The organism is Pseudomonas sp. NPDC085632, assembly GCF_044541255.1.
Lineage (GTDB): Bacteria > Pseudomonadota > Gammaproteobacteria > Pseudomonadales > Pseudomonadaceae > Aquipseudomonas.
In genome coordinates, this window is the sequence record NZ_JBITSX010000005.1 from 1 (window position 1) to 55,075 (window position 55,075).

Genomic DNA, 55,075 nt, shown 5'->3' on the forward strand with positions numbered 1-55,075 from the left:
GGTAAGTCGAACGTCAATCAGGCGCTGTATGACGCGCTAACCGTGCTCCAGCACCGAGGCCAGGACGCTGCCGGTATCGTGACCAGCCATGATGGCCGGTTGTTCCTGCGCAAGGACAATGGCCTGGTGCGTGACGTGTTCCAGCAGCGTCATATGCAGCGCCTGGTCGGCCACATGGGTATCGGTCACGTCCGTTACCCGACCGCGGGCAGCTCGACTTCGGCCGAAGCCCAACCGTTTTACGTCAACTCGCCTTACGGCATCACCCTGGCGCATAACGGTAACCTGACCAACGTTGAACAGTTGGCCAAAGAGATCTACGAATCCGACCTGCGTCACGTCAACACCAGTTCCGACTCGGAAGTGCTGCTCAACGTGTTCGCCCATGAACTGGCCCAGCGCGGCAAGCTGCAACCGACCGAAGAAGACGTGTTTGCCGCCGTGACCGACGTGCATAACCGTTGCGTCGGTGGTTACGCCGTCGTGGCGATGGTCACCGGTTATGGCATCGTCGGCTTCCGCGACCCGCACGGCATCCGCCCGATCGTGTTCGGCCAGCGTCACACCGACGAAGGCGTCGAGTACATGATCGCCTCCGAAAGCGTTTCGCTGGACGTGCTCGGTTTCACCCTGATTCGCGACCTGGCTCCGGGCGAAGCGGTCTACATCACTGAAGACGGCAAGCTGCACACCCGTCAGTGCGCGACCAACCCGTCCCTGACCCCGTGTATTTTCGAACACGTCTACCTGGCGCGTCCGGATTCGATCATCGACGGCGTGTCGGTCTATAAGGCCCGTCTGCGCATGGGTGAGAAACTCGCCGAGAAGATCCTGCGCGAGCGTCCAGAGCACGACATCGACGTGGTTATCCCGATTCCGGACACCAGCCGTACCGCAGCACTGGAGCTGGCCAACCACCTGGGCGTGAAATTCCGCGAAGGTTTCGTCAAGAACCGTTACATCGGCCGGACCTTCATCATGCCGGGCCAAGCGGCGCGCAAGAAGTCGGTACGCCAGAAGCTCAACGCCATCGAACTGGAATTCCGCGGCAAGAACGTGATGCTGGTCGACGACTCGATCGTGCGCGGCACCACGTGCAAGCAGATCATCCAGATGGCCCGCGAAGCCGGCGCGAAAAACGTCTACTTCTGCTCGGCCGCTCCAGCGGTTCGCTTCCCGAACGTCTACGGCATCGACATGCCGAGCGCGCACGAACTGATCGCGCACAATCGCTCGACTCAGGACGTGGCGGATCTGATCGGCGCTGACTGGCTGATCTATCAGGACCTGCCTGACTTGATCGAAGCGGTCGGTGGCGGCAAGATCAAGATCGAGAACTTCGATTGCGCAGTGTTTGACGGCAAGTACGTTACCGGCGACGTCGACGAGGCTTACCTGAACAAGATCGAACAGGCGCGAAACGACTCCTCGAAGATCAAGACCCAGGCGGTCAGTGCGATCATCGATCTGTACAACAACTGAGTTTCTACCGGCCCTGAGGGGCCGGTTTTGTATCTGACTTTCAATTTTCGCGAACAGGGCAAGGAGTGACAGCATGAGTCAGGAATGGGATGCCGGTCGGCTGGACAGCGACCTCGAAGGCGTAGCGTTCGATACCCTGGCCGTACGTGCCGGTCAGCACCGTACGCCGGAAGGTGAGCACGGTGATCCGATGTTCTTCACCTCCAGCTACGTGTTCCGCACGGCTGCCGATGCGGCCGCGCGGTTTGCCGGCGAAGTGCCGGGCAACGTTTACTCGCGTTACACCAACCCGACCGTACGTGCGTTCGAAGAGCGTATTGCTGCACTGGAAAGCGCCGAGCAGGCCGTTGCGACCGCCACCGGCATGGCCGCGATCATGGCGGTGGTGATGAGCCTGTGCAGTGCCGGCGATCACGTGCTGGTTTCGCGCAGTGTGTTCGGTTCGACCATCAGCCTGTTCGAAAAGTACTTCAAGCGTTTTGGCGTGGAAGTCGACTACGTGCCACTGGCCGACCTTTCGGGGTGGGATGCGGCAATCAAGTCGAATACCAAGCTACTCTTCGTCGAATCGCCATCCAACCCTCTGGCTGAACTGGTCGATATCGCCGCGCTGGCGGAAATCGCTCACGCCAAAGGCGCGATGCTGGTGGTCGACAACTGCTTCTGCACACCTGCCTTGCAGCAGCCGCTGAAAATGGGCGCAGACATCGTTGTGCACTCGGCGACCAAGTTCATCGACGGCCAGGGCCGTTGCATGGGTGGCGTGGTGGCCGGTCGCAGTGAGCAGATGAAAGAGATCGTCGGTTTCCTGCGTACTGCCGGGCCGACCCTTAGCCCGTTCAATGCGTGGATCTTCCTCAAAGGTCTGGAAACCCTGAATCTGCGGATGAAGGCACACTGCGCGAATGCTCAGGCGCTGGCCGAATGGCTGGAGCAGCAGGACGGCATCGAGAAGGTCCATTACGCCGGTCTCAAGAGCCATCCGCAGCATGAGCTGGCCCTGCGTCAGCAGAAAGGCTTCGGTGCGGTAGTGAGTTTCGAGGTCAAGGGTGGCAAAGAGGGCGCGTGGCGCTTTATCGATGCGACGCGACTGATTTCGATCACTGCCAACCTTGGCGACAGCAAGACTACGATCACCCACCCGAGCACCACTTCTCACGGCCGTCTGGCGCCGCAGGAGCGTGAAGCGGCGGGTATCCGTGACAGCCTGATCCGCATTGCGGTCGGCCTGGAAGATGTCGCTGACTTGCAAGCCGATCTGGCGCGCGGTCTGGCGGCATTGTGATCGAGTTGTCCACCCCTGCAGCCGGTACCCATGGCCGCGTTGCACTGGTCACGGGTGCCGCGCGCGGTATCGGTCTGGGGATCGCGGCGTGGTTGATCAGCGAAGGCTGGCAAGTGGTGCTGACGGATCTGGATCGTGCGCGCGGTTCGAAAGTCGCGAAGGTGCTGGGCGACAATGCTTGGTTCATCGCGATGGATGTTGCTGATGAGGGCCAGGTAGCACTCGGCGTTGCTGAGGTGTTGGGGCAGTTTGGTCGTCTCGATGCACTGGTGTGCAACGCGGCGGTCGCTGACCCGCACAACATCACGCTCGAAAGTCTCGACCTGGCTTATTGGAATCGCGTGCTGGCGGTCAACCTCAGCGGGCCGATGTTGCTGGCCAAGCACTGTGCGCCGTATCTGCGCGCGCACAATGGTTCGATCGTCAATCTGGCCTCTACTCGTGCGCGACAGTCGGAGGCGGACTCCGAGGCGTATGCGGCGAGCAAGGGTGGCTTGTTGGCGCTGACGCATGCCTTGGCGATCAGTCTCGGGCCGGAGATTCGCGTCAATGCGGTCAGTCCGGGCTGGATCGATGCGCGTGATCCTTCTGCACGTCGAGCGGAGCCTTTGGCAGATGCCGATCATGCTCAGCATCCGGCGGGCAGGGTAGGGATGGTTGAAGACGTGGCGGCGATGGTTGCGTGGTTGCTGTCGAGAAATGCCGGTTTTGTCACCGGGCAGGAATTCGTCGTCGATGGCGGCATGACGAAAAAGATGATCTACAGCGAGTAGATGGCCTTTTTCGCCGAATTTGCGTTGAATCAGCTGACGCCTTCGCGAGCAGGCTCGCTCCCACATTTGGAATGCATACCCCCTGTGGGAGCGGGTTCGCTCGCGAAAGCGGTTTTGCAGGATGGAAACAATTTCGTCTTTTTTAGAAAAACTTCAATCCTGCTATTGACTTAGGTTCGCTACCTGCGTAAATTTCGCGGCCTCGGAGATGCAAACGGGTGATTAGCTCAGCTGGGAGAGCGTCTGCCTTACAAGCAGAATGTCGGCGGTTCGATCCCGTCATCACCCACCACTCCCCGAGAGACTTGCGAAAGCAAGAGCGTAGGCTGAAAGTGCCTGCACCGACGCGCAGCGGTAGTTCAGTCGGTTAGAATACCGGCCTGTCACGCCGGGGGTCGCGGGTTCGAGTCCCGTCCGCTGCGCCATATTTTACGAGTCAGAGTTATCTGGTTCGCGATTGCCAAGCACCGAAGCTGGCAGTCAAAACGAGTTACTTGAGCGCAAGCTCAAAGCGATACGCAGCGGTAGTTCAGTCGGTTAGAATACCGGCCTGTCACGCCGGGGGTCGCGGGTTCGAGTCCCGTCCGCTGCGCCATATCTGCTTCAAGGACCACTGAACGCCTTGAAGCACCGAAAGCAACCACTGGTTGATTCGGAATCGATAGCAAAGACCCTGGTCGAAAGACCGGGGTTTTTTGTGTCTGAAATTTGCCTTCCCTTCTTTTTCTCTTCCTCCGATCCTGCGCCCGACACGAATCTCTGTAGGAGCTGCGGCACGCTGCGATCTTTTGATCTTGATCGTAAAAAACAAGATCAAAAGATCGCAGCCTCGTGTCACTCGTCAGCTCCTACATGAGGATGGCGTTGGGGCCATGCGGTGCCACGTCGCATTGTCTTTTTTGATTCTTTAGTCAGAAATTTGTATCTGGTTGTTTGCTGCGAGCGCAGAAACCTTTAAAGTTAACCTTTCGGTCAGCTTTGCACTGTCATTTCGTCCTTCGTTTAGCCAAGAAGGGCTTCTGCAAGACTCGAGATTCCCCAGTAGATAACCAGAAGGGCGGACACATAACCGCCCAGAGGATGATCCATGTCCAACCGTGAAATATCCCGGCGCTCGTTCCTCCAGGGCGGGCTGGTGGCGGGTGTGAGCGTCACGCTCACGCCGCTCAGCAGTCAGGCGCTGGCTGCCTTGATGGAAAACACTGTCACCGTGCCGTCCGAGAAATGGCTCGGCAACAACGGCAAGGCGCGTCAGCGTAACGATGCACTGTCCAAGGTCTGCGGCAGCAAAGTCTTTGCCCGCGACATCCGCTCCAAGGACATGCCGGGCTGGCCTGAGCAGCAAGGCCACGCCATGTTGCTGAAAACCATCAAGGCTGACCGCATCTACGACGGCTACGACTTGTCGTGGCTTGGCGCCGATTTGCAGCCCGACCGTATCGTCACCGCTGCGGATCTGGACAAGGACGGCATCGTCTTCCCGGAGGAGCACGCCCCGGATCCACTGCTGCCGGAAGGCAAAGTGCCGATGTTCATCGGTCACCCGGTAGCGATCCTGATCTGGAACGACTTCGAGCGTTTCCGTCAGGCCAAGAACAAACTCAAATTCAATGACAAAGCGATTCGTTACGGTGCCAAAGTGCCGTTCTACGAAGGTGACCCCTACGGCAGCTTCCGCTACGTGCGCGTCGGCGGACCGACCTCGGCAGACGAAGACGAATTCGCCAGCCTCAAAGACTCGATTCTGTTCCCGATGCTGAAAAACCGTCGTCCGGTGTGGAATTCCCAGCCGAACCTGCACGGCAACCTGACCGAGCGTGGCCTGTTTTACGCCGACCGCATGAAGAACGAGATCGATACGCCGCCGGACAACTGGCTGGTGTTCGACGAGCGCTACAAAACCCCGTCGATCGAACCGGCCGCCATGGAGCCGGACAACGGCAACGGCTGGTACGATCCGAAAACCAAGACCTTGCACTTCGTCGTGGCCACCCAGTGCCCGCTGGAAGCTGCGACCGAGACCGCGAAAATGATCGCGCCGTCGCGTTTCGGCCTGGCCAACCTGAACATGCACCCGGGTTACACCGTTGGTTACGGTTCCAAAGATCACAACATCTTCGTCTACTACGCAGCTCTTGCCGCGTTGTATGGCGCCGGTGTACCAGTGCGCTTGGCCAACGACCGCTACGAACAGTTCCAGAGCGGCATCAAGCGTCACCCGTTCGACATCCGCTACCAATTGGCCGTGGACAAGAACGACTACAGCTTCAAGATTTTCCGCGCTGAAATGAGCGTCGACGGTGGTGGTCGGATCAACTACAGCCCATCCGTAGCGGCGGTTGGCGCCACGGCGGCGCAGTCGATCTACTACATGCCGCAGAACGACCTGCAAGTCACTGCCTACCACTCGCGTGGTGTCGAGGCGGGTTCGATGCGTGGTTACGGTACCCTGCAAAGCATGGCGGCGACCGAGATGATGGTCGACGAAATCGCCAATCGCCTCGGTGTCGATGCCATCGACTTGCGTCGCAAGAACGCCCTGCGTTCCGGTATGAAAAACACTCAGGGCGCGATCCCGGCCGGTGCTCTGCGCTTGCATGAAATTCTCGACAAGGCCTCGGTACACGAAGTCTGGAAAAACCGCGACGCGATCAAGAAACAGCGCGAAGCCGCAGACCCGGACAACTGGTACGGCGTCGGTTTCGCCATCTGCCAGAAAGACTTCGGCACCGGTTCCGAAGCGCCGATGGCCAGCATCGAATTCACCGCTGACGGTCGCATTACCCTGCGCCACATCGGTATTGAAATCGGCACCGGCATGTCCACCTCGCAAGCCCTGGTGGTTGCCGATTTCCTCGGCAGTCCGGCGCACGAAGTGAAAACCGGCGAAACCGAATGGAAGGAAATGCAGCTGATTACCAGCGGCAACCCTTACATCATGAGTCAGGCCGAGCAGGACAACCTGCTGCGTAATCCGCGCTGGGTTGGCAAGTTAGCGTCTGCCTCATCCGCGACCAACTCTGCTTACTACTTCAGCCACGCCACCCGTGAAGCGGCCCGCGTGCTGTTCAACAACGGTTTGTGGCCGGCGGCCATGGAAATCTGGCGTCAGGGTCCTTATGGCGGTCAAGCCAACCCTTACGTTGTACGTCGCGAAGATGCGCACTGGGTTGACGGTAAACTCACCGCGAACGGCATGCAGCCGCTGAGCTTCGAAGAGCTGGCCAAACATGCTCACGAGCGTGGTCTGGTGACCGGCGCCACCGTTCATGCGTTCAACCGCTGGAGCTGGGCTGAAGCCGAATACAGCATCGACGGCGTGCGCGAACGCCTGCCGCTCGACGGTCTGGCAGTGAAGTACGGTGATGGCGCACCGAAAGCCAAGAAAGCGCTGATGAACACGGCGGGTTTCCACCTGTTGGATCGCCAGAACATCAATTACCCGGTTGTGCAGTTGAACAACGCTGCCGTGACCTACTACAGCCCGGTCGCCACGCTGGTCGAGTTGAAGGTCAACAAAGGCTCGGCAGAAGTCGAAGTGCTCAACCACCATTCGTGGGTCGAGTGCGGTCGTGTGCTGGTCGAAGAACTGGTCAAGGGCCAACTCGAAGGTGGTATCGCCATGGGCATCGGCCACGCCTTGATGGAAGAGATGCCGCTGTACGAAGGCGGACCGGGGGAGGGTGACTGGAACTTCAACCGTTACCGTCTGCCGATGGCGCGCCACGTTGCCGTGTGGAAACAGACGTCGGAGATTCTGCCGGCGCTGTCGCCAAGCGATCCGTCCAAAGGCATCGCCGAAGTGGTGATGATCCCGATCGTCGGGGCCATTGGTAATGCCGTGGCGCATGCCGTCGGTAAACGTGTTCGCGATCTGCCAATCACTGCTGCGCGCATCAAGGAGGCCCTCAATGGCTAACCGTCCGTTTCAACTGACCCTCAATGGTCAATCCGTCGGCCCGGTGGACATCCCTGATGACCTGCCGATGATCGACTACCTGCACGAATACAAAAACCTCACCGGCTCGCGACTGGGCTGCGGCCAGGGCATCTGCCACGCCTGTGTGGTGATCGTCGACAATCCGGATGGCACCAGCGAAGAAGTGCGCACCTGCATCACCGGCGCGCATTACTTCGAGGGCAAGAAAGTCCGCACCATCGAAGCTCACGCCAAGCGCGATGAGGCGGGCCAGGTCACCGAACTGAACCCGATCCAGCAGCGCTTCGTCGACGAGTTCGCCTTCCAGTGCAGCTACTGCGCACCGGGCTTCGTCAACGCCGCGACCGTGCTGGTGGAAAAGCTGCAGCGCCAGCCGACTGTGCAAAGCAAGCTCGAACAAGTCATCGAGGACAGCCTCGGCCATCACGTCTGCCGTTGCACCGGGTACGTGCGTTATTACAACGCCACCCGCAACGTGCTCACCGATCTCGGCCTGGTCAAGGAGGGTTAAGCATGAAGCTTTTTCTGACCCGCCTGACCTTGGCGGTCGGCCTCGCTGCGCCGATGTTGTTGGCCCACGCCGATGATCAGGTCAAGCGCGGCGAATATCTCGCTCGCGCCGCTGACTGCATGGCTTGCCACACCGCTCCGGGTGGCGCGCCGTTTGCTGGCGGGCTGCCGATCGTCTCGCCATTCGGCACGATCTACGGCACCAACATCACCCCGAGCAAGGAGCACGGCATCGGTCTGTACAACGATGACGAGTTCTTCGCCGCGCTGACTGAAGGCAAGCGCCGTGATGGCGCGAACCTCTATCCGGCGATGCCGTACACCTCGTATCACCTGATGCCGCGTGCAGATTCGGACGCGGTCCATGCGTACCTGAAAACCATCGAGCCGATCGAGCGCGCAGCGCCGGTCACTAGCCTGAGCTTCCCGTTTAACGTGCGCCCGGGTTTGATCGGCTGGAACATGATGTACGGCAAAGCGCTGAAGCTGGAGCCGGCCGAAGGCAAAAGTGAAGCCTGGAAGCGCGGCCAGTACATGGTCGAAGTCCTCGGTCACTGCGGCGAATGCCACACGCCACGTGGCCTGCCGGGTGCGATGCAACTGGACAAACGTCTGACCGGCGGCATCCTCAATGGTTATCTGGCGCCGAGCCTACTGGCCACTGATCTGGCCGCTCGCGGCTGGAACGAGCAGGACCTGGGCACGTTCCTCAAGCACGGTATGAGTGCGCAGGGGACGATGTTCAACGAGATGTTCCCGGTGTTCCACAACAGCACGCAAGGCCTGAGCGACACCGATCTGGCGGCGATGGCGACGTTCCTGCTCGGCGACAAACCGCCGGCAGCGAAAACGCTGGTTGAAGTGCCCGTGGACAAACTCAGCGCCAGTGCCCAGCGCGGCCAGCAGGAATACCTGAACGTCTGCGCCGGTTGCCATGCGGTCGGTGGCGAAGGCAAACCGCACATCGCGGTGGCCATGCGCGGCAATACTACGTTGCGTCTCGAGGATCCGCGCAACCTCCTGCGCGTAATCGAGGATGGGATCGGCGAGCAGAAGTTCTCCGGGTTCGAGCATATGCAGCCGATGCCGGGTTTTGCCGACAAACTCAGTCCGGAACAGCTGACCGATCTGCTCAACTACCTGCGCCAGGGCTGGGGCGGTCAGTCCGCCGAGCTGGCAGTGAGCGAGGTGCAGAAGCTGCAAGCCGACGCACCGTCCATCGAGCACAAGGCGCACTGACATGCAGCATCTCGATCTACAAGTGGTTCGTCGGGCGCTGGAGTGGTCGGTGGCGGGGCAGCGCATCTGGCTCTGCACCGTGCTGACGACTTACGGCTCGGCACCGCGTGCGCCGGGTTCGCTGCTGGCAGTGAACGATGGCGGACAGTGGATCGGCTCGCTGTCCGGCGGCTGCGTCGAGGAAGATTTCCTTGAGCGTGTCGCCGAAGGTGCGTTTCTCGATGCAGTCAACGTCGTGCGTTACGGCGAAGGCGACGATCCGCGCTCGCGGGTCAGTCTGCCCTGTGGCGGCATTCTCGATGTGCTGGTAGAGAAATTTGACGCCGACTGTGAGGTGCAGGCGCATCTGCGTGAATTGGAGTCGGCGCTGCTGGGTCAGCGCCGCTTGATTCGCGAGGTCGATCTGGTCAGCGGTGCACGCACTTTGTTTGCTGATCGCGAGCAGGGTGCGCGGATCGAGCGTGAGATTGATCGGGTGCGCATTCGTATTGGCGCGGCCCAGCGTTTGTTGCTCGCCGGGTATTCCAGCGTGGCGCAGGCGTGTGCCGAGTTTGCCGTTGGCCTTGGCTTTGAAGTGATTCTCTGTGATCCACGCGATGAAGTGCTGGAAGGTGTGGTGCTGGATGGCGTGGAGATTCGTCGGCAATTGCCGTCGGTGTTTATTGCCGACGGTGGCTGTCATCGTGATACGGCGGTCGTGGCGCTGACGCATGATCCGCGTATCGACGATCTGGCGATGATGGAAGCGGTGCGCACTGAAGCGTTCTACATTGGCGTGATGGGTTCGCTGCAAACATCGCAGAAGCGGTTTGAGCGTTTGCGCCGGATTGGCGGCTTGGGCGAGGCTGAGCTGGCGCGAATTCACGCGCCGATCGGTCTTAACCTCGGCAGCAAGACGCCGGCGGAGATTGCCTTGGCGGTGCTGGCGGATATTCTGCGGATCCGGAGCGGGATTGCTCGGGATCAGCTCTGAGTGCTGTGTTTAATAAGAAGGGCCGCTATCCGCGGCCCTTTTTTACATTCCGAATTTATCGCGTAGCCCGTAATACCACGCACCCAGTGCGGCAAACGGCGTGCGCAACAGTTGCCCGCCCGGGAACGGGTAGTGCGGCAAATCGGCAAACGCATCAAAACGCTCAGCCTGGCCGCGTAAAGCCTCAGCCAATACTTTGCCCGCCAAGTGCGTATACGTCACGCCATGGCCGCTGCAACCCTGCGAGTAATAGATGTTGTCGCCCAGGCGTCCAACCTGCGGCAAACGCGACAGGGTCAGCAGGAAATTTCCGGTCCATGCGTAATCAATCTTCACATCCTTGAGTTGCGGGAAAGCCTTGAGCATCTTCGGGCGAATGATCGCTTCGATGTTTGCCGGATCCCTTGCGCCATAAACAACACCACCGCCGAAGATCAGGCGTTTGTCGCCCGTGAGGCGGTAGTAGTCGAGCAGGTAATTGCAGTCTTCAACGCAGTAGTCCTGCGGCAGCAAGGCTTTTGCCAGCTCATCGCCCAGCGGTTCGGTGGTGATCACTTGCGTACCGCACGGCATCGATTTGGCCGCCAGTTCCGGCACCAGATTGCCGATGTACGCGTTGCCGGCGACGATAATGAACTTGGCTCTGACCTTGCCTTGCGGTGTATGTACCACCGGATTGGCGCCGCGCTCGATGCGCACGGCAGGCGATTGTTCATGGATCGTACCGCCGAGCGACTCGACCGCCGCTGCTTCGCCGAGCGCGAGGTTGAGCGGATGAATATGGCCGCCGCTCATGTCGAGCATGCCGCCGACGTACTGATCGCAGGCAACCACTTCGCGGATGCGGCGTTGATCGAGCAGTTCGAGTTGCGTATGGCCGAAACGCTCCCAGAGGCGTTTCTGCGATTCCAGATGGCCCATCTGCGTGGTGGTAAGGGCTGCGAATACACCGCCGTCCTTCAGGTCGCACTGAATGTTGTACTTGGCCACGCGCTCGCGAATGATCCGGCCACCCTCGAACGCCATCTGCCCGAGCAGTTGCGCTTGCTTGGGGCCAACGCTGCGTTCGATGACGTCGATGTCGCGGCTATAACTGTTAACGATCTGCCCGCCATTGCGCCCCGAAGCCACGAAACCGACCTTGGCCGCTTCCAGCACGGTGACGCGAAAGCCGTTTTCCAGCAGGAACAGGGCGGAGGACAGCCCGGTATACCCGGCGCCGATCACACAGACGTCCGTCTCCACGTCATCCTGCAAGGCAGGGCGGGGCGGTACGGCATTGGCCGACGCAGCGTAATAAGACTCTGGGTAAGGGGTGTTCGCCATCCTGCCGCCTCTGTTTAATATATTTTACGAGTGCGCCGATCCTACCCGAGTTGAAAAACCTCCGCCAGCCACCGGAAAATCTTCGTCGACGACCCGAAATTAAATATTTTGCATATTCATAGGGTTAGGTGAAAAAAAGGTGTTGACACCCCTCCGGAATTCCGTAGAATGCCGCCTCACAGCAGGCACGTAGCTCAGTTGGTTAGAGCACCACCTTGACATGGTGGGGGTCGTTGGTTCGAGTCCAATCGCGCCTACCAAACAAAATCCGCTCTGCTGGGCGGTCTGGAAGGGCTCACCGAAAGGTGAGCCCTTTTTTGTTGTCTGCGATTTGCAAAACTTTTGCAAAACCCTCCTCAGGGCGTCAGGTGGACTTCGCGTTTAGTCGATCTCAGGGCATTCGAAATTCCATGCGAGGCGTGTTGATCCACAGCGAGTCGTACTTCACCGTTTTGCGGTCATTGCTGAATGGCGTGCGCCAGTCTTGGGCGTCTCCCCACCCACGATCAAATTTCTGCGTCGTCGGGTCAGGCAGTTGGCCGACGATTCACCGTTCGTCGCCAGCGCCCTTTGAAAAAGTGTGGATATTGAACAGGTTACAAGTGTTACTAACCAACCAGTTATCAAAAAAACGTTGTTACTGTTCGTGGAATTAAGTAACATTCGCCCCGCGTTCACCACCACGGTTTATGCATTTTTAAATCCCAAGCTTCCATCAGCTGCTTGGGATTTTTTTTGCCTGCGATTTGGCTTTGCCGCTTCATTTCCTCTCGATCCTTCGTAATTGCCTGGCGATTCCTCGCAGGCAAATCCCTGTTTTTTCGACTACTACTACTGACTGGCCGATTTTCAACTCTTTCTGACGGGGTGTATCGATGCTGGCTCACTGGTTTCTAGCAGCTATTCATCTCTTGGCTTTTGCCTTGGGCTTTTGGGCGATTCTGACGCGTGGAACGGCATTCAGTCGCCTCGCTGCTGGCGCAGGTGAGGCCAGGCGCGTTTTGCTTGCCGATAATATTTGGGGTGTCTCTGCGTTGATTCTGCTGGTGACAGGCGGAATGCGGGCTTTTGGCGGCTTTGAAAAAGGCACCGACTATTATCTTCATCAACCGCTGTTTCATCTGAAGATGACGCTGTTCGTGCTGATCCTGATTGTAGAGCTCGCCCCGATGATCACGTTGATAAAGTGGCGGATCGCGTCCGCACGCGGCGCAGCGATCGACACCGGGCGTGCACAGCTGTACGCGCGAATCAGTCATGTCGAGGCGTTTTTGCTGCTACTGATGATGGTGGCGGCCACAGGCATGGCGCGTGGCGTGACATTTGGTTAGAGGGCGAATTCTCTTCGCTCTATCGGAAACGTCCGACAGCCAGCCAGGGGGATGGCAGGTAGTATCCGGCAGCAAGAGGGGAGGTGTGAAGGGGAGGAGGTGTGTCAGGCGCCGTGCCCAGCAGAGTGGGGAGCGGATGGCAATACGGCGCGTGAATCTCTAGCCAGTCATTCCACAAGGTAAACGGACTGGCTACTGACTGCGATTGGTTCAGGGGGTCTGTGGCTTGTCCGGGGCGGTCAGGCCAGCCTGAATACGCTGGTAAATCTCTTCACGGTGCACGGCAACGTTTTTCGGAGCGTTGATACCAATGCGGACCTGTTGGCCGCTAACGCCCAGAATGGTGATAGTGATGTCATCACCGATATTTATGCTTTCACCGACTTTGCGGGTGAGTATCAGCATGGTCTTCTCCTTGATTGCTTTGTAGGGCACCTGATTCAGACAGTGCAGAGGTCGGTGGTACGTATAGATTAGTGCGAAGTCTCACGGTTTGGGTGCCTCTTTCTGACGCGCAGAAGCAGCATTAATTCCCAGGGCGTAACTATACAGAGGCTGCAACCATCAATCTCGTTGTTTTGTGCCCATTTTGCGGGGCTCGCGAAGTATTTATGAATGATAAGATCGCGGCTTTGAGAATTTCGAGGAAAGCGTTGTGCGCAAATTGGTTTGGGTAGTCGCGGCACTGGTATTGGCAGGCTGTGGTGAAGGCAAGAATGTAGACGCACCAAAGCCACAATCGGCCGCAGTCACGGCGCCGGCGGCGGCTGCACCACAATGGGATCTCGAGGTGCGCGGCGAAACTCCTCAGGCTGTCAGCGACCTGAGCGGCTGGTTGATCGAGCACGCCTTCGTGCCTACGGTAATCAAGGACAGCAGCGGCAAAACGCGGATCCTGATTGGCCCGTTCAATTCCCAGGCTGAAGCCGAAGCTCGCAAGGTACAAGTGGATGCGGCGTTGGTGAAGGCCAAAAAACAGAACATTGAATCGGTGTTGGTCGAGCATCCGCTCACGCCATAAATGATCCGGTCAGCGGAATCTCCTAAAGGCTATCAAACGCGACTCGTTCCTAAAGGGTCCAGATGATTTCCAGAAGGAGTTCCCCATGGCCTCCGCCAATCCTTACAAATTATTCGATGCCATCTTGCATCGTAAAACTCAGCTGAGCCCGCACATGATGCGGATCACGCTCGCAGGCCCAGCAGTCAGCGAGATGGCTACCTGGGCGCCGGATCAGCGGGTGAAGCTGTTTTTCCCTGCAGCCAACGGTTCTCACGCGAAGCTTTCCCAGGAAGATGGTTGGTACGCTCGCTTCCGTGCGATGTTGGCAGATCGACGTCCCGCCATGCGCACCTACACCATCCGCAATCTGCGAGCGGAGCAAGGCGAAGTCGATATTGATTTTGTTCTCCATGGCGAGACCGGTCCGGCGTCGCGCTGGGCGCTGCGGTCGCAGCCGGGTGATTCGATGCAGATCCTCGCGCCTGATCGGCATTTTTCGGCGAAGGAGGCTGGCGGTTTCGAGTGGAAGCCACCACACGCGCTCAACCAGGTTTTGCTCGTTGCAGATGCGACCGCGCTGCCGGCAGCCATGGGTATTCTGGATGAGCTGGCGTTGCTCGCAGCGCCGCCGCAAGTCCAGGCATTTTTCGAAGTGGACAGCGTTCAGGACATGCTTGCCGTTCCTGATTGGCCTGGGCTGTCGGTGCGTTGGCTGATCCGGGATCCGGCGAACGAAACCGTCGCGGGAGCGCTGATGGTGGAAGCGGTGAGGGCGGCGACTTTACCTGTTCACGTTTCTTCGGCGGGACAAGCGATCGAATTGGCTGACGTCGACATAGAACAGGACCTTCTCTGGGAAATCGCCGAAACCGCCACTGAAGGGTTTTACGGCTGGATTGCCGGAGAGTCTGCCGCAGTGATGAGCTTGCGCAGATACCTTATCAAGGAGTGTGGCATCCCTCGTGAGTCACTCAATTTGATGGGTTACTGGCGACACAACAAAGCGGCTAATTAAGCGCAAATGAAAAGGCCTCGAACATCGCGTTCGAGGCCTTTTTGTTGGCACTGAAATCAGCCGCAGGCTTTCATGTTCACCGGGCCGACAAACTCATTGCCGCGCCCCATCACGCACGCCACGCTCTGATTGCGCTGACGTTCCCAGTCCTGTACCGGGTAAGTCTTGTCCCACGCTTCATACAATTGGCGGTCCTGTTTCGACAGGCGCAAGCCGTACTGCTTGCTCATGTAAAAGTATGTGCGGGCAATCATGCCGCGTATCGAAGGACGAGGCATGACCTTCTTCGCCTTGAAGTCGACTTGGGTCAGGCACGAGCCGTACTGCCCGGATTGCACCGGCAACCAACCGTAGCTGAAGTTGCTGCGGTCTCCGTTGACCTCGCCAATGCTCGGTACCAGATTATGCAAGTCGGCTTCGGCCTTCTGATAGCTTGGGTCGTAACGGGTGCAGTTCTTCCTTCCACCTTCCTGCCAGCACTGACGCTGATGGCCGAACTGCCAGGCCGGCACGATGTGCTCCCATTCGATGCGCGACGCACGCTTGGCATTCTTGCGCGGTACGTAACCGCAGGCTTTCAGATCGACCTTGTTGCCGGTGTATTTACACCCGCAGTAAAACTCTGTGGACTGTGGCGCATACAGTTTCCAGGCGACCTTCTTGGCTTCGGTAAATGTGCGGGGTGCACCAGCCTGGGCTCCCATGGTGATAAACAGCAGCAGCAAAGCAAAACAACGGACACTCATTGAATCAATCTTCCTTCGGCACAACCCAAAAAATCTGCACGCCACCGTCGTCGCGATAGGCGAGGGTAACGTTGTCGTTCTCGTCGATTTCCTCGAGCAGGCGCTCCCAGTCATCCATCGGCTCGTCGGGCAGACGGAAGATCAGGGCGGCTTTGGCTTTCTGTGCAGTGGGGGAATTGATGATTTTCTGAACGCGCATGCCCATGCGTTCGTAAGCGTCAGGAGCATCTGGGGAGGTGGCCACGAGGTTATCCTTATTAAGCTGTACGTGCATACAGTATTTAACTGTAAGCATTTTCGCAACTGCTTAAAATTCAAGAAAATCCTCTGACAGCGGTTTTCCTGTTTTGGTGTAGGTCGTGGCGAATTTTTTGTGGGAAAAATGCGAGAGCGTTGTGAGCGATGCACCACCCAACCGACAGGCGAGTGGCGCAGTGTGCCCAATCAAGAATTGATTGGGCGAAGGTCCATCAATATTCCCAGAACATCCGTTGCAGCTCTTTGCTGTCGTTGGTTTTGGTCAGCGCGACCATTGCCAGGATGCGGGCTTTTTGCGGGTTCAGGTCGTGAGCCACAACCCAGTCGTACTTGTCGTCCGGCTGTTCGGCGTTACGCAGAACGAAGCCGCCGGCGTTGACGTGGGACGAGCGAATGATTTGCACGCCATCCTTGCGCAGCGCTTGCAGGGCCGGAACCACGCGGGAGGAAACCGAGCCGTTACCGGTGCCGGCATGGATGATGGCCTTGGCCCCGGATTGGGCGAGAGCCTTGTAGGCAGTATCGCTGACGTTGCCGTAGGAATAAGCGATCTCTACGTCAGGAAGACTCTTGATGTTCTTGATGTCGAATTCCGAATCCATGGTGTGACGCTTGGCTGGCAAGCGGAACCAGTAGGATTTGCCTTCTACCACCATGCCCAGTGGACCCCAGGCACTTTTGAAGGCTTCGGTCTTGATGTTGATCATCTTGCTGACGTCGCGACCGGACTGGATTTCATCGTTCATGGTCACCAGTACACCTTTGCCGTGCGCTTCTTTGCTGCTGGCCACGGCCACGGCGTTGTACAGGTTGAGCATGCCGTCGGCGGACATGGCGGTACCCGGACGCATCGAGCCGACGACGATGATCGGCTTGTCGGTTTTTTCCACCAGGTTGAGGAAGTAGGCGGTTTCTTCCAGGGTGTCGGTGCCGTGGGTGATGACGATGCCGTCGACGTCTTTGCTATCGGCCAGTTCGGCCACGCGACGGCCCAGTTGCAGCAGGTTTTCGTTGGTGATGCTTTCGGAGGCAATCTGCATGACTTGTTCGCCGCGCACATTCGCCAGTTTGCTCAACTCGGGAATGCCGGCGATCAATTGTTCGATGCCAACCTTGGCCGCCTGATAGGTGGCGCTATTGGCGGCGCTCGCGCCGGCACCGGCGATGGTGCCGCCTGTGGCAAGTACCACGACGTTAGCGAGCTTGGTCTGGGTTTCGACTTCTTTCGCCTGAAGGGCGGAAGGCAGGAGCAGGAGTAGGGCCAAAGCGCCCGGAACCAAACTGTTGAAAGCAGATTTCATTATTTTTCTCTCTAGTAGTGAGACGGTGCTGATGCAGGTTCATCTAGATGCACCCCGAGCCGATCTGGATGCCTGGGGTGCGGTGAAGGGAGCAGGATCTGTACCAGCCGTACTTTGCGTTAGAGAAATGTTTAACTCGATGATTTACATCAATATTTTATGAGTTGGCGAATCGCGGGGCGAATCGTTTATCCGGGTTTCCGAACACTGGACACTTTCGCGTTCGGCTCTCCGAAAAGGACTACTGCTTTTGTCCACTGAAACGAGTGGCGCGTTTCGGCGTTTCTGCTAAAGAAACCTTCGCGCGGGCCGATGGGTGTTCAAGGAAACTGAAATTTAGGGAGTTCACATGTCATTGACGGTCGGTTTATCAAATCCTGGCGCAGTCACCATTGGCGGCAAAACCGCAGCGACTATCAATGCGTTGAGTCAGGCGGAGGCGGACGCTTCTACCGAAGCGCTGGGCATCGAGAAAGAGCAGAGCAACCAAGTCAGAACCGGTGGTGCTGCCGCGCCAGAAGACAGCAAGGCTGAAAGCGGCGACAACCTCAGCGTCACCGTGAAGCTGCTGCTCAAGCGAATGCAGGAACTGCAGAAGCAACTTCAGGAGCAGCAACAACAACTGGCGGCCGCACAAGCCAAGACCTATCCGACGCCTGAGGCCAAATCGCAAGCGGTGATGTCCATTCAGGGGCAAATCGCACAAACCAGCGCTGCGATGGCAGAAGTGGCCGGTGCACTGGTCAAGGAAATGACGAAGAACTCCACCAGCGGTAACCTGGTCAGCACCACGGTATAAGCAGCGAAGGGGCGAGTCCGACGATTCGCCCTACAACAAATGACGATTTCTGATTGTTGACAAATGTCAGCGGGATTCGCATAGTTCGGTCTACGCAAACGTTTGCGTGGCTCTACCGGCGCTGTATGGCCCGGCAGAAAGCCAAGTAGCTTACGCCAGCGCAAGCGTTGCTCACAATAATCATAAGATCGGAGTGAACCCATGAAGCTGCCATTCGCTGGACGTCTTCTTGCTGTCGCTATGCTGGCTGCCACAGCCGCCGCACTACCTGTCTCCTCGGCATTCGCCGAATCCGCCGAAAAACCTAAAGTCGCGCTGGTCATGAAGTCTCTGGCCAACGAATTCTTCCTGACCATGGAAGATGGCGCCAAGGCCTACCAGAAAGAACACTCCGCCGATTTCGACCTGATCTCCAATGGCATCAAGGATGAAACCGACACTGCTGGCCAGACTCGCATCGTCGAGCAGATGATCCTGGCCAAGGTCAACGCGCTGGTTATCGCCCCATCTGACTCCAAGGCCATGGTGCCGGTAATCAAGAAAGCCGTTGATGCCGGCATCACCGTGATCAACATCGACAATCAGCTCGATCCGGCCATCGTCAAAAGCAAAAACATCAGCGTTCCCTTCGTAGGTCCGGACAACCGCAAGGGTGCACGTCTGGTCGGTGAATACCTGGCCAAGCAGCTCAAGGCCGGTGACGAAGTCGGCATCATTGAAGGTGTGTCCACGACCACCAATGCCCAGCAGCGTACCGCTGGCTTCAAGGATGCGATGGACGCCGCGCAGATCAAGGTCGTCTCCCTGCAGTCCGGTGATTGGGAAATCGACAAGGGCAACAAGGTTGCTGCGTCGATCCTCAGTGAATACCCGGACGTCAAAGCGCTGCTGGCCGGTAACGATAGCATGGCCGTCGGTGCCGTTTCCGCCGTACGAGCCGCCGGCAAGGCTGGTCAGGTGAAGGTCGTCGGTTACGACAACATCAATGCGATCAAGCCAATGTTGAAAGACGGTCGCGTGTTGGCCACCGCTGACCAGTTCGCTGCAAAGCAAGCTGTGTTCGGCATCGAAACCGCGCTGAAAATCATCAAGGGCGAGAAAGTCGACAGCGGCGCCAACGGCGTGATCGAAACACCGGTCGAGCTGGTCACTCAGTAAGTCTTCTGGCGACACAACGGCGCTCGTCCGTCCGGGCGAGCGCATGGAGAGTTTTTATGTCAGTTTCCGCCCCGAACGCTGTCCTCTCGGTCAGCGGTATCGGTAAGACCTATGCGCAGCCGGTGCTCAGCGGCATCGATCTGACGCTGATGCGCGGTGAAGTGCTGGCGCTGACCGGCGAGAATGGTGCAGGCAAAAGTACCCTGTCGAAAATAATCGGCGGACTGGTCACTCCGACCACCGGACAGATGCAATTCAATGGCAAGGACTATCGACCGGGCAGTCGCACCCAGGCTGAAGACCTCGGCGTGCGTATGGTCATGCAAGAACTCAATCTGTTGCCGACACTGTCGGTCGCGGAAAACCTGTTTCTCGACAATCTGCCAAGCAACGGCGGCTGGATCAGCCGCAAGCAATTGCGCAAGGCTGCTATCGAAGCCATGGCGCAAGTCGGCCTCGACGCGATTGATCCGGATACGCTGGTCGGCGAGTTGGGTATCGGCCACCAGCAAATGGTCGAAATCGCCCGCAACCTGATTGGCGATTGCCATGTGCTGATTCTCGATGAGCCGACCGCGATGTTGACTGCACGTGAAGTCGAAATGCTCTTTGAGCAGATCACTCGGTTGCAGGCACGCGGCGTCTCGATCATCTACATTTCCCACCGCCTCGAAGAGCTTGCCCGAGTGGCGCAGCGCATTGCCGTACTGCGTGACGGCAATCTGGTCTGCGTCGAGCCGATGGCCAATTACAACAGCGAGCAACTGGTGACGCTGATGGTCGGTCGCGAGTTGGGTGAGCATATCGACATGGGCCCGCGCAAGATTGGTGCCCCGGCGCTGACGATCAATGGCCTGACCCGCTCCGACAAAGTGCGAGACGTTTCATTCGAAGTGCGTGCCGGCGAGATCTTCGGAATTTCCGGACTGATCGGGGCAGGGCGCACGGAATTACTGCGTTTGATATTCGGTGCAGACACCGCTGACAGCGGCACCATCGCCCTCGGCTCGCCAGCCAAAGTGGTCAGTGTGCGCTCGCCAGTCGATGCGGTGCGCAATGGCATCGCGCTGATCACCGAAGACCGCAAAGGTGAGGGCCTTCTGCTCAGTCAATCGATCAGTGCCAATATTGCGCTCGGCAACATGCCGGAAATTTCCAGTGGTGGGGTCGTCAACAACGGCGACGAAATCGCTTTGGCGCAGCGTCAGATCGACGCCATGCGTATCCGCAGTTCGAGCCCGACACAATTGGTCTCCGAGCTGTCCGGTGGCAACCAGCAGAAGGTCGTGATTGGCCGCTGGCTGGAACGTGATTGTTCGGTGCTGCTGTTCGACGAACCGACCCGTGGCATCGATGTCGGCGCCAAGTTCGACATTTATGCCCTGCTCGGCGAACTGACGCGCCAGGGCAAAGCGCTGGTGGTGGTGTCCAGTGACCTGCGTGAGCTGATGCTGATCTGCGACCGGATCGGCGTGCTGTCGGCAGGGCGGTTGATCGACACCTTCGAGCGCGACAGCTGGACCCAGGATGACTTGCTTGCCGCCGCGTTCGCCGGCTACCAAAAACGTGATGCGCTGCTCAATGAAGCGGCGCCTAGGGATCTCCCATGAAAACTGCATCTCCTGCCGGCAAACGTGGTGGCAACTTCTATGGCTTGGGCACTTATCTGGGCCTGGCCGGTGCCTTGCTGGCGATGATTGCGCTGTTCTCGGTCTTGAGCAGCCACTTTCTGTCCTATAACACCTTCAGTACGCTGGCCAACCAGATTCCTGATCTGATGGTGCTGGCGGTCGGCATGACCTTCGTGTTGATCATCGGCGGCATCGACCTTTCGGTAGGTTCGGTGCTGGCGCTCGCCGCTTCGACGGTCAGCGTCGCCATGCTCGGTTGGGGCTGGAGCGTATTGCCGTCGGCGTTGCTCGGCATGGCAGTGGCGGCACTGGCTGGCACAGTCACCGGTTCGATCACGGTGGCGTGGCGGATTCCATCGTTCATCGTCTCCCTGGGTGTGCTGGAAATGGCTCGGGGTCTGGCGTATCAGATGACCGGATCGCGCACCGCGTACATCGGTGATTCGTTCGCCTGGCTGTCGAATCCGATCGCGTTTGGCATTTCGCCATCGTTCATTATTGCCTTGCTGGTGATCATCATTGCCCAGGCCGTGCTGACCCGGACCGTGTTCGGTCGCTACCTGATCGGCATCGGCACCAACGAAGAAGCGGTGCGACTCGCAGGGATCAATCCAAAACCTTACAAGATTCTGGTTTTCAGCCTGATGGGCCTGCTGGCCGGTATCGCCGCGCTGTTTCAGATTTCCCGTCTGGAAGCCGCTGACCCGAATGCCGGTTCCGGGCTGGAGTTGCAAGTGATCGCGGCTGTGGTCATTGGCGGCACCAGTCTGATGGGCGGGCGCGGTTCGGTGATCAGTACGTTCTTTGGTGTGTTGATTATCTCGGTACTGGCGGCGGGTCTGGCGCAGATCGGTGCGACCGAGCCGACTAAACGAATCATCACTGGCGCCGTCATCGTGATCGCGGTGGTGCTCGACACTTATCGCAGTCAGCGCGCCAGTCGCCGGGGCTAAGACATGGCAACGATCAAGGACGTGGCAGCCCTCGCGGGGATTTCCTACACGACGGTGTCGCATGTGGTGAACAACACCCGGCCGGTCAGTCAGGAAGTGCGGCTGAAAGTCGAGGCGGCGATCAAGAGCCTCGACTATGTGCCGAGTGCGGTAGCGCGCTCGCTGAAGGCCAAGACCACTGCAACCATTGGCCTGCTGGTGCCGAACAGTCTCAACCCGTACTTTGCGGAATTGGCGCGGGGCATCGAGGATTATTGCGAGCGTAACGGCTACTGCGTGATCCTCTGTAACTCCGACGACAATCCCGAAAAGCAGCGCAGCTATTTGCGTGTGTTGCTGGAGAAGCGCATCGACGGTTTGATCGTCGCTTCCGCTGGCGGTGACAGCGGTCTGGCGCAGGGGCTGGCGGGCGTGAAAACGCCGATGGTCATCGTCGACCGTGGTCTGGACGGTGTCGATGCGGATCTTGTGCGCATCGACCACGAATATGGCGCTTACCTGGCAACCCGGCACTTGCTGGAGTTGGGTCACCGCGACATTGCCACCATCGGCGGCCCGGTCAGTACCAGTGTGGCGCAGATGCGTCTGGCCGGATATTGCCGAGCACTGAAAGAGGCGGGCATTGAAGTCCGCCCGGAGCGCATGCTGGAAAGTGATTTCACCAGTACCGGTGGTTACAACGCGGCGGCGACGCTCTTGGCAAACAATCCGCCGAGCGCGATCTTCGCCGGTAACGACATGATCGGTATCGGCGTGTTGCGTGCCGCGGCAGAGCGCAATGTTCGCGTGCCGAGCGAGTTGTCGGTGATCGGTTTCGACGATATCCAGATGAGTCGTTACGTGTATCCGGCACTCACCACGGTGGGGCAATCGATCCTGCAACTGGGTGAGATGGCGGCCGAGGTGCTGCTGCGAAGGATTGCTACGCCGAATCTGGGCACCGATCAACGGATCGTGACCCCGAGTATTGTTTTGCGCGAATCGACCGCACCGTTGTCCGGCGTGTTCACCGAATATCGCTGAAACCGAATTGACGAGTAATGATGTATGCCAGCAAATGTAGTGGTAATAGGCAGCCTGAACATGGATCTGGTGACCCGGGCGCCGCGGCTGCCCGTAGGCGGTGAAACGCTGATCGGTCATTCGTTTGCCACGGTTTCCGGCGGCAAGGGTGCCAATCAGGCGGTGGCGGCAGCGCGTCTGGGTGCGCAGGTCGCGATGGTCGGTTGTGTTGGCAATGACGACTATGGCGTGCAATTACGCAACGCCTTGTTGGCCGAGCAGATCGATTGCCAGGCAGTGAGCACCGTCGATGACTCCAGTGGCGTGGCGCTGATCGTGGTCGATGACAACAGTCAGAACGCCATTGTCATCGTCGCCGGCGCCAATGGCGCAATGACCCCCGCAGTGATAGACCGTTTCGATGCAGTTCTGCAAGCCGCAGAGGTGATCATCTGCCAGCTCGAAATTCCCGATGCCACGGTGGGGCATGCGCTCAGGCGTGCGCGCGCACTGGGTAAAATCGTTATCCTCAATCCGGCGCCGGCCAGTCGCCCGCTGCCGGCAGACTGGTTTGCCGCAATCGATTACCTGATTCCCAACGAGAGCGAAGCGAGCGCTTTGAGCGGATTGCCGGTGGACTCGCTGGAATCCGCCGAAAGTGCAGCCAGCCATCTGGTTGATATGGGGGCGGGCAAAGTCATCATTACTCTCGGTGCGCAAGGGTCGCTGTTCGCCAATGGCCAAAGTTTTGAGCATTTCCCGGCGCCGAAGGTGAAGGCTGTCGACACCACGGCGGCAGGGGACACCTTCGTTGGTGGCTTTGCTGCCGCGTTGGCCAATGGCAAATCCGAAGCCGAGGCGATTCGCTTTGGTCAGATCGCCGCTGCGCTGTCGGTAACACGCGCCGGTGCTCAGCCTTCCATTCCAACCCTGTCCGACGTAAAGGCCTTTAAACCCGCATGAAAAAGACTCCTCTGCTCAATGTTGCCCTGTCACGACTGATTGCATCTTTGGGGCACGGCGACATGGTCGTCATTGGTGACGCCGGGTTGCCGGTGCCGCCGGGTGTCGAGTTGATTGATCTGGCGCTGACCCATGGTGTCCCGGATTTCATCAGCACCCTGAAAGTCGTGCTCAGCGAGATGCAGGTGGAAAGCCATGCACTGGCCAAAGAAATCTTCGACAAGCAACCGACCGCGCTGATTGCGCTGGATGAGTTGAATGAAGAGGGCGCTCTGGGCCGTCGCGATCTGCTCAGTCACGAGCAATTCAAAGTTCTCAGCCGACAGGCTCGGGCGATTGTTCGTACCGGTGAATGCCAACCGTACTGCAACATCGTTCTGGTCGCCGGGGTTACGTTCTGATTTTCGATTCCACATGCACAAGGAATGCGCCATGCAACGCTATGCTCAGAAACTGCATCAATTCATCCGGAGCCTGCTGCTTTTGTCCGTAATAACTGCCACCGGCGCTCAGGCGGCGGAGAAAATCGACCTGATTATCGACACCGACCCGGGTGCCGATGACGTGGTCGCTTTGCTGTTCGCCCTGGCCTCGCCGGACGAACTCAACATTCGCGCGCTGACCACTGTGGCCGGCAATGTGCGCCTCGACAAGACTTCGCGTAACGCGCGCCTGGCTCGCGAGTGGGCTGGGCGCGAAGATGTACCGGTTTACGCCGGTGCGCCGAAGCCGCTGATGCGCACGCCGATCTACGCCGAGAACATCCATGGCAAGGAAGGCCTGTCGGGTGTCACCGTGCACGAACCGAAAAAAGGGCTGGCTGAAGGTAATGCCGTCAACTACCTGATCGATACGCTGAAAAAAGCCAAGCCGCACAGCATCACGATCGCCATGCTCGGTCCGCAGACCAACCTGGCGCTGGCGCTGATCCAGGAGCCAGAAATTGTTCAGGGCATCAAGGAAGTGGTGATCATGGGCGGTGCGCACTTCAACGGAGGCAACATCACTCCGGTGGCAGAATTCAACCTGTTTGCTGACCCGCAAGCGGCAGAAGTGGTCCTGAAAAGCGGCGTGAAACTGACCTACCTGCCACTGGACGTGACCCACAAGATTCTCACCAGTGACGCTCGCCTGAAACAGATCGCAGCACTGAACAATAACGCGAGCAAGATTGTCGGCGACATCCTCAACGAGTACATCAAAGGCGACATGGAACATTACGGTATTCCGGGTGGCCCGGTGCATGATGCTACCGTTGTGGCTTATCTGCTCAAGCCGGAGCTGTTCACCGGTCGTTCGGTGAATGTCGTGGTGGATAGCCGTGAAGGGCCGACTTTCGGTCAGACCATCGTCGATTGGTACGATGGCCTGAAGGCGCCTAAAAATGCGTTCTGGGTGGAAAATGGCGACGCGCAAGGCTTCTTTGACTTGTTGACCGAGCGCCTGAAACGCTTGAAGTAAGGCTGAAACCCGCAGGTGCCAATCTGCGGGTTTTTATTCTCTCTCGGTATCCTGTGTGACCTTGTGGTCGTGCTGATACCGCTCGAACACTTGAGCGATAAACGTTTGTGCGCCCTGTGTTCCCATCGTCTTGACCAGCAGGTCGATGCTGATCAACGCCAGCTCCTCCGAACTGCCCGGACTATATGAGCTGTGCCCCTTCGGCCACAGGACTTTGATGTCGGCGGTGATGCTTACGGTGCTCATGAGTGCGCTCGAAAAGTCGGGAATGTACGAGAGTGAGTTAACCATTTTGTCGGGCGTTTGGCACTGCGACTTAGGCATGAGCGGAGCGCTATGCGACACTTGGTCTTTTAAAGCTTTCCAAGGATCGTGTTGTGCAGATCGATTTGAACACCCGTGACGGACTCACGCTCGACGCCGTGCGCCAGTTGCTCGCTTCGGCCAGCGATGACGATCACACACAGCTGCGCGTGACCAAGGGCGGTATCGCTTACATTTCTTCCGGTGTCACCGGTGGGCAGGATATCGACGGTTTGCTGTTTCGCCTGGAAACCTGGGCCAAGGGTTCAGGGTACGTGGGCAATGTCGCGGCCAGTGATGAGGTGTGGGTGATGCAGATTTTCAACGCGCTGAAGGACAACTGGCCGAATCCGCCGTATGACTACATCGACGTTTACTGAGCGCCGTTAATATTCAGTCACGATTGATTGCTGAAGTGATGCGTGCCGCTCAGGCACACTCGGCGTTTTTCTGATCGTGGGGCAGGGTGATGGCCTTGGCTGTGAAACCAAACGCAGGAACGGCGGTCGCACGATCTCAGCTTAACCATTTTGAAAACAAGGAGGCTTCATGCCTTTGAAGTTCGCGACACTGGGTGCACTTATGGCCGCTGTGATGTTGGCCGGTTGCAGCACGACCTCCAGCGAGTCGGCAAAGGAATCTGCGGCGACCGAGGCCGGTCATAGCCGCTGTGAAGCATCGGCGGCGCAGTTCGCCATCGGCAAGAAAGCTTCGCCGGAGCTTCTGGAGCAGGCGCGCAACAAAGCCGGGGCGCAGAATGCCCGCTTCCTCAAGCCGGACGACATGATCACGCTCGAGTACCGCTCCGATCGCTTGAATCTGAACACCGACAACAACCTGGTGATCACTCGTGTCAGCTGCGGCTGATTAGCGAAGGCTTTTGTTGCAGACATAAAAAACCCCGTCACATGGACGGGGTTTTTTTAGTGCGCGCAGAAATTACTCTGGGCGAACCTGTGCAGCTTGCATACCCTTTTGGCCTTTCTCAGCCACGAAAGAGACGGTCTGGCCTTCTTTCAGGCTTTTGAAACCGTCGGATTCGATAGCTTTGAAGTGTACGAACAGGTCGTCACCGCCACCTTGAGGAGTGATGAAGCCGAAGCCTTTTTCATCGTTGAACCACTTAACGGTACCGGTTTGGCGATTAGACATGGTGTAACTCCTTGAACAAAGATAACTGCGACGCAGGAAGAACCCTGGCCGAGACTGAGTGCAAAGAGCAGGAAAAATTCTTGTAGATGGTTGGATCGAAATTCAACATATCGTGTAGAGATTCTCAGTGACACAAGCAGCACAGTGGCGCCACCTTAACCCTTTTTCCGGGACGTGCCAATGCTTCTTGTGAAGGTTTCTCTGATTTAGGGATCGGCGGTGTGACGGTTCGTCGCCAGAGCCAGTAAATCATGGGGGATCGGCGAGAATTGCAGCCCGCACTTTGAACCCGGCGACGCGCCCGGTAAGATGCCGGACAGAATTTTTCCACCTCGCTATTCAGGACACCCCGCCATGAGCATCAAATCGGACAAGTGGATTCGCCGCATGGCGCAGGAACAGGGCATGATCGAGCCGTTCGTCGAGCGTCAGGTGCGCGGCAGCGATGACAGCCGAGTGATCTCCTACGGTGTGTCGAGCTACGGCTACGACGTACGTTGCACCAACCACTTCAAGGTGTTCACCAACATCAACTCGTCCATCGTCGACCCGAAAAACTTCGACCCGGGCAGCTTCGTCGACGTCCATAGCGACGTCTGCATCATTCCGCCGAACTCCTTCGCGCTGGCCAGCACCGTCGAATACTTCCGCATTCCGCGCAATGTATTGACCATCTGCCTGGGTAAAAGCACCTACGCGCGTTGCGGCATTATCGTTAACGTCACGCCGCTCGAGCCTGAGTGGGAAGGCCACGTGACGCTGGAATTCTCCAACACCACCAACCTGCCGGCGAAAATTTACGCCAACGAAGGCGTGGCGCAGATGCTCTTCCTTGAATCCGACGAGGAATGTGAAGTTTCCTACAAGGATCGCGGTGGCAAGTACCAGGGCCAGCGTGGCGTGACCTTGCCGCGCACCTGATCGGTCCATCCGACAGATCGCGGGAATTCTTTGGCGGGCAGACACTCTATGGGGTGTACTGCCCGTTTTGCTTTCGGCAAAACGGGCCTTCGTCGAGGAGTGCCCTATGAAGATCGATCCGCAAATCACTGCCGAACTGGCAAGGCTCGAGCCCAATCAGATTGGCGTATTGGCCTGGTCCTTGTTGGCGCATCCGCCGCTGAACATGGCCGGTGGAATTCCCGGTCAACCCGATCCCGATACCCCCAACGAACAACCGACCGAGCCGGGCGAACCGACGTTACCGGACGAGCCGCCACCGGCTCCGGTTGCCTGATCTGCATTGAAAATAAATGGCCAGTCAGATGAGGTCTGTAAAGACTTCAATTGACTGGCCATATTTCGTTATCGCCGATGACGAAAATCCTACAGCTCTGTTCCCGCTCCACCGCGTACCCACCGGTAAATGCGCCGAATGCCGGCAGCAGGCTGATGCGTTCGCCAAGCCTGAAACACGCCAGGCGCAAGCTCTGCCGACCCTTGCCATGTAGCCGATAGACCGGATGTACATGGCCTGCCACGACATGTCTTTCAGGATGCGGGTCCGGTTCATGTTGCAAGGCGAATGGCCCGAGCAGCAGCGGTTCCGGCACCACCCGGATATTCAGCGACTCAGGCGGATCACCGGCGCGTTTGTCGTGGTTGCCCCGGATCAGCGTCATCGGCAGGTCAACATGACGCCCACGCCATTCGGCCAGTGCACGCAAAGTCCCCACGGCATGCGAGCCGGGTCCGTGCAGGAAATCGCCAAGAAAAATCAGTTGCCGGCATGGCAGTTTCGCCAACAATCGGTCAATCACTGCAATATTGCTCGCCGTGGTGCCTTGCGGGACCGGTTGGCCAAGGCTGCGGTAAGCGGCGGCCTTGCCGAAATGCACATCGGCAATCAGCAATGCCTGTTGCGCCGGCCAGTACAACGCTTTTTCCGGGAGCAGCCAGAGGTCCTCACCGGCGAGACGTACAGGGTAGGGCGCGCTCATCGGTATTTGCTCTTGTCGGCAGATTTCTCCAGATCATCGACCATCCGCCTGATGCGATCAGCGAGTTTCTCCGAGCTCATGCTTTCGCGCATGCGCTCCACCAGCAGCGGGAAGCCCAGCGGTGTAGGACGTTTAACCTGATGCACGTCCAGTTTCATCTGATTGATCCGGTCCAATGTCTGCTCCAGACGCTGAATATCCAGTTCCTCTCGTAGGACTTCTTCCCCGGCCTGGGCCAGCAACAGATTGTCGGCATCGTATTGTTTGAACACTTCGAAAAACAAACCGCTGGAAGCCTGGACTTGCCGGGTACTTTTCGGTGCACCGGGGTAACCGGCGAAGACCAGCCCGGCAATCCGGGCAATTTCACGGAAACGGCGCAGGGCCAGTTCGCCGGCATTCAAACTGGCCAGAACGTCCTCCAATAAATCATCGGCATTGAACAGAGCGGTATTCAAATACTCGGCCCAGTCGATCGGCGTAGCGCTGAGCAATTCCAGGCCGTAATCGTTCACTGCGATGGAAAACGTCACCGGTTGCCGTTGACTGACGCGCCATGCCAGCAGGCTCGCCAGCCCCAGATGCACTTGGCGCCCGGCAAACGGATAGAGGAAAAGGTGCCAGCCCTCGCGGGACTTCAGCACTTCGGCTAACAGGTTTTCTGTCGTGGGCAACCCAGACCAGCGCATCTGGGTTTCCAGCAACGGTCGCAACGCCTGCATTTCCGGGCCGACAAACTCGCCCTGCGCCGCCGCACTGAAGCGCCTTACCACGGCTTCGGCCAATTCGTTGGAAAGTGGCATCCGCCCGCCATTCCAGCGCGGTACGGCGGCTTTCTTCGCAGTGCTGCGTTTGACGTAAGCGGTCATGTTTTCCACTCGCACCAACTCCAGCAAACGCCCGGCGAAGAGAAAACCATCACCGGGTTTGAGCCGCGCGATAAAGCCTTCTTCGACACTGCCCAACTGCTTGCCACCGCCACCCTTGCTCCAGAATTTCAGATGGATGCTCGCGTCGCTGACGATGGTGCCGATGCTCATGCGATGGCGCCGCGCCAATCGTGCATCCGGTACGCGCCAGACGCCGTGCTCGTCGGGTTCTACCCGGCGGTAATCCGGATAGGCTGTCAGAGACATCCCGCCATGGCGTACGAAAGCCAGCGCCCACGCCCAATCGGCGGGTGACAGGTCACGATAAGCCCAGGCGCCACGGACTTCTTCGTACAACTCCTCAGGAATAAACCCGCCGCCGAGGGCCATGCTGACCAAATGCTGCACCAGCACGTCCAGCGGTTTGTGCGGTGACCGACGTGGTTCGATGCGCCGTTGCTCAACGGCATCGCGGGCGGCGGCGGCTTCGATCAGCTCAAGGCTGTGCGTTGGCACCAACGTTACCCGCGAGGTTCGCCCTGGTGCGTGGCCAGAGCGTCCGGCCCGTTGCATCAACCGCGCGATGCCTTTGGCCGAGCCGATTTGCAGCACGCGTTCGACCGGCAGGAAATCCACGCCCAGATCCAGGCTCGAAGTGCAGACCACGGCTTTCAGTTGCCCGCTCTTCAGGGCTTGCTCCACCCAGTCGCGGGTTTCGCGAGACAGTGAGCTGTGATGCAAGGCGATCAACCCGGCCCAGTCCGGCCGAGCCTCCAGTAGCGCCTGATACCAGATTTCCGACTGTGCCCGGGTGTTGGTGAACACCAGGGTGCTGGCGCAGGCCTCCAGTTCAGCAACGACCTGCGGCAACATCTTCAGACCGATGTGCCCGGCCCACGGAAAACGTTCGATGGACGGTGGGAGGAGGGTGTCGACCTTCAGCGATTTTTCACTCTGCCCCTGAATACTGATGCCGCCGCCCTGTGGGATCAGCACCTGTTCGGCGTGGAATTGATTACCGAGAGTGGCGGACACGCCCCAGACGATCAGCTCGGGCTGCCAATGCCGCAGGCGGGCGAGGGCCAGTTGCAGTTGTACGCCGCGCTTGTTACCGAGCAACTCGTGCCATTCATCGACGACGATCATGCGCAGACTCGCCAGCGCCACCTGCGCATCAGCGCGGGCGAGCAGCAGCGTCAGGCTTTCCGGCGTGGTAATCAGTGTGGTCGGCAGGCGTCGGCTCTGCCGGGCGCGTTCGCTGCTGCTGGTGTCACCGGTGCGCAGGCCGATGCTCCACGGGATCTGCAAATCATCGACCGGCGCCTGCAAGGCGCGCGCGGTGTCGGCGGCGAGGGCGCGCATGGGGGTGATCCACAGGACGGTCAGCGGTTCGGCGGGTCGTTTGCGTTTGCGCGGTGTTTCGACGGAAGGCTGCGATCGAGCGAAGCGATTGAGTGCTGCGAACCAGACCGCATAGGTTTTACCGGCGCCCGTGCTGGCGTGGAGTAGACCGGATTCGCCGTTTTTCACCGCCGCCCACACCTCTTTCTGAAAGGCGAACGGCTTCCAGTTGCGGGCGCTGAACCAGGTTTTTGCGTGGTCGGGGGATTTCGCCATGCGGGCTGCGCGCGCTCTGGAGGGGTTCTTCCAAAGACCACGGCACAAGCGGACAAGTTTGATTTTTGTAGACTATGAAAAACGAATGTGGGAGCGAGCAGGCTCGCTCCCACAGGGGGATTGTGTGCGGCGTTATTTCAGGTTACCGCTGAGAAATTGCTTCAGACGTTCGCTTTTCGGGTTGCCGAGCACATCCTCGGGCGCACCTTCTTCTTCCACCAGACCTTGATGCAGGAACAACACCTGGCTGGAGACTTTTCGGGCGAAGCTCATCTCATGGGTCACCATGATCATGGTCCGGCCTTCCTCGGCCAGCCCTTGAATCACCTTCAACACTTCACCCACCAGTTCCGGGTCGAGCGCCGAGGTCGGTTCATCGAACAGCATCACTTCCGGCTCCATCGCCAACGCCCGGGCAATCGCCACGCGCTGTTGCTGGCCGCCCGACAAAAACGCCGGGTACTGATCCGCCACCCGCGCCGGCAGACCGACCTTGTCCAGATAACGCCGCGCGCGATCGTCAGCCTCCTGTTTGCTGCAACCCAGCACCCGGCGCGGGGCCATGGTGATGTTTTCCAGCACGGTCATGTGGCTCCACAGGTTGAAATGCTGGAACACCATCGCCAGGCGCGTGCGCAAGCGTTGCAGTTCATCGGCGTCGGCGACGTGCATGCCGTGGCGGTCGGTGACCATGCGGATCGCCTGGCCGTCGAGGCTCATGGCGCCGTCGTTGGGTTGTTCGAGAAAGTTGATGCAGCGCAAAAAGGTACTTTTGCCCGAGCCACTGGCGCCGATCAGGCTGATCACGTCGCCGGTCCTGGCCTTGAGCGAAACGCCTTTGAGCACCTGATGGTCGCCATAGCTTTTATGCAGGCCTTCAACGGTCAGTTTGTACATGGGACAGACATCCTCAAGGCGAAAGTAGGTAGCCGCTGCGATAGGCTTCAGCGCCCGCGACGTGGGCGATGACCATGCCGGCAGTGGCCATGCGGCGCAGCGAGCGGGCGTACAACAGGCCGGCAGCGGTGCAATGAATGGGGGTAATCCGGTCGTGGATCGGGTCGATGATTTCGGCGATCTGTTGCCCGGCTTCCAGGTATTGGCCGGCCACCGCCGTGTACACCAGCAGACCGCCGACTGGCGTGGTTACCGGTTCCACGCCCGCCAGTGGCGTAGCGGGATAGGGCAGTGGCGGCTGCGGTTTGGTCTCGCCGACGATCGCGTCGGACTGGATCAGATAGTCGATCAGCGCCTGGCAATCGCGGCTGGCCAGCGGATGGGTGACGTCACCCTGGCCGCGCAACTCGACGGTCACCGAGAAACTGCCCAGCGGAATCTCGAAGTGTTCGCCGAAGCGCTCTTTCAATTGCCACCACAGCAGCGTGAAGCATTCGTCGAACGACTGGCCGCCGGAATCGGTGGCCAGCAGGCTCGCCTGAGCTTCGATGTAGCGCGCCAGCGGCTCAACCTGCGGCCACGCTTCGGGCGTGGTGTAGAGGTGAACCACCGATTCGAAGTCGCAGTGCAAGTCCAGCACCATATCGGCATCACAGGCCAGCCGTTGCAGGGTCAGGCGCTGGGATTGCAGTTGGGTGCTGGCGGTCTGGCGGGCGAGTGCGTCGCGCAAAAGGCTGCGGATCAGTTCGAGGTTGTGCTGCGGATCGTCATTCAGCTTGCCCTCGATGGCATTGCCGATTTCCTCGCTGAGGTCGACAAACCAGCGGTTGAAGTTTTGTCCGCTCTCCAGTTCGTAACGGCCCAGCGGCACGTCCATCAGCACTTGTTCGAGGCCGACCGGGTTGGCCACCGGCACCAGCACGATTTCGCTGCGCAGGCGGCCGGCGGCTTCCAGCTCGGCGAGACGCTGCTTGAGGTGCCAGGCGACGAGCATGCCGGGCAGTTCATCGGCGTGCAGCGAGGACTGAATGTAAACCTTGCCCTTGGCCTGTTCCGGGCCGAAGTGGAAGCTGTGGATCTGTCGTGCAGTCCCCGGCAGCGGGGCCAGCAAGTCATGTATCTGGTGGCGCATTGAAAAGGTGTCCTAGTGAGTCGGGCCGAGGAAGGCCAGCCATCGGCGTTCGGCAAGGCGGAACAGGCCGACCAGCGCAAAGGTAATGGTCAGGTAGATCAGCGCGGCAATGCCGAATGATTGAAAGGTCAGGAAGGTCGCCGAGTTGGCGTCCCGCGCGACTTTCAGGATGTCGGGAATGGTCGCGGTAAAAGCCACGGTGGTCGAGTGCAGCATCAGGATCACTTCGTTGCTGTAATACGGCAACGAACGGCGCAGCGCCGACGGCATGATCACGTAGGCATACAGCTTCCAGCCTGTCAGCCCGTAGGCCTTGGCCGCTTCGACTTCGCCGTGGTTCATGCTACGGATTGCCCCGGCGAAAATCTCCGTGGTGTAGGCGCAGGTGTTGAGGGCGAAGGCGAGGATCGTGCAGTTCATCGCATCGCGAAAGAAACTGTCGAGCAACGGCTGCGCACGCACGGCAGCCAGGCTGTAGATCCCGGTGTAGCAGATCAGCAACTGGATATACAACGGCGTGCCACGGAACAGGTAGGTGTAGAACTGCACTGGCCAGCGAATGTAGAAGTGCGGCGAGACGCGCGCAATCGACAGCGGAATCGACACCAGGAACCCGATGAAGATCGAGGCGCTGAGCAACCACATCGTCATCGCCAGCCCGGTGATGTTCTGGCCGTCGGTATAAAGGAAGGCGCGCCAGTATTCCTGCAAGAGTTCGATCATCGTACGGCCTCCCGGGAACCGGCGGCATAACGGCGTTCGAGCCAGCGCAGGATGAAGTTCGAGGCACTGGTGATCAGCAGATAAATCAATGCGGCGAGGACCAGGAAGTAGAACAGTTGATAGGTGCTTTTACCGGCGTCCTGCGCGGCTTTGACCAGGTCGGCGAGGCCGATGATCGACACCAGCGCGGTGGCCTTGAGCATCACCATCCAGTTGTTACCAATGCCCGGCAGGGCGAAGCGCATCATTTGCGGAAACACCACGAAGCGAAAGCGCTGGCCGCGTTTAAGGCCGTAGGCCGTGGCAGCTTCGACCTGACCGCGCGGAACCGCGAGGATCGCGCCACGGAAAGTCTCGGTGAAATACGCGCCATAAATGAAGCCCAGGGTCAGCACCCCGGCGCTGAACGGGTCGATTTCGATGTATTCCCATTCCATGTAATCGGTCAGCGTCGTCAGCCAGGTTTGCAGGCTGTAGAAAATCAGCAACATCAGCACCAGGTCCGGCACCCCGCGAATCAGCGTGGTGTAGAGCTGGGCGGGCAGGCGCACCAGTTTGATTTTTGACAGTTTGGCACTGGCGCCGAGCAGACCGAGCAACACGGCCACCAGCAGCGACAACGCTGATAATTTGATGGTCATCCAGGTGCCTTCCAACAGCAAAGGGCCAAAACCCTTGAGGCTGAAGGCAGAGAGCCCCAGATTTTGTAAGAGGTTTTCGAACATAAATCAGCAACCTGAGCGGATGGAAAAGGCGCCCATCGAGGATGGGCGCCGGGGCATTATTTGCCGCTGTACAGATTCAGATCGCCAAAGTGTTTCTTTTGAATCTCGGCGTATTTGCCGTCATCGTGTAACGCTTTGATACCTTTATCTAAAAGCGCCTTCAGCTCAGTGTTACCTTTCTTAATACCGACAGCGGTCTTGGCCGGCAGCAATTCGTTGTCGACCGGCTTGCTGACGTCATAGTCGGCGCCCTGTGGCGACTTCAAAAAGCCCAGTTCGGCTTGCAGCATGTCCTGGATACCAGCATCGAGACGGCCGGAGGTCAGGTCGGAGTACACCTGATCCTGGTTCTGATAGGCCTGGGTTTTCACGCCAGCCTTGTCCAGCACGGCTTTGGCGTAGGCTTCCTGAATGGTGCCTTGCTCGTAGCCGACGGTTTTGCCCTTCAGCGAAGCGACATCGGCGGTAATGCCGGAGCCTTTTTTCGACACGTAGGCAGTCGGGCCGGAGAACAGCTCGCTGGAGAAGTCGATGACTTTCTCGCGGGCCGGGGTCACGGTCATCGACGAGATCACACCGTCGAATTTATTGGCCTTGAGGCCCGGAATCATGCCGTCGAAGTCACTTTCGACCCACTTGCACTTGACCTTCAGTTCGGCGCAGATCGCGTTGCCCAGGTCGATGTCGAAGCCCACCAGGCTGCCGTCGGCCGCTTTCGACTCGAACGGTGCGTACGAAGGGTCAACGCCAAAGCGCAGCTCTTTGTATTCCTTGGCCAGCGCGGAGCCAGCGGCCATGCACAACGCCAGTGCAGAAAGGGTCAGCAATGCTTTTTTCATTATTCAATCCCTAAGAACCAATATGAGCGCTTGTGGCGCAGAATTATTGTTACTGGAACGCGTACGACCTATAGAAAGTAGCAATTTCCGAACCAGAGTCCCGAACAAGTGTTTTAAAAGGTTGGGCGGGGAGGGATGAGGGCGATTGAATGCCCGGAAATGGGCATCGCAGAAAGCGTGCACTGATTTGTGGCGGATCGTTCCCATGCTCTGCGTGGGAATGCAGCCGGGATGCTCCGCGTCCCCTCCAAAGCCGAACGCGGAGCGTCCGTTGAGGCATTCCCACGCAGAGCGTGGGAACGATCAATCGTGTGTTGTCCCCGGAAAAGGGGTCAGGCCAGCAGGTCTTGCAGGGTGGCGAGGCTATCCGCTTCATCCACGGTTTTATCCTGACGCCAGCGCAGCATCCGGGGAAAACGCACGGCAATCCCGCTTTTGTGTCGCCGCGACAGGGCAATACCTTCGAATCCCAGCTCAAACACCAGGCTCGGCTTCACACTGCTCACCGGGCCGAATTTCTCCACGGTGGTCTTGCGCACAATGCTGTCGACCTGACGCATTTCCGCATCGGTCAGCCCCGAATACGCCTTGGCAAACGGCACCAGCGCGCGTTGGCTGGACTCGGGCGGGCCGTCCCACACGGCAAAGGTGTAATCGCTGTACAGACTGGCCCGCCGACCATGACCGCGCTGGGCGTAAATCAACACGGCATCGACACTGAACGGATCAACCTTCCATTTCCACCACACGCCCATGTCCTTGGTGCGGCCAACCCCGTACAGCGAATCCCGCGCCTTGAGCATCATGCCTTCAACACCCAGGCGTCGAGAGGCTTCGCGCTGGCGGGCGAGGTCGAACCAGTCGCTGCCGGTCAGCACCGGTGAGGGCAGCAGCACCGGGCTGTTGCAACGGGCGATGACCTCTTCCAGTTGCGCGCGGCGTTTGGCCTGCGGCTGGTTGCGCCAGTCTTCGCCTTGCCATTCGAGCAAATCGTAAGCGAGCACCACCACCGGCACGTCTTCGAGGATTTTCTTGTCGAGGGTCTTGCGGCCGATGCGTTGTTGCAGCAGGGCGAACGGTTGTACCGCAGGCGGTTCGTTCGATTGCGGGTCGAAGGCATCTTCGGTGGTGGGATGGGTGCTTTTCCACACGACGATTTCGCCATCGATCACGGTGCCGTCGGGCAAGCCGTGTACCAGCACTTCCAATTCGGGAAAACGCTCGGTCACCAGTTCCTCGCCCCGCGACCAGATCCACAGCCTCCCCTCACGCTTGACCACTTGCGCGCGGATGCCATCCCATTTCCATTCCACCTGCCAATCGCTCGCCGGGCCGATCAGCGTTTCGAACTCTTCCACCGGTGGCGACAAGGCATGGGCGAGGAAAAACGGGTAGGGCTGGCCGCCACGCTGGGCATGCTCATCGCTGGATTCTGGGGCGATCAGTTTCAGGTAGCTGGCTGCGCTCGGCCGATTGGACAGATCGGTGTAGCCGACCAGACGCTGCGCCACGCGTTTGCTGTCCAGTCCGGCCATCGACGCCAGAGCGCGGGTAACCAGCAATTTCGAGACGCCGACGCGGAAACTGCCGGTGATCAATTTGATGCACAGCATCAGGCTCGACCGATCCAGTTGCGCCCATAGGGTGGGCAGTTGTCGGCTCAGGAACTCCGGGGTCTCACCGCGCAGCGGCAGCAGTTTGTCTTCGATCCATTCGGCGAGGCCGGCGTTGGAGCTGTGCGGGTTTTCCGCGAGCACCAGCGAAATGGTTTCCGCGAGGTCGCCGACTGCTTGATAGCTTTCCTCGAACAACCACGGCTCCAGGCCTGAAATCTCTACAGCCAGTTCGCGCAGTATTCTTACCGGGACCAGTTGCCGGGGTCGGCCACCGGACAGGAAGTACACCGCCCACGCGGCGTCATGCGGTTCAGCCTGGGCGAAGTAGGTCTGCATTGCCGCCAGTTTGGCGTTGCTTGACGTGGTCGCGTCGAGTTCAGCGTACAACTCGGCGAATGCTTTCATGCGGGCATCTCGGCGATAGTCGGTTCGGTAGCGATGTTTTCTTCTTCGTCATCGCCGTATTCAGTGTTGAAACCCTGGGCATCCAGACCCTGTTCGCGCAGATGCCGCACGAGCACGCCGATCGAGCCGTGGGTGACCATCACGCGTTCCGCGCCGGTCTGCTCGATGGCCCACAGCAGGCCAGGCCAGTCGGCGTGATCGGAGAGGACGAAACCGCGATCGACGCCACGCCGCCGGCGGGTGCCGCGCAAACGCATCCAGCCGCTGGCGAACGCGTCGCTGAACTCGCCGAAGCGGCGCATCCAGCTGCTGCCTCCCGCCGAGGGCGGGGCGATGACCAGAGCCTGACGCATGATCGGGTCGCTTTTCTTCACGTCACCCGCGTAGATCGTCGGCGGCAGATACACCCCGGCCTCGCGGTAGACCCGGTTCAGCGGCTCGACCGCCCCGTGGCTGAGGATCGGACCGAGGCTTGCGTCGATGCCGTGGAGAATTCGCTGGGCCTTGCCGAACGAGTAACAGAACAACACGCTGGCCTTGCCGGCCGCGATGTTGGCGGCCCACCACTGGTTGATCTCGCTGAACACCTGCGCCTGTGGCTGCCAGCGATAGATCGGCAGGCCGAAGGTCGATTCGGTGATGAAGGTGTGGCAACGCACCGGTTCGAACGGGGCGCAGGTGCCGTCTGGTTCAATCTTGTAATCCCCCGACGCGACCCAGACTTCTCCGCCATATTCGAGGCGCACCTGGGCCGAACCGAGGACGTGGCCGGCGGGATGAAAACTCAAGGTGACGCCGTGGTGGGTCAGGCGCTGGCCGTAGGCAAGGGTTTGCAGGTTGATGTCCTGACCCAGTCGCGCGCGCAGAATTCCTTCGCTGGCGCTGCTGGCCAGATAATGCTGGTTACCGGTGCGGGCGTGATCGCCGTGGGCATGGGTAATGACCGAGCGCTCGACGGGGCGCCACGGGTCAATGTAGAAATCCCCGGCAGGGCAATAGAGACCTTCGGGGCGGGCGATAACAAGGTCCATGTTGTTACCAGAAATGGGGGGCTTGTTAGCTATGAGGCTGGCGCTGGGCTTGAAGTTCTATCGACTTTTTCGCGGGGGTAAAAAGCAAAAGATCGCAGCCTGCGGCAGCTCCTACATTGATCGGTGTAGGAGCTGCCGCAGGCTGCGATCTTTTGATCTTGCTGTTACTTGCCCGGCGTCAGGGTCAAACGTGTTTTGCCATACACCCGATCAAAGTTCTGCGGCTGCATCGGCAAGCCGATGTACTGCCCCTTCAGCCACGCATCGATGCCATTGAGGTAATTCGGACTGACCGGATTCCCCGATTGCCCCGTACCGTTCTGCCCCATCAGCGGTTCGGCCTGGCCGAAGTCGACAATGAAGCGCATCGACGGCGCGCGGGTGGTAGTGAAGTCCTGACCCCAGGCGAACGCCGAAGTATTCAGTGTGGTGTGATCGCCACCCGCTGCCAAGGGTCCGCGCACGGCTTGGCCATTGCTGTTCTTCCAGGCGTAGCTGTGCAATTTGCCCCACTGCCAGGCGCGGTGATCGCCGCCCAACTGACTGTCGCCCGCGCTGATCGCTGCAGCGAGGCTGCGCGCGAGAATCACGGCTTTGTCTTCTTTCTGTGGCGTGCGGATGTCATCCCAGAACGGACTGTCCTCACGTCCCAATAGATGGTCAGCCTGCGCCGCGTAGGACAAATCACCATTGGCAATAAACGCTTTCCACGCCGCGCTCGATTCCGGGCCGAGTTCGTCGAGAAAGATCTGCTTCATGCTTTCTTGCAGGAACAGTTCGTAAATCGCCGCATCCGCCGAGGTCGGACTGAGCTTGCCGTCGAATGCCATCAACCGCGTGAACGCCTCGCGCGCCTTGCTGCGATCCGCTTCCGGCAAGGCATCGATCGCCTGTTTCAGCGGTTGTTTCATGCCCGGTGCTTCGAAGACTTTTTTCAGTTTGGCGGCGAAGGTGGTGGTCTGGTCGTATTGCATGGCGATCACGCTGCGGCTGTCGTGCTTGCCGCTGCCGGCCAGTTCCGCCAGACGCTCGCCACGCTCCGGCGCCGCCCACGAGTTCGACAGTTGCATGCCGTAACCGTGAGGAATCACGCGCTGGTTGGCGGTGCCGAGCCAGCCTTGTGCCGGATCCTGATCGTACGGATGCAGCATCGGGTCGGCGTAACCGTCCCAGTCGTAACGACCTTCCCAGCCCGGCGATGGCAGCAAACCTTCGCCTTCTCGACGGTTGGGGAAGCGCCCGGTGACTTGCCAGCCAATGTTGCTCGCATCGGCGAACACCAGATTCAGGGCGATGGCGCGGATTTCCCGGCTGGCGTCCGACGCTCGTTCTACGGTTTGCGCGCGGGTCAGGTCAAAAAAAGCATCCAGCGACTTGTCGTCGGTGAAGCTCGGCGTCTGCAACGCTACGCCGAAACCATTGCCCTGCGCGGCAGCCTGAGCGCTGTTGAGCAGCGCACCGTGACGGGTTTCGTACACCGCTTCGCGAACCGGTCGCTGGCCTTTGACGAAGTAGGTTTCGTTGCGCACGCCCAGTGGCTGCCATTTGCCGTTGACCTCGTAGGTCAAACTGCTGCCCTGGCGACGGATTTTTTCCAGGAACAGGTCCTGGTTGTCGCCGAGCACGCTAGTCATGCTCCACGCGACTTTGCCGTTAAAGCCACCGAGGACCAGCGGCAAACCGGCAACGGTCACGCCCGCCGCCTGATATTTCGGCGCGCGAATCTGCACGAAGCTCCACAACGATGGCGCGGCCAGCGGCCCATGGGCGTCGCTGGCCAGCAGGCTCTTGCCACTGCGGCTGCGTTGCGGGGCGATTGCCCAGTTGTTCGAAGACGTCGTGCCCAGCAGGTTGAGTGCCGAGAGTTGCTGGCTGGCGTTACTCAGTTCGGTCAGGCCGGGAATCTGCCCGTTGAGCTTAAGGCCTTGCAGCTTGTCGACTTCGCCCAGTGGCAGGTTTTCGTCAGGCGCCGACGGCGTCAGCCACGCCAGTTTGTCGGTGGTCACGGTTTGCGCGAGCACCAAGGATTCAATTTCTTCCGGCAGGTTGGCCGACTGGCTGAAATTCAGCAGGGCGAAAATCAGCGCCGAATCTTCCGGCTTCCAGTACTCAGGCTTGTAGCCGCTGGAGGCGAGGTCGCCCGGCAACTTGTCGGCGTAGCGGAACAGGTAGGCGTTGACGCCCCGTGCGTAGACTTCGAAGAACCGCTTGAGGCGTGGCGATGAGGCCTTGTACAGCTCAGCGGCGCTTTTCTTCAGATTGACCGCGCGCATGTAGCGGTCGGCATCGAGCATCGAGGCGCCGGACATCTCCGCCAGACGGCCCTGAGCCAACAGGCGCAGGGTGACCATCTGGTTGATGCGATCACTGGCGTGGACGTAGCCGAGGCTGAACAGTGCGTCGTGGAAGGTGTTGCTTTCGATCAACGGCATGCCCATGGCATTGCGACGTACCGACACGTTCTGCGCCAGACCCTTGAGCGGTTGCACGCCGGAGGTCGGTGGGAGGGTGTCCTGAGCGTTCCAGGTCTGGCAACCGGACAGGCCCAAAACACCGGCCACTGCTGCGGCAACGCCGAACCGGGGAAGAAAATGTGTGAGGGCTGGCGAGGCCATGGCAAAGCTCCTGCGGGGGGTAGCGTCAGTAAAGGCGCTACGTTAGTGAGCAGGAGGTGGCCGCGCAAGCGGGCGACAGAGTTATTTCTTCAGTTCTCGACGATCGTTCCCCCGCGCAGCAAAGGAATGCCTCAACGGACGCTCTGCGTTCGGCTTTGAAGGGACGCAGAGCGTCCCGGGCTGCATTCCCACGCAGAGCGTGGGAACGATCAGAATCAGGGCGGTTCAGGCCTTCGGTGGATTGATTTTCTGTACCAGCGCGTAGGCCTTCACTGTCGCCTGGCGATCCTTGATGTGGTTGAACCAGCGCTGCACATGCGGGAAGTCCTCAAGGTTCTGGCTCTGCCACTTGTGCGAGACGATCCACGGATAAATCGCCATGTCGGCAATGCTGTATTCGCTGCCGGCGACGAATTCGTTATCGGCCAGTTGTTTGTTCAATACGCCATACAACCGCGCCGTCTCATCAATGTAGCGCTTGATCGCATAGGGGATTTTTTCCGGTGCGAACTGGCTGAAATGATGGTTCTGCCCGGCCATCGGACCCAATCCGCCCATCTGCCAGAACAACCATTGCAGCGCCGTTTGCCGACCGCGCAGGTCTTTGGGCAGAAACGTCCCGGTCTTCTCCGCCAGATACAAAAGAATCGCCCCGGATTCGAACAGCGACAGCGGCTCGCCGCCATCGGCCGGTTCATGGTCGACGATGGCCGGGATACGGTTGTTCGGCGCGATTTTCAGAAAGTGCTGCTGAAACTGCTCACCCAGGCTGATGTTGATCGGATGGACGTTGTACGGCAGGCCGGCTTCTTCAAGGAACAGGGAGATCTTGTGGCCGTTGGGGGTGGTCCAGTAATACAGGTCGATCATGGAAAACTCCAAAGCAGGAATGGACGTGCGTGCGGACAGCAAACGCCGGCGTCAGGTCGTCCCGTGTGCGTTCGATAGCTTGCTTAGTAGGAAGAGGTGATGCTGAACTGCGCAGAATTCAATGATCCCGCATGAGAAAAATCGCCATGGAGCTTCAGGCCAACGCTGCACTGATCATTATCGACCAGCAAAAAGGCATCCTGCAGCCGCGTTTGGGCCGAAGGAATAATCCTCAGGCTGAACAGCGAATTGTTGATCTGCTGGGGCTTTGGCGGCGTAGCGTGAGGCCGGTGGTGCATGTGCAGCACCTGTCGCGTGAGCCGGAATCGGTATTTTGGCCGGAGCAGGCAGGGGTGGAGTTTCAGGAGAGGTTTTTGCCGCAGGATGGCGAATGGCTGATTCAGAAGCAGGTGCCGGATGCGTTTTGTGCTACCGGGTTAGAGGCGCGATTGCGTGAGGCGGGGATCGGGCAACTGATCATTGTCGGTGTGGCGACGAATAACTCAGTGGAATCGACAGCCCGTACGGCGGGCAATCTTGGGTTCGATACCCGGGTGGCGGAGGATGCGTGCTTCACCTTCGACAAGGCCGATTATTTCGGCACGTTGCGCACGGCGGAAGAGGTGCACGCGATGTCGCTGGGGAATTTGCAGGGGGAGTATGCGACGGTGGTCAGTGCTGCCCTGATTTTGGCATCCGACTGATAAACCTGTGGGAGCTGACTTGTCGGAACGCGGCATCGCAGCGATGGCGAAGTAACAGGCGACATCAATGTTGAATGTGTCGGCCTCATCGCTGGCAAGCCAGCTCCCACAGGGCCTGCGGATGTCCACAAAAAATGTGTTCAGTGCAGATCAACGGTGGGAGCGAGCCTGCTCGCGAAGCAGCAGGTCAGGCGAAGAAGGTCTTCGCCCCCGGGCATCAAGCGCCGTGGCACTTCTTGAATTTCTTGCCGTTGCCACATGGGCAAGGGTCGTTGCGGCCGACGTCTTTCAGGGCGTTGCGCACCGGTTCCTGGTGGGCATGGCCGCAGTTCGGGCCGTGAACATGGCCGTGGTCATGCTCGTGATGATGGTCGTGGTCATGATCGTGGTTGCAGTCAGGGCCATGGACATGAGGTTGCTGGGTCATCGGTGTTGCTCCGGAATTAAATCGGCGGGGATTATCACGCCATTGCGCTCAAGGTGCACGTAGTGGGCGATGAATAAACCGGTTTCCATTTCGCCCTGCAGTCGATAAGGAATCTGCTGGTTGGGACTTTTCAGCATTTTCACCACGTCTTTTACCTTCGGCCAGAGGTTGGTGCGGATCGGCACTTTGAAATAGGCGCTGCGCTTGGGCCCGACGGTGAACCAGTGTTCATGCTCGCCTTCGGCCAGGAGCATATCGGCCAGATGAATGCGGTATTCGAGGCCGCGCACAGTCAGGTCGCTGTCGTTGGGGTTGTCGATGCGAAAGTGCAGGATGAATTTCTGTTCGAGCAGTTTGGCGCGCACCACTTCGACTTTCACCAGATGCACGGCCGGGTCGACGCTCTCATCGCTGAACCACGACGCGCAGCCGCCGAGGTTCAGGATCAGCGTCAGTAGTAACAATCGCAGTGCGTCGCGTTGACCGAGCATCGTCTAACTCCCTTTGCGCTCCAGTCTAGTCGCCACGTCCTTTAAGCGCCGAAATACCCCGCACAGCACTTCTTGAACTTCTGTCCACTGGCGCACGGGCAACTGTCATTGCGACCCAGCTTTAATTGCACCGTCGGATCAATGAAGTACCAGCGCCCGGCGTTCTGTACGAACGAAGAGCGCTCGCGGTGGCTGTGCTCGCCCTGATCGTCATGCCAGCGTGCGGTGAAGGTGACGAAGGCGTGTTCCGGCTGGCCGCCAAACACTTCCGAACTCTCGACCTCAAGGCCGAGCCAGGTGCTCTGCGCGCTCCAGTCGCTGATCGATTGACGATTCAATCCCGCTTGCTGAGCAGGCAGGGTGGTCGCCACCAGATAGTCAATCAGGCCCAATACGTAGGCGCTGTAGCGCGATCGCATCAGCGCTTCGGCACACGGCGCAGGGTGGCCATTGTGATAGTGACCGCAGCAGGCATCCAGCAGATTGCCGCTGCCGCAAGGGCAAATGGCTGTACTCATTGCATTACCACCAATATTTCCCGAAGTTTTCCGGATTGGCCCAGAACCGTGAATTAAGCCAGTCGGGGACTTGTTTATAGTCAAGCAGATCGTAGGTGAACAGGGTCAGCACTTGATCGTCGCGTTGAAAGCGTTCACTGGCTTGCAGTGCCAAAGAATAGAAATCGGTTTCCTGCCAGCCGCTGGCCGACAGGTCTGCCAGCACGGCGATGCGGCTGGCGTTGAGATTGCGAATCCCGCCCAACAGGTTCAGGCCATCGCGTTTGGGCAAATGTTCCAGACAATCGACCACCAGCGCCAGATCAAAACGCTGAGCCGCCAGTTCGGCGGGCAATGCGCCCGGCGCGGCGTGGGCCACGGTGGTGTCGGGATGCGCCTGTTTAAAAGCGCTCAAGGCCGGGAACTCACTGGCGCCAATCAGCAGCAGACGCGCCGGGGCGTAGCGATCCAGCAAAGCGGCCAACGCCTGTTGCGGCGTGCGGGAAGAAATGGCGACGTTCATCGAAGCTCCTCAATCAGACCGCCAAGACTAGCCTGCCTGACGGTGGCGGCAAAGCGCCCTGTTTCGCCTGTTTGCGGCAAATGTGCCGAAGTCCTGTGAACACGCTCGCAAACAGCGGTGGCCTATTGCTGGCGGAGATTAAAACTCCGGTCTTTACTCCCTGAATCGGTTCTAAGCCGATCCCTCAGGAGAAAACCAGATGAGCATAGTTCGGACAGCATTACCTTTGATTCTGCTAACCAGTGTGTTGACTGGTTGTGCAGGTTTACAGAAAACCGACTGGCCGACCTGTGCGGCGGTCGGTGGTGTTGTCGGTGCCGGTCTCGGCGCGACGGAAAGTTCGGCATGGGCCGGCTACGGTGCGTTGCTGGTCGGTGGCACGGCAGCGGCCTATTGCTGGGTTCACGGTGATGGCGACGAAGACGGCGACGGTGTGCCGGACAGTCGCGACAAGTGCCCGGGCACGCCTAAAGGCGTACAGGTCGATGCTGACGGTTGCCCGCCACCAGCGCCTGCACCCGTGGTTGAAGAAGCTGTAGTGGTCAAGGAAGAAACCATTGTCATCCGTGATGTGCACTTCCAGTTCGATAAAGCCACTTTGACCGGCCCTGATAAACAGGTTCTCGACAAAGTCGCCACGCGCCTGAAACAGGAATCCTCGACGGCACAACTGACCGTGACCGGTCATACCGACAGCGTGGGCAGCGATGCCTACAACAAAAAACTGTCGGATCGTCGTGCGCACTCGGTGGTGGACTACCTGATTCAACAGGGTGTGCCGCGCGCCAGTTTCGTTTCGGTGTCCGGTCTGGGTGAAAGCCAGCCTGTGGCCGACAACAAAACGGCTGACGGTCGCGCGCAAAACCGTCGTACCGAAATCAAAATCCAGCGTTAAGCCCCTCTCGCATCCGCGGCTTGTGCAGTCGCGGATGCGGGTCTTTACTCCTGTGTAACCGGTATGGGCCGGTGACACAGGAGCTTTCACAATGACTGTTTTCTCAAGGTCCGTCTTGCCGGTGCTACTGCTTGGCAGCTTGCTCACCGGTTGCGCCACTCACAGCGATGGCACTGCACCCCTCAATCAACGTACGTGGCCGATCTGCAGCCTTATCGGCGGGCTGGTCGGTGGCGGTCTCGGCGCCATTGAAAGTGGCGGCTGGGCCGGTGGCGGCGCAGCGCTGGGGATTCTTACCGGCGGACTGATCTGTTATGCCCAGGACGGCGATGAAGACGGCGACGGCGTGTTCGACCGCCGCGACCGTTGCCCGGACACCCCGGAAAACACCCCGGTCGATCACCGTGGTTGCCCGCTGCCGCAGTACCCGGTTACGGAAAAAGTGCCGGAGCCGGCACCGCAGACTGAAGTCATCACCTTGAGCGATGCCGGCAACGTGCTGTTCGATTTCGACAAGTCCGACCTGACCCCGGCGGCGAAAGCCCAGCTCGATACGCTGATGGACAAACTGCGTAATGCCGACGTGGTGAGCATCAAGGTTGTCGGTCACACCGACAGCAAAGGCTCGGATGCCTACAATCAGGCATTGTCGGAACGACGTGCGAGCAGTGTCGCGGCGTATCTGCTGAGCCAGGGCCTGGCGCCGAACAAACTCACCAGTGAAGGGCGCGGTGAAAGTGAGCCGGTTGCCGATAACGCCACCGATGAGGGGCGCGCGCAGAACCGTCGCGTGGAGTTGCACATAAATCGTTAGGGCGCGTCTGTAGGGCGCAGGCTAGAGCTGCCGGGCGATAATCATCATCGTCCCGGCAGCCATTTGGCAGACGATAGAAGTTTTTTCATTTACCCCTCTGGCTTATCCCCCGCAGAAGCCGTTACTGTGCGCCCAAAGAATAATTCGCAACACGGGGGAGCGTATGAAAGTGTTCTGGGGGCTGGGGCGGTTGTTGACCCTGCTGTTCTGCTGCGTGGTACTGGCTAATCAGTTGGTGCCGTTCGTACATCCGTTGCATCTGCTGGTCAATCTGGCCGGCGGCCTGTTGTTGCTGATTCATGTGCTCGAAGTACTGCTGTGCAATCGCAGCCTCAAAGGTCGTCCGCACCCTTGGCGTGACCGTGGCCGCATCCTGCTGTTCGGCGTCTTCCACCTGCAAACCATCCCGGCCCCGGCCGCTCCGGAGGCTTCTTCCCATGCGTAAACTCTGCTTGCTCGCTGCATTTATCAGCCCATTGGCCTGTGCCCAGGTGGTCAGCGTCGAAACCAACTCGCTGATGCGTTTGCCCAATACCACCAGCACCTTGCAGCTCGAGCGTCTGGACGTGGCCGACTACGGCACCTTGCTGATTCCCGCCAACGTGACCGAACTGACGGTGGGCGAATTGCGTCTTGGCCATGAAGCGCGCATTGCGATCGTTCCGGCCGAGCAGGCGCTGGAATTGAAAGTGGCCCGTGCCGAACTCAGTGAAGGCAGTCAGATCACTGCACGCGGGGCGCCCGGGACTTATGAAAAAGCCGCCCGTGCAGGGCGCAATCTGAATCTGCAATTCAAGGCGCTGAACGCGCCGCAACTGTTGGTCGATGCCCGTGGCGGCACCGGCGCGCCGGGTTTTGTCGGCCTCGATGGCGGTAACGGTGAAGACCCGGGTTGCACTTATGGCTCGGCCGGGCATGGTTTTGATGGGAGCAACGGCAGCGACGGCCAACCGGGCGCACCGGGGGCGCTGGTACGTCTCGAAGTGCCGCGCGAGTTTCCGACGGAGCTGATCAAGGTCAACGTGGCGGGCGGCAACGGTGGCCCGGCGGGTGTTGGCGGTAAAGCAGGGAAGGGCGGCAAGTCCAAGGGTTGCCTGGTGTATCGCGCCGATGGCGGCAAGAATGGCAAGGCCGGGACGGATGGCCAGCCTGGGCCGGTGGGCGCGGCGGGTGCCGTGACCGTGCAGCGCCTGTAAAAGCAGACCCTCACTCCAGCCCTCTCCCGGAGGGAGAGGGGGCCGACCGAGGTGACTCACGCTATCCATCGACCTGAAAAACCGAGTCGATTATGGATTCGGCAGAGAATTTTCAAGTCGGCGTATCTCTTCAATATCCCCCATTCAGTCCCCTCTCCCCCCGGGAGAGGGCTAGGGTGAGGGGCTTTTGATCTAATCCCCGATCTTCAAATCATCGGCCGAGCCGCCGCAATTGCCACCAGCACCAACCCCACAATCAAGTTAAGCCCCACCACCCGGCGAATCCGCCCCAACACCGCCGCGCCCGCCGGCCAGTCCTTCGCGTCCACCGCCGTACGCAACTCAGGCAGCATCAAGCCTTGAATCCGAATAAACAACGCCGTCATCACCACATACAGCCCCATCATCACCTGCACATATTTCGGCGCGGTCTCAAACCCGACCTGCTGCAAATGCAACATGCCCACGCCGCTGATCGGCAACAGGATCACCGCGACCCAGACCCAGCGAAAAAAACCTTGAAACACTTCCACCCACAAGGTCAGTCGGGCTGGGCCGTCGAGAGCCTTCACAGCCGCCGGGCGCAGGACCATCCAGGCGAAAAACATGCCGCCGACCCAGACCAGGGCGGACAGCACATGCAGGGGGTAAACGAGGCTAAAAGGTGTCATTGGGGCACTCCGTTCTGCGCGGGATTAATTAGCGGGGTATGATAGCCGCCATCCGAAACCACTGAAAATTTATCCAGCGTTTTTTGCGCCCGACAATCCATGATCAGCACTGAACTCAAAACCACGATCCAGGGCGCCTACTCGCGTTTTCTAGAGGCCAAGAGCCTCAAACCGCGTTACGGCCAGCGCCTGATGATCGCTGAAATCGCCAAAGTCCTCGGGGATATCGACACCGACGACGAAGGCCGGCGCAGTGGCGACCCCGCAATTGTTGCGGTGGAAGCCGGCACCGGTACCGGCAAGACCGTGGCCTACAGCATGGCGGCGATCCCGACCGCGAAAGCCGCCGGCAAACGACTGGTCATCGCCACGGCGACCGTCGCGCTGCAAGAGCAGATCGTCTACAAGGATTTGCCCGACCTGATGCGCAACAGCGGGCTGAATTTCACCTTCGCCCTGGCCAAGGGCCGTGGCCGCTACATGTGCCTGTCCAAGCTCGACATGTTGCTGCAGGAAGGTCACGCGCAAACCGCCACTGCCCAGCTGTTCGAAGAAGAAGGCTTCAAGATCGAGGTCGATGAGGCCAGTCAGAAGCTGTTCACCAGCATGATCGAGAAGCTTGCCGGGAATAAATGGGACGGTGACCGCGACAGCTGGCCCAACGCGCTGGAAGACGCCGACTGGGCACGTCTGACCACCGATCACAGCCAGTGCACCAACCGCCATTGCCCGAACTTCGGCCAGTGCGCCTTCTACAAGGCCCGCGAAGGCATGGGCAAAGTCGACGTGATCGTCACCAACCACGACATGGTCCTCGCTGACCTGGCCTTGGGCGGCGGTGCGGTACTGCCGGACCCGCGCGACACCATTTACGTGTTCGACGAAGGCCATCACCTGCCGGACAAGGCCATCGGCCACTTCGCCCACTACACGCGCCTGCGCTCCACCGCCGACTGGCTGGAAACCACCGCGAAGAACCTCACCAAACTGCTGGCCCAGCATCCGCTGCCGGGCGACCTCGGCAAATTGATCGAACAGGTGCCGGAGCTGGCGCGCGAGATCAAGGCCCAGCAGCAGTTCATGTTCAGCGCCTGCGAACAAGTCGCCGATTTCAAGCCCGGCGAAGACGTCGAAGGCCGTGAGCGCCCGCGTCATCGTTTCGTCGCCGGGGTGATTCCTGAACACATGCGCGAAATGGGCATCGAGCTGAAAAAGGGTTTCTCGCGTTTGAACGATCTGTTCACGCGCCTGACTGACTTGCTCAAGGAAGGCATGGATGGCGAGGTCAACATCGGCATCGCCAGCAATCAGGCCGAAGAGTGGTATCCGCTGTTCGGCAGCCTGTTGTCCCGTGCCTCCGGCAACTGGGAACTGTGGACGGCGTTCACCGCGGAAGACCCGGAGGACAGCCCGCCAATGGCGCGTTGGCTGACGCTTGCTGAAAGCGGTTCGCTGTTCGACATCGAGGTCAACGCCAGCCCGATTCTGGCGGCGGAAACCTTGCGTCGCAGCCTGTGGAACGTGGCGTACGGCTGTCTGGTGACCTCGGCAACGCTGACCGCGCTGGGCACTTTCGACCGCTTCCGCATGCGCGCCGGCCTGCCGAAAAAAGCCGTCACCGCCGTGGTGCCGAGCCCGTTCCATCACGCCGATGCCGGTGTGTTACGGGTGCCGGACCTGAAAGCCGACCCACGCGATGCCGCCGCTCACACGGCCGCGATCATCCGTGAGCTGCCGGATCTGGTCGAAGGTTCGCGCGGCACGCTGGTGCTGTTCTCTTCGCGCAAACAGATGCAGGACGTGTTCGACGGCCTCGACCGCGACTGGCGCAAGCAAGTGTTCATTCAGGGCAATCTGTCGAAGCAGGAAACCTTGAACAAGCACAAGGCGCGGGTCGATGGCGGGGATTCCAGCGTGCTGTTCGGTCTCGCCAGTTTTGCCGAAGGTGTCGACTTGCCTGGGGCCTACTGCGAGCACGTGGTCATTGCCAAGATTCCGTTCTCGGTGCCGGATGATCCGGTTGAAGCGGCGCTTTCGGAGTGGATCGAAGCCCGTGGCGGTAATCCGTTCATGGAAATCTCCGTGCCCGATGCTTCGCTGAAACTGGTTCAGGCCTGCGGACGCTTGCTGCGGACCGAAGAAGACCGCGGCACCATCACTTTGCTGGATCGGCGTCTGGTCACCCAGCGCTACGGCAAGGCGATCCTCAATGCGTTGCCACCTTTCCGTCGTGAAATATCCTGAGACATCGGTGGGCAGTTTTGCCCGCCGCGTTGTCTATCTCTCTGCTATCGCTTTTCCATTGGCCTTTGTTGGTCGTTAGGGAGAACTCCGTTCTTATGATCCGCCGTTCGTTGCCTGCCGTATTCGCCTTGATCTTCGCCACGCCGCTGTTTGCGGCGCCTGCGGGTCAGCAGACCCTGTTCAACTTTGTTCGTCCTGCCGACGTGGTGAAAATCGCCACCGAAAACGCTGATCTGCCGCAAGCCAACGCCGAGCAAACGCCTGAGGGTGAAGTACTGCGCCGGGTGACGTTCAATCCGGTCGCCCGTCCGACCTTGCGCCTGACGCCGCAGACCGGTGCGTGGGACTGGTCGCAGTCCGGCATGATGACCTTGCGGTTGCAGAGCGCAATGGACTGGGCGGTGACGGTCTACGTGCAGATTCAGAGCAACGACGGTCGGACACTGGTCAGTCGCGTCGACCTGCCGGCCGGCCCTGCGCAAACCCTGTTGGTACCGCTGATCGCGTCGACGCCGCTGAGTCAGGGGATGAAAGCCGGGCCGCCGATGCCGATGACGGTCGATGGTCAGCGGATTCTGCTGGCCAGCAGTAGCGGCGAAATTGATCGCAGCCAAGTGGTCTCGGTGAGTCTGTCGATGGATCAGCCGAAAGTCGCCCAGAGCTTGCTGTTGGAGCGTTTCGGCGTGCAGGACGGCGATTCGGTCACCCAAGCGGTGTACGGCAATCTGGTCGACGCCTACGGGCAGTCGACCCGCAGCAAGTGGCCGGAAAAGGTCAGCAACGACGAACAACTGAAATCCGCCGCCGCCAAGGAACAGCAACAGCTGAAAACCTGGCTGGCCGAGCGTGAGAAGTCCTCGTTGGACAAATTTGGCGGCTGGAGCAAAGGCCCGGCGTTCAAGGCCAGCGGTTTCTTCCGCACCGAAAAACGTGATGGCCGCTGGTATCTGGTCACGCCTGAGGGGCATCCGTTTTACTCCCTCGGCGTCAATACCGTCAGCCCCGACGTCAGCCAGACTTACGTGGCCGGTCGCGAGTACATGTTCGAATCTTTGCCTAAACCTGACGAACCGTTGGCCAGTCACTTCGGTGAAGGCGATAACCGTGGCGGCAATGGCGCCGATCAGGGGCGAGGTTACGGCAACGGGCGTTGGTACGACTTCTATGGCGCCAACCTGCAGCGTGTATACGGCGAACCGTGCAAAGCGCAAAGCGAAGGCAAATCCGGGGTCGCTGCAGCGGCGAAGGCTGAAGCCACTGAGACCGCCGCCGCCAAAGCCGCAGAACCTGCCGCCGTGCCGGCCGAGCCGAAGTCCGGCGTCGCTGAAGCGGCCAAGACTGAAACCGTTCAAGTGACCACTGAAAAGGTTGCCGTACCGTGCAAGGCGATGATTGATCAGCAGCAGTGGGCCAACCACACGCTGGATCGCCTGCAAGCCTGGGGCTTCAACACGGTCGGCAACTGGAGCGCCGATTCGCTGAATGAAGCCGAACGTGTGCCGTACACCTTGCCCCTTTCTATCGTCGGCGATTACACCAGTATCAGCACCGGCAGCGACTGGTGGGGCGGCATGCCCGATCCGTTCGATCCGCGTTTCGCCATGGCCACCGAGCGTGCCGTGGCCATCGCCGCCCGCGATCATCGCGATGATCCCTGGCTGATCGGCTATTACGCTGACAACGAACTGGCCTGGGCCGGCCCCGGCGATGACCCGAAATCCCGTTATGCACTGGCTTACGGCACGTTGAAAATGACCACCGACGTGCCGGCCAAACGCGCGTTCCTCAAGCAACTGCGCGACAAGTATCGCAATCAGGCAGGGTTGTCGAAGGCGTGGGGCATTGATCTGCCCGCTTGGGAATTGATGGAAGATCCGGGTTTTGTGCCGCCTCTGCCGAACCCCGAGCACCCGGAAATCGAGGCGGACTTCAAATACTTCCAGAAGGTTTTCGCCGATACCTACTTCAAAACCATTTCCGACTCGCTGAAATGGCACGCGCCGAACCAGTTGCTGCTTGGCGGCCGTTTCGCCATCAGTACCCCGGAAGCCGTGGCGTCCTGCGCGCAGTATTGCGATGTGCTGAGCTTCAATATGTACACGCTGAAACCGCAGGATGGTTATGACTTTGCTGCGTTGGGAGCTTTGGACAAACCGGTAATGATCACCGAATTCAACTTTGGCTCAGCGGATCGCGGCCCGTTCTGGGGTGGCGTGACGCAACTGAGCAAAGAAGAAGATCGCGGCCCGGCCTACGCCAACTTCCTCAAGCAGGCCTTGAGCGAGCCTTCGATTGTTGGCGTGCACTGGTTCCAGTATCTGGATCAACCGGTGACCGGGCGTCTGCTCGATGGCGAGAATGGTCACTTTGGGTTGGTGGGCGTGACCGATCTGCCGTATCAGGGCTTTGTCGAGACCGTGCGCAAAAGCAATTTGCAGGCGATTGATCAGTTGGGGCAGGAGGCGCAGAAAGCGCCGGTGCATGAAGCTGAAGGTGGCCGCAAAGGCGAGGCCGGCAAGGGCGCGGGGACAGGGCATGCGGGTGGGCATTCGGGGAATGGTCATTAAGGTTTGAAACGCTAAAAGATCGCAGCCTTCGGCAGCTCCTACAAAAGAACGCAATCCCATGTAGGAGCTGCCGCAGGCTGCGATCTTTTGATTTTGCTTTTAACCGTCTGGCCCGCAGCTGTTCCAAAATCCCTCAAGGGCTGGAACAATGCGGCCCACTTTGTAGAGCGTTTTCGCGGGGAGTTGCGGGTGCAGATTCAGGGACATTACGAGCTTCAATTTGAAGCGGTGCGCGAGGCTTTCGCCGCACTGTTCGACGATCCCCAGGAACGCGGCGCAGCCTTGTGCATCAAGGTCGGCGGAGAGACCGTCCTCGACCTCTGGTCCGGCACTGCCGACAAGGATGGCGCCGAAGCGTGGCACAGCGACACCATCGCCAACCTGTTCTCCTGCACCAAAACCTTTACCGCTGTCACCGCCCTGCAACTGGTCGCCGAAGGCAAGTTGCAACTGGATGTTCCGGTCGCCCGCTACTGGCCGGAATTCGCCGCTGCCGGCAAAGAATCCGTGACCCTGCGCCAATTGCTCTGCCACCAGGCCGGGCTGCCGGCGCTGCGCGAGCTGCTGGCACCGGAAGCCCTCTACGACTGGCAAACCATGGTCGATGCCCTTGCGGCAGAAGCACCATGGTGGACGCCGGGCACGGGGCACGGTTACGCCGCGATCACTTACGGCTGGCTGGTCGGCGAATTGCTCCGACGCGCCGACGGTCGTGGCCCGGGCGAATCGATTGTCGCCCGCGTGGCCAAGCCATTGGGCCTGGATTTCCATGTCGGTCTGGCTGACGAAGAATTTCACCGTGTCGCGCATATTGCTCGCGGCAAGGGCAACGCCGGTGATGCCGCCGCGCAACGTCTGCTGCAAGTGACCCTGCGCGAACCGACCGCCATGACCACCCGAGCTTTCACCAATCCGCCGTCGGTGCTCACCAGCACCAACAAACCGGAATGGCGACGCATGCAGCAACCGGCGGCCAATGGCCACGGCAATGCACGCAGTCTGGCCGGTTTTTATGCCGGTCTGCTCGATGGCAGCCTCCTCGAAAGCGACATGCTCGAAGAGCTGACCCGCGAACACAGCCTTGGCGAAGACAAGACCTTGTTGACCCGCACCCGCTTCGGTCTGGGCTGCATGCTTGATCAACCGGATGTGCCCAACGCCACTTACGGTCTCGGCCCTCGTGCATTCGGTCATCCGGGGGCGGGCGGTTCCATCGGTTTCGCTGATCCTGAGCATGATGTTGCCTTCGGTTTTGTGACAAATACCCTTGGGCCGTACGTCTTGATGGATCCGCGCGCGCAGAAGCTCGCGCGGGTGCTTGCCACTTGTCTGTAAAGTTTCATCCGAGGTCCCAGGGGCGGAACCTCAAGTTGTTTTTCGTTTCAAACCGACTGTTTATCCGGGCGAAAGTGCTCTGATTTTTCATTACTTCATTTTGTGGATTTTCAATGTCATCTAAAAAGACCCTCGCCCTGGCCCTGTGTGTAGCGATCACCGGTTGTGCACAGACCCCGAAAAACGATGCGGACGGCGGTAGTTGGTGGCCGTTCGGTTCTTCCGACAAAGTGGCGGCCAAAGAGCCGGCACCGGTTCCAGCTCCACTGAAACCTGCCGCCACTGCTCCGGTGGCGAAAACCGAAAGCAGCAACCCTTGGTACTGGCCGTTCGGTTCCGATGATGAAGCCGCCAAGGCTGACATGAAGGCTGAAGTAGCGCCTGAAGCCAAGAAACCGGTCGCCGTGGCCAAGGCTGACGCCGATACCGGCAGCAAGTGGTGGTGGCCGTTCGGTGGCAAGGATCAACCCACCACTCAAGCGGTGCCGATGCCGGACCCGAAAGTCACTCAAGCCTGGCTGGATGACTACGAGCCGCGCCTGCGTGAAGCGGTCAAGGACAGCAACCTGCAACTCGAACGCCGTGAAAATGTGCTGGTGGTGACCGCGCCGGTCGAAGGGTCGTTCAACCCGGATCGTCCGGCCATGCTGTTGCCGGTTACCCTCGGCCCGTTCACTCGCGTGGCGAAAATCCTCGAAGCCGACCCGAAAACTGCCGTTCTGGTATTGGGCCACAGCGACTCGAGTGGCGCTGCACCGGCCAACATCAAACTCAGCCAGGAACGTGCCCAGGCCATTGCGGCGATCTTCCGCCTCAGCGGTTTGCAGC

At 59.4% G+C, this 55,075-nt stretch carries 54 protein-coding genes and 4 tRNA genes (1 of these 58 cut by a window edge); 35 read left to right on the forward strand and 23 right to left on the reverse strand.

The genetic code is table 11. The features are described 5' to 3' along the window. The 10 genes from purF to ACIF4X_RS06110 all read left to right on the forward strand — a co-directional run. A partial coding sequence (gene purF / locus ACIF4X_RS06065) for an amidophosphoribosyltransferase (RefSeq protein WP_397481383.1) occupies nt 1–1,482 on the forward strand: 1,482 nt, incomplete at its 5' end. Nucleotides 1,483–1,555: 73 nt separating this feature from the next. Continuing rightward, on the forward strand, nt 1,556–2,767 hold the full coding sequence (locus ACIF4X_RS06070) for an O-succinylhomoserine sulfhydrylase (protein WP_397481384.1): 1,212 nt from the start codon (nt 1,556–1,558) through the stop codon (nt 2,765–2,767). Beyond that, nucleotides 2,764–3,540 carry an SDR family oxidoreductase gene (locus ACIF4X_RS06075; RefSeq protein ID WP_397481385.1) on the forward strand — a complete coding sequence of 259 codons (777 nt, stop codon included), beginning with the start codon at nt 2,764–2,766 and terminating at the stop codon, nt 3,538–3,540. Before ACIF4X_RS06070 ends, ACIF4X_RS06075 begins: the two co-directional genes overlap by 4 nt. A gap of 216 nt (nt 3,541–3,756) precedes the next feature. Then, nucleotides 3,757–3,832: transfer RNA gene (locus ACIF4X_RS06080), tRNA-Val, on the forward strand. Between the two features lie 56 nt (nt 3,833–3,888). Beyond that, nucleotides 3,889–3,965, forward strand: a tRNA-Asp gene (locus tag ACIF4X_RS06085). A gap of 93 nt (nt 3,966–4,058) precedes the next feature. Next, nucleotides 4,059–4,135, forward strand: a tRNA-Asp gene (locus tag ACIF4X_RS06090). Between the two features lie 492 nt (nt 4,136–4,627). Beyond that, entirely contained in the window at nt 4,628–7,459 is a 2,832-nt protein-coding gene (locus tag ACIF4X_RS06095) for a xanthine dehydrogenase family protein molybdopterin-binding subunit (RefSeq protein ID WP_397481386.1), read from the forward strand. Next, entirely contained in the window at nt 7,452–7,991 is a 540-nt protein-coding gene (locus ACIF4X_RS06100; protein ID WP_034152761.1) for a (2Fe-2S)-binding protein, read from the forward strand. The genes ACIF4X_RS06095 and ACIF4X_RS06100 overlap by 8 nt, the downstream gene beginning before the upstream one ends. Before the next feature lie 2 nt (nt 7,992–7,993). Beyond that, complete coding sequence (locus ACIF4X_RS06105) at nt 7,994–9,229, forward strand: c-type cytochrome (RefSeq protein ID WP_397481387.1); 1,236 nt, start codon at nt 7,994–7,996, stop codon at nt 9,227–9,229. Nucleotide 9,230: 1 nt separating this feature from the next. Then, nucleotides 9,231–10,202: an XdhC family protein gene (locus ACIF4X_RS06110; protein WP_397481388.1), complete on the forward strand. Its 972-nt coding sequence runs from the start codon at nt 9,231–9,233 to the stop codon at nt 10,200–10,202. Between the two features lie 42 nt (nt 10,203–10,244). Here the strand turns inward: ACIF4X_RS06110 and ACIF4X_RS06115 are convergent, their stop codons facing one another. Further along, on the reverse strand, nt 10,245–11,528 hold the full coding sequence (locus tag ACIF4X_RS06115) for an NAD(P)/FAD-dependent oxidoreductase (protein ID WP_397481389.1): 1,284 nt from the start codon (nt 11,526–11,528) through the stop codon (nt 10,245–10,247). 183 nt (nt 11,529–11,711) lie between these two features. On the opposite strand from ACIF4X_RS06115, the gene ACIF4X_RS06120 reads away from it, so the two are divergent. Continuing rightward, nucleotides 11,712–11,788: transfer RNA gene (locus ACIF4X_RS06120), tRNA-Val, on the forward strand. Between the two features lie 615 nt (nt 11,789–12,403). Continuing rightward, nucleotides 12,404–12,859, forward strand: coding sequence for a DUF2214 family protein (locus tag ACIF4X_RS06125; protein WP_397481390.1), 456 nt, complete (start codon nt 12,404–12,406; stop codon nt 12,857–12,859). Between the two features lie 210 nt (nt 12,860–13,069). Here ACIF4X_RS06125 and csrA read toward each other — a convergent pair whose 3' ends face one another. Continuing rightward, the gene (gene csrA, locus ACIF4X_RS06130) at nt 13,070–13,264 is read right to left on the reverse strand and encodes a carbon storage regulator CsrA (protein WP_003179932.1); all 195 of its coding nucleotides are present in this window, start codon (nt 13,262–13,264) and stop codon (nt 13,070–13,072) included. 250 nt (nt 13,265–13,514) lie between these two features. Here csrA and ACIF4X_RS06135 point away from each other — a divergent pair, with 250 nt between their 5' ends. Together ACIF4X_RS06135 and ACIF4X_RS06140 are read left to right on the forward strand one after the other, a co-directional pair. Continuing rightward, nucleotides 13,515–13,880, forward strand: coding sequence for an SPOR domain-containing protein (locus tag ACIF4X_RS06135; RefSeq protein ID WP_397481391.1), 366 nt, complete (start codon nt 13,515–13,517; stop codon nt 13,878–13,880). Between the two features lie 85 nt (nt 13,881–13,965). Further along, complete coding sequence (locus ACIF4X_RS06140) at nt 13,966–14,877, forward strand: siderophore-interacting protein (RefSeq protein WP_397481392.1); 912 nt, start codon at nt 13,966–13,968, stop codon at nt 14,875–14,877. Between the two features lie 56 nt (nt 14,878–14,933). Here the strand turns inward: ACIF4X_RS06140 and ACIF4X_RS06145 are convergent, their stop codons facing one another. From ACIF4X_RS06145 to ACIF4X_RS06155, 3 genes are all read right to left on the reverse strand, one after another. Next, on the reverse strand, nt 14,934–15,623 hold the full coding sequence (locus ACIF4X_RS06145) for an endonuclease (RefSeq protein WP_095111733.1): 690 nt from the start codon (nt 15,621–15,623) through the stop codon (nt 14,934–14,936). A gap of 4 nt (nt 15,624–15,627) precedes the next feature. Further along, the gene (locus ACIF4X_RS06150; protein WP_090282667.1) at nt 15,628–15,897 is read right to left on the reverse strand and encodes a DUF1654 domain-containing protein; all 270 of its coding nucleotides are present in this window, start codon (nt 15,895–15,897) and stop codon (nt 15,628–15,630) included. A 196-nt stretch (nt 15,898–16,093) separates the two neighbouring features. Then, the gene (locus ACIF4X_RS06155) at nt 16,094–17,182 is read right to left on the reverse strand and encodes an asparaginase (RefSeq protein ID WP_397481393.1); all 1,089 of its coding nucleotides are present in this window, start codon (nt 17,180–17,182) and stop codon (nt 16,094–16,096) included. A 349-nt stretch (nt 17,183–17,531) separates the two neighbouring features. On the opposite strand from ACIF4X_RS06155, the gene ACIF4X_RS06160 reads away from it, so the two are divergent. The 8 genes from ACIF4X_RS06160 to ACIF4X_RS06195 all read left to right on the forward strand — a co-directional run bounded on the left by ACIF4X_RS06160 (nt 17,532) and on the right by ACIF4X_RS06195 (nt 25,149). Further along, nucleotides 17,532–17,981, forward strand: coding sequence for a hypothetical protein (locus tag ACIF4X_RS06160; protein ID WP_397481394.1), 450 nt, complete (start codon nt 17,532–17,534; stop codon nt 17,979–17,981). A 201-nt stretch (nt 17,982–18,182) separates the two neighbouring features. After that, nucleotides 18,183–19,139 (forward strand): sugar ABC transporter substrate-binding protein, encoded by a 957-nt coding sequence (locus tag ACIF4X_RS06165; protein ID WP_397481395.1) that lies wholly within the window; start codon nt 18,183–18,185, stop codon nt 19,137–19,139. Nucleotides 19,140–19,195: 56 nt separating this feature from the next. Beyond that, nucleotides 19,196–20,749, forward strand: a complete 1,554-nt coding sequence (locus ACIF4X_RS06170) for a sugar ABC transporter ATP-binding protein (protein WP_397481396.1) — start codon at nt 19,196–19,198, stop codon at nt 20,747–20,749. Then, the gene (locus ACIF4X_RS06175; protein WP_397481397.1) at nt 20,746–21,723 is read left to right on the forward strand and encodes an ABC transporter permease; all 978 of its coding nucleotides are present in this window, start codon (nt 20,746–20,748) and stop codon (nt 21,721–21,723) included. Before ACIF4X_RS06170 ends, ACIF4X_RS06175 begins: the two co-directional genes overlap by 4 nt. A 3-nt stretch (nt 21,724–21,726) precedes the next feature. After that, nucleotides 21,727–22,746, forward strand: a complete 1,020-nt coding sequence (locus ACIF4X_RS06180) for a LacI family DNA-binding transcriptional regulator (protein WP_397481398.1) — start codon at nt 21,727–21,729, stop codon at nt 22,744–22,746. Between the two features lie 24 nt (nt 22,747–22,770). After that, nucleotides 22,771–23,688, forward strand: coding sequence for a ribokinase (rbsK, locus tag ACIF4X_RS06185; RefSeq protein WP_397481399.1), 918 nt, complete (start codon nt 22,771–22,773; stop codon nt 23,686–23,688). Next, complete coding sequence (gene rbsD, locus ACIF4X_RS06190; protein WP_397481400.1) at nt 23,685–24,089, forward strand: D-ribose pyranase; 405 nt, start codon at nt 23,685–23,687, stop codon at nt 24,087–24,089. The genes rbsK and rbsD overlap by 4 nt, the downstream gene beginning before the upstream one ends. 31 nt (nt 24,090–24,120) lie before the next feature. Beyond that, nucleotides 24,121–25,149 (forward strand): nucleoside hydrolase, encoded by a 1,029-nt coding sequence (locus ACIF4X_RS06195; protein WP_093432149.1) that lies wholly within the window; start codon nt 24,121–24,123, stop codon nt 25,147–25,149. Nucleotides 25,150–25,182: 33 nt separating this feature from the next. Here the strand turns inward: ACIF4X_RS06195 and ACIF4X_RS06200 are convergent, their stop codons facing one another. Continuing rightward, nucleotides 25,183–25,395 carry a hypothetical protein gene (locus tag ACIF4X_RS06200; RefSeq protein ID WP_397481401.1) on the reverse strand — a complete coding sequence of 71 codons (213 nt, stop codon included), beginning with the start codon at nt 25,393–25,395 and terminating at the stop codon, nt 25,183–25,185. A 131-nt stretch (nt 25,396–25,526) separates the two neighbouring features. On the opposite strand from ACIF4X_RS06200, the gene ACIF4X_RS06205 reads away from it, so the two are divergent. Together ACIF4X_RS06205 and ACIF4X_RS06210 are read left to right on the forward strand one after the other, a co-directional pair. Continuing rightward, on the forward strand, nt 25,527–25,832 hold the full coding sequence (locus tag ACIF4X_RS06205) for a hypothetical protein (protein WP_397481402.1): 306 nt from the start codon (nt 25,527–25,529) through the stop codon (nt 25,830–25,832). A 169-nt stretch (nt 25,833–26,001) separates the two neighbouring features. Further along, on the forward strand, nt 26,002–26,319 hold the full coding sequence (locus ACIF4X_RS06210; protein ID WP_397481403.1) for an I78 family peptidase inhibitor: 318 nt from the start codon (nt 26,002–26,004) through the stop codon (nt 26,317–26,319). Between the two features lie 72 nt (nt 26,320–26,391). Here ACIF4X_RS06210 and ACIF4X_RS06215 read toward each other — a convergent pair whose 3' ends face one another. Then, nucleotides 26,392–26,604, reverse strand: coding sequence for a cold-shock protein (locus ACIF4X_RS06215; protein ID WP_003179963.1), 213 nt, complete (start codon nt 26,602–26,604; stop codon nt 26,392–26,394). 354 nt (nt 26,605–26,958) lie between these two features. Here ACIF4X_RS06215 and dcd point away from each other — a divergent pair, with 354 nt between their 5' ends. Then, the gene (gene dcd / locus ACIF4X_RS06220; protein WP_008083888.1) at nt 26,959–27,525 is read left to right on the forward strand and encodes a dCTP deaminase; all 567 of its coding nucleotides are present in this window, start codon (nt 26,959–26,961) and stop codon (nt 27,523–27,525) included. A gap of 106 nt (nt 27,526–27,631) precedes the next feature. Next, a complete protein-coding gene (locus ACIF4X_RS06225; RefSeq protein ID WP_016986417.1) occupies nt 27,632–27,841 on the forward strand; it encodes a hypothetical protein in 210 nt (69 codons plus the stop codon). Nucleotides 27,842–27,887: 46 nt separating this feature from the next. On the opposite strand, the gene pdeM is transcribed toward ACIF4X_RS06225, so the two are convergent. The 11 genes from pdeM to ACIF4X_RS06280 all read right to left on the reverse strand — a co-directional run bounded on the left by pdeM (nt 27,888) and on the right by ACIF4X_RS06280 (nt 41,883). Then, complete coding sequence (pdeM, locus tag ACIF4X_RS06230; protein WP_397481404.1) at nt 27,888–28,544, reverse strand: ligase-associated DNA damage response endonuclease PdeM; 657 nt, start codon at nt 28,542–28,544, stop codon at nt 27,888–27,890. After that, nucleotides 28,541–31,030, reverse strand: coding sequence for a ligase-associated DNA damage response DEXH box helicase (locus tag ACIF4X_RS06235; protein ID WP_397481405.1), 2,490 nt, complete (start codon nt 31,028–31,030; stop codon nt 28,541–28,543). Before ACIF4X_RS06235 ends, pdeM begins: the two co-directional genes overlap by 4 nt. Before the next feature lie 132 nt (nt 31,031–31,162). Then, the gene (locus ACIF4X_RS06240) at nt 31,163–31,927 is read right to left on the reverse strand and encodes an ABC transporter ATP-binding protein (protein WP_166220914.1); all 765 of its coding nucleotides are present in this window, start codon (nt 31,925–31,927) and stop codon (nt 31,163–31,165) included. A gap of 13 nt (nt 31,928–31,940) precedes the next feature. Continuing rightward, complete coding sequence (locus tag ACIF4X_RS06245; protein ID WP_397481406.1) at nt 31,941–33,059, reverse strand: succinylglutamate desuccinylase/aspartoacylase family protein; 1,119 nt, start codon at nt 33,057–33,059, stop codon at nt 31,941–31,943. A 12-nt stretch (nt 33,060–33,071) separates the two neighbouring features. Next, entirely contained in the window at nt 33,072–33,782 is a 711-nt protein-coding gene (locus ACIF4X_RS06250; RefSeq protein ID WP_034154960.1) for an ABC transporter permease, read from the reverse strand. After that, on the reverse strand, nt 33,779–34,507 hold the full coding sequence (locus tag ACIF4X_RS06255; protein WP_108225261.1) for an ABC transporter permease: 729 nt from the start codon (nt 34,505–34,507) through the stop codon (nt 33,779–33,781). The genes ACIF4X_RS06250 and ACIF4X_RS06255 overlap by 4 nt, the downstream gene beginning before the upstream one ends. 56 nt (nt 34,508–34,563) lie before the next feature. Next, a complete protein-coding gene (locus tag ACIF4X_RS06260; RefSeq protein WP_008083900.1) occupies nt 34,564–35,346 on the reverse strand; it encodes a transporter substrate-binding domain-containing protein in 783 nt (260 codons plus the stop codon). 332 nt (nt 35,347–35,678) lie between these two features. Then, entirely contained in the window at nt 35,679–37,367 is a 1,689-nt protein-coding gene (locus ACIF4X_RS06265; protein WP_397481407.1) for an ATP-dependent DNA ligase, read from the reverse strand. After that, on the reverse strand, nt 37,364–38,398 hold the full coding sequence (locus ACIF4X_RS06270; protein WP_397481408.1) for a ligase-associated DNA damage response exonuclease: 1,035 nt from the start codon (nt 38,396–38,398) through the stop codon (nt 37,364–37,366). Before ACIF4X_RS06270 ends, ACIF4X_RS06265 begins: the two co-directional genes overlap by 4 nt. A gap of 164 nt (nt 38,399–38,562) precedes the next feature. Next, on the reverse strand, nt 38,563–41,013 hold the full coding sequence (locus ACIF4X_RS06275; protein WP_397481409.1) for a penicillin acylase family protein: 2,451 nt from the start codon (nt 41,011–41,013) through the stop codon (nt 38,563–38,565). A 225-nt stretch (nt 41,014–41,238) separates the two neighbouring features. After that, nucleotides 41,239–41,883 (reverse strand): glutathione binding-like protein, encoded by a 645-nt coding sequence (locus ACIF4X_RS06280; RefSeq protein ID WP_397481410.1) that lies wholly within the window; start codon nt 41,881–41,883, stop codon nt 41,239–41,241. A gap of 146 nt (nt 41,884–42,029) precedes the next feature. Between ACIF4X_RS06280 and ACIF4X_RS06285 the strand changes: the two genes are divergently transcribed. Next, nucleotides 42,030–42,587, forward strand: a complete 558-nt coding sequence (locus tag ACIF4X_RS06285; RefSeq protein WP_397481534.1) for a cysteine hydrolase family protein — start codon at nt 42,030–42,032, stop codon at nt 42,585–42,587. Nucleotides 42,588–42,804: 217 nt separating this feature from the next. Here ACIF4X_RS06285 and ACIF4X_RS06290 read toward each other — a convergent pair whose 3' ends face one another. From ACIF4X_RS06290 to ACIF4X_RS06305, 4 genes are read right to left on the reverse strand one after another with little or no spacing between them, the layout of a single operon-like run. Further along, nucleotides 42,805–43,014, reverse strand: a complete 210-nt coding sequence (locus ACIF4X_RS06290; protein WP_064120819.1) for an SEC-C metal-binding domain-containing protein — start codon at nt 43,012–43,014, stop codon at nt 42,805–42,807. Continuing rightward, the gene (locus ACIF4X_RS06295; protein ID WP_397481411.1) at nt 43,011–43,505 is read right to left on the reverse strand and encodes an LEA type 2 family protein; all 495 of its coding nucleotides are present in this window, start codon (nt 43,503–43,505) and stop codon (nt 43,011–43,013) included. The genes ACIF4X_RS06290 and ACIF4X_RS06295 overlap by 4 nt, the downstream gene beginning before the upstream one ends. Before the next feature lie 41 nt (nt 43,506–43,546). Next, complete coding sequence (locus ACIF4X_RS06300) at nt 43,547–44,023, reverse strand: YchJ family protein (RefSeq protein ID WP_397481412.1); 477 nt, start codon at nt 44,021–44,023, stop codon at nt 43,547–43,549. A 4-nt stretch (nt 44,024–44,027) separates the two neighbouring features. Continuing rightward, nucleotides 44,028–44,525: a DUF6231 family protein gene (locus ACIF4X_RS06305; protein WP_397481413.1), complete on the reverse strand. Its 498-nt coding sequence runs from the start codon at nt 44,523–44,525 to the stop codon at nt 44,028–44,030. Nucleotides 44,526–44,724: 199 nt separating this feature from the next. Between ACIF4X_RS06305 and ACIF4X_RS06310 the strand changes: the two genes are divergently transcribed. From ACIF4X_RS06310 to ACIF4X_RS06325, 4 genes are all read left to right on the forward strand, one after another. Then, nucleotides 44,725–45,420: an OmpA family protein gene (locus ACIF4X_RS06310; RefSeq protein ID WP_007918596.1), complete on the forward strand. Its 696-nt coding sequence runs from the start codon at nt 44,725–44,727 to the stop codon at nt 45,418–45,420. 91 nt (nt 45,421–45,511) lie between these two features. Continuing rightward, the gene (locus ACIF4X_RS06315; protein ID WP_034154971.1) at nt 45,512–46,234 is read left to right on the forward strand and encodes an OmpA family protein; all 723 of its coding nucleotides are present in this window, start codon (nt 45,512–45,514) and stop codon (nt 46,232–46,234) included. A 163-nt stretch (nt 46,235–46,397) separates the two neighbouring features. After that, entirely contained in the window at nt 46,398–46,679 is a 282-nt protein-coding gene (locus ACIF4X_RS06320; protein WP_053117797.1) for a DUF1145 domain-containing protein, read from the forward strand. Further along, a complete protein-coding gene (locus tag ACIF4X_RS06325) occupies nt 46,672–47,430 on the forward strand; it encodes a collagen-like protein (RefSeq protein ID WP_397481414.1) in 759 nt (252 codons plus the stop codon). The genes ACIF4X_RS06320 and ACIF4X_RS06325 overlap by 8 nt, the downstream gene beginning before the upstream one ends. Nucleotides 47,431–47,636: 206 nt before the next feature. On the opposite strand, the gene ACIF4X_RS06330 is transcribed toward ACIF4X_RS06325, so the two are convergent. Further along, nucleotides 47,637–48,101 (reverse strand): CopD family protein, encoded by a 465-nt coding sequence (locus tag ACIF4X_RS06330; RefSeq protein WP_223027664.1) that lies wholly within the window; start codon nt 48,099–48,101, stop codon nt 47,637–47,639. A 99-nt stretch (nt 48,102–48,200) separates the two neighbouring features. Between ACIF4X_RS06330 and dinG the strand changes: the two genes are divergently transcribed. From dinG to ACIF4X_RS06350, 4 genes are all read left to right on the forward strand, one after another. Further along, nucleotides 48,201–50,345 (forward strand): ATP-dependent DNA helicase DinG, encoded by a 2,145-nt coding sequence (gene dinG, locus ACIF4X_RS06335; RefSeq protein ID WP_034154974.1) that lies wholly within the window; start codon nt 48,201–48,203, stop codon nt 50,343–50,345. Between the two features lie 95 nt (nt 50,346–50,440). Then, nucleotides 50,441–52,912 carry a beta-galactosidase gene (locus ACIF4X_RS06340; RefSeq protein WP_397481415.1) on the forward strand — a complete coding sequence of 824 codons (2,472 nt, stop codon included), beginning with the start codon at nt 50,441–50,443 and terminating at the stop codon, nt 52,910–52,912. A 189-nt stretch (nt 52,913–53,101) separates the two neighbouring features. Beyond that, nucleotides 53,102–54,247 (forward strand): serine hydrolase domain-containing protein, encoded by a 1,146-nt coding sequence (locus ACIF4X_RS06345; protein WP_397481416.1) that lies wholly within the window; start codon nt 53,102–53,104, stop codon nt 54,245–54,247. 113 nt (nt 54,248–54,360) lie between these two features. After that, nucleotides 54,361–55,075, forward strand: the 5' portion of a protein-coding gene (locus ACIF4X_RS06350) for an OmpA family protein (protein ID WP_397481417.1). It continues 392 nt past the right edge of the window; the window shows 715 of its 1,107 coding nt (coding positions 1–715); it begins with the start codon at nt 54,361–54,363; its stop codon lies off the right edge, out of view.

What these genes read in the sequence shown, in the direction of transcription:
- ACIF4X_RS06070 (WP_397481384.1), top strand. Translation starts at nt 1,556, where the DNA reads ATGAGTCAGGAATGGGATGCCGGTCGGCTGGACAGCGACCTCGAAGGC.
- ACIF4X_RS06095 (WP_397481386.1), top strand. Translation starts at nt 4,628, where the DNA reads ATGTCCAACCGTGAAATATCCCGGCGCTCGTTCCTCCAGGGCGGGCTG.
- ACIF4X_RS06100 (WP_034152761.1), top strand. Translation starts at nt 7,452, where the DNA reads ATGGCTAACCGTCCGTTTCAACTGACCCTCAATGGTCAATCCGTCGGC.
- ACIF4X_RS06105 (WP_397481387.1), top strand. Translation starts at nt 7,994, where the DNA reads ATGAAGCTTTTTCTGACCCGCCTGACCTTGGCGGTCGGCCTCGCTGCG.
- ACIF4X_RS06110 (WP_397481388.1), top strand. Translation starts at nt 9,231, where the DNA reads ATGCAGCATCTCGATCTACAAGTGGTTCGTCGGGCGCTGGAGTGGTCG.
- ACIF4X_RS06115 (WP_397481389.1), bottom strand. Translation starts at nt 11,528, where the DNA reads ATGGCGAACACCCCTTACCCAGAGTCTTATTACGCTGCGTCGGCCAAT.
- ACIF4X_RS06125 (WP_397481390.1), top strand. Translation starts at nt 12,404, where the DNA reads ATGCTGGCTCACTGGTTTCTAGCAGCTATTCATCTCTTGGCTTTTGCC.
- csrA (WP_003179932.1), bottom strand. Translation starts at nt 13,264, where the DNA reads ATGCTGATACTCACCCGCAAAGTCGGTGAAAGCATAAATATCGGTGAT.
- ACIF4X_RS06140 (WP_397481392.1), top strand. Translation starts at nt 13,966, where the DNA reads ATGGCCTCCGCCAATCCTTACAAATTATTCGATGCCATCTTGCATCGT.
- ACIF4X_RS06145 (WP_095111733.1), bottom strand. Translation starts at nt 15,623, where the DNA reads ATGAGTGTCCGTTGTTTTGCTTTGCTGCTGCTGTTTATCACCATGGGA.
- ACIF4X_RS06150 (WP_090282667.1), bottom strand. Translation starts at nt 15,897, where the DNA reads ATGCACGTACAGCTTAATAAGGATAACCTCGTGGCCACCTCCCCAGAT.
- ACIF4X_RS06155 (WP_397481393.1), bottom strand. Translation starts at nt 17,182, where the DNA reads ATGAAATCTGCTTTCAACAGTTTGGTTCCGGGCGCTTTGGCCCTACTC.
- ACIF4X_RS06160 (WP_397481394.1), top strand. Translation starts at nt 17,532, where the DNA reads ATGTCATTGACGGTCGGTTTATCAAATCCTGGCGCAGTCACCATTGGC.
- ACIF4X_RS06165 (WP_397481395.1), top strand. Translation starts at nt 18,183, where the DNA reads ATGAAGCTGCCATTCGCTGGACGTCTTCTTGCTGTCGCTATGCTGGCT.
- ACIF4X_RS06170 (WP_397481396.1), top strand. Translation starts at nt 19,196, where the DNA reads ATGTCAGTTTCCGCCCCGAACGCTGTCCTCTCGGTCAGCGGTATCGGT.
- ACIF4X_RS06175 (WP_397481397.1), top strand. Translation starts at nt 20,746, where the DNA reads ATGAAAACTGCATCTCCTGCCGGCAAACGTGGTGGCAACTTCTATGGC.
- ACIF4X_RS06180 (WP_397481398.1), top strand. Translation starts at nt 21,727, where the DNA reads ATGGCAACGATCAAGGACGTGGCAGCCCTCGCGGGGATTTCCTACACG.
- rbsK (WP_397481399.1), top strand. Translation starts at nt 22,771, where the DNA reads ATGCCAGCAAATGTAGTGGTAATAGGCAGCCTGAACATGGATCTGGTG.
- rbsD (WP_397481400.1), top strand. Translation starts at nt 23,685, where the DNA reads ATGAAAAAGACTCCTCTGCTCAATGTTGCCCTGTCACGACTGATTGCA.
- ACIF4X_RS06195 (WP_093432149.1), top strand. Translation starts at nt 24,121, where the DNA reads ATGCAACGCTATGCTCAGAAACTGCATCAATTCATCCGGAGCCTGCTG.
- ACIF4X_RS06200 (WP_397481401.1), bottom strand. Translation starts at nt 25,395, where the DNA reads ATGAGCACCGTAAGCATCACCGCCGACATCAAAGTCCTGTGGCCGAAG.
- ACIF4X_RS06210 (WP_397481403.1), top strand. Translation starts at nt 26,002, where the DNA reads ATGCCTTTGAAGTTCGCGACACTGGGTGCACTTATGGCCGCTGTGATG.
- ACIF4X_RS06215 (WP_003179963.1), bottom strand. Translation starts at nt 26,604, where the DNA reads ATGTCTAATCGCCAAACCGGTACCGTTAAGTGGTTCAACGATGAAAAA.
- dcd (WP_008083888.1), top strand. Translation starts at nt 26,959, where the DNA reads ATGAGCATCAAATCGGACAAGTGGATTCGCCGCATGGCGCAGGAACAG.
- ACIF4X_RS06225 (WP_016986417.1), top strand. Translation starts at nt 27,632, where the DNA reads ATGAAGATCGATCCGCAAATCACTGCCGAACTGGCAAGGCTCGAGCCC.
- pdeM (WP_397481404.1), bottom strand. Translation starts at nt 28,544, where the DNA reads ATGAGCGCGCCCTACCCTGTACGTCTCGCCGGTGAGGACCTCTGGCTG.
- ACIF4X_RS06235 (WP_397481405.1), bottom strand. Translation starts at nt 31,030, where the DNA reads ATGGCGAAATCCCCCGACCACGCAAAAACCTGGTTCAGCGCCCGCAAC.
- ACIF4X_RS06240 (WP_166220914.1), bottom strand. Translation starts at nt 31,927, where the DNA reads ATGTACAAACTGACCGTTGAAGGCCTGCATAAAAGCTATGGCGACCAT.
- ACIF4X_RS06245 (WP_397481406.1), bottom strand. Translation starts at nt 33,059, where the DNA reads ATGCGCCACCAGATACATGACTTGCTGGCCCCGCTGCCGGGGACTGCA.
- ACIF4X_RS06250 (WP_034154960.1), bottom strand. Translation starts at nt 33,782, where the DNA reads ATGATCGAACTCTTGCAGGAATACTGGCGCGCCTTCCTTTATACCGAC.
- ACIF4X_RS06255 (WP_108225261.1), bottom strand. Translation starts at nt 34,507, where the DNA reads ATGTTCGAAAACCTCTTACAAAATCTGGGGCTCTCTGCCTTCAGCCTC.
- ACIF4X_RS06260 (WP_008083900.1), bottom strand. Translation starts at nt 35,346, where the DNA reads ATGAAAAAAGCATTGCTGACCCTTTCTGCACTGGCGTTGTGCATGGCC.
- ACIF4X_RS06265 (WP_397481407.1), bottom strand. Translation starts at nt 37,367, where the DNA reads ATGAAAGCATTCGCCGAGTTGTACGCTGAACTCGACGCGACCACGTCA.
- ACIF4X_RS06270 (WP_397481408.1), bottom strand. Translation starts at nt 38,398, where the DNA reads ATGGACCTTGTTATCGCCCGCCCCGAAGGTCTCTATTGCCCTGCCGGG.
- ACIF4X_RS06275 (WP_397481409.1), bottom strand. Translation starts at nt 41,013, where the DNA reads ATGGCCTCGCCAGCCCTCACACATTTTCTTCCCCGGTTCGGCGTTGCC.
- ACIF4X_RS06280 (WP_397481410.1), bottom strand. Translation starts at nt 41,883, where the DNA reads ATGATCGACCTGTATTACTGGACCACCCCCAACGGCCACAAGATCTCC.
- ACIF4X_RS06285 (WP_397481534.1), top strand. Translation starts at nt 42,030, where the DNA reads ATGGAGCTTCAGGCCAACGCTGCACTGATCATTATCGACCAGCAAAAA.
- ACIF4X_RS06290 (WP_064120819.1), bottom strand. Translation starts at nt 43,014, where the DNA reads ATGACCCAGCAACCTCATGTCCATGGCCCTGACTGCAACCACGATCAT.
- ACIF4X_RS06295 (WP_397481411.1), bottom strand. Translation starts at nt 43,505, where the DNA reads ATGCTCGGTCAACGCGACGCACTGCGATTGTTACTACTGACGCTGATC.
- ACIF4X_RS06300 (WP_397481412.1), bottom strand. Translation starts at nt 44,023, where the DNA reads ATGAGTACAGCCATTTGCCCTTGCGGCAGCGGCAATCTGCTGGATGCC.
- ACIF4X_RS06305 (WP_397481413.1), bottom strand. Translation starts at nt 44,525, where the DNA reads ATGAACGTCGCCATTTCTTCCCGCACGCCGCAACAGGCGTTGGCCGCT.
- ACIF4X_RS06310 (WP_007918596.1), top strand. Translation starts at nt 44,725, where the DNA reads ATGAGCATAGTTCGGACAGCATTACCTTTGATTCTGCTAACCAGTGTG.
- ACIF4X_RS06315 (WP_034154971.1), top strand. Translation starts at nt 45,512, where the DNA reads ATGACTGTTTTCTCAAGGTCCGTCTTGCCGGTGCTACTGCTTGGCAGC.
- ACIF4X_RS06320 (WP_053117797.1), top strand. Translation starts at nt 46,398, where the DNA reads ATGAAAGTGTTCTGGGGGCTGGGGCGGTTGTTGACCCTGCTGTTCTGC.
- ACIF4X_RS06325 (WP_397481414.1), top strand. Translation starts at nt 46,672, where the DNA reads ATGCGTAAACTCTGCTTGCTCGCTGCATTTATCAGCCCATTGGCCTGT.
- ACIF4X_RS06330 (WP_223027664.1), bottom strand. Translation starts at nt 48,101, where the DNA reads ATGACACCTTTTAGCCTCGTTTACCCCCTGCATGTGCTGTCCGCCCTG.
- dinG (WP_034154974.1), top strand. Translation starts at nt 48,201, where the DNA reads ATGATCAGCACTGAACTCAAAACCACGATCCAGGGCGCCTACTCGCGT.
- ACIF4X_RS06340 (WP_397481415.1), top strand. Translation starts at nt 50,441, where the DNA reads ATGATCCGCCGTTCGTTGCCTGCCGTATTCGCCTTGATCTTCGCCACG.